The sequence below is a fragment of the Streptomyces hydrogenans genome (assembly GCF_014656075.1).
GTDB lineage: Bacteria > Actinomycetota > Actinomycetes > Streptomycetales > Streptomycetaceae > Streptomyces > Streptomyces hydrogenans.
Map to the genome: position 1 here is coordinate 1 of NZ_BNBS01000048.1, position 56658 is coordinate 56658.

The 56658-nt window shown below is 75.5% G+C and carries 49 protein-coding genes and 1 pseudogene (1 of these 50 only partly in view); 22 read left to right on the plus strand and 28 right to left on the minus strand.

Annotated features, from left to right (window positions below; translation table 11 throughout):
- Positions 1-371: 371 nt before the first annotated feature.
- The 9 genes from IE321_RS20825 to IE321_RS20865 all read right to left on the minus strand — a co-directional run bounded on the left by IE321_RS20825 (position 372) and on the right by IE321_RS20865 (position 11205).
- On the minus strand, positions 372-1532 hold the full coding sequence (locus tag IE321_RS20825; protein ID WP_226651864.1) for an ROK family transcriptional regulator: 1161 nt from the start codon (positions 1530-1532) through the stop codon (positions 372-374).
- A 245-nt stretch (positions 1533-1777) separates the two neighbouring features.
- Complete coding sequence (locus tag IE321_RS20830) at positions 1778-3472, minus strand: DEAD/DEAH box helicase (RefSeq protein WP_190224077.1); 1695 nt, start codon at positions 3470-3472, stop codon at positions 1778-1780.
- Between the two features lie 89 nt (positions 3473-3561).
- Positions 3562-3765, minus strand: a complete 204-nt coding sequence (locus tag IE321_RS20835) for a cold-shock protein (RefSeq protein WP_007502648.1) — start codon at positions 3763-3765, stop codon at positions 3562-3564.
- 255 nt (positions 3766-4020) lie between these two features.
- A complete protein-coding gene (locus IE321_RS20840; protein WP_190224078.1) occupies positions 4021-5007 on the minus strand; it encodes a UbiA family prenyltransferase in 987 nt (328 codons plus the stop codon).
- Positions 5004-5858: a methyltransferase gene (locus IE321_RS42875; RefSeq protein WP_190224079.1), complete on the minus strand. Its 855-nt coding sequence runs from the start codon at positions 5856-5858 to the stop codon at positions 5004-5006. Before IE321_RS42875 ends, IE321_RS20840 begins: the two co-directional genes overlap by 4 nt.
- Positions 5855-7468: a class I adenylate-forming enzyme family protein gene (locus IE321_RS20850; protein ID WP_190224080.1), complete on the minus strand. Its 1614-nt coding sequence runs from the start codon at positions 7466-7468 to the stop codon at positions 5855-5857. The genes IE321_RS42875 and IE321_RS20850 overlap by 4 nt, the downstream gene beginning before the upstream one ends.
- Entirely contained in the window at positions 7465-8817 is a 1353-nt protein-coding gene (locus tag IE321_RS20855) for a protoporphyrinogen/coproporphyrinogen oxidase (RefSeq protein WP_190224081.1), read from the minus strand. The genes IE321_RS20850 and IE321_RS20855 overlap by 4 nt, the downstream gene beginning before the upstream one ends.
- 58 nt (positions 8818-8875) lie before the next feature.
- A complete protein-coding gene (locus tag IE321_RS20860) occupies positions 8876-10051 on the minus strand; it encodes a DegT/DnrJ/EryC1/StrS family aminotransferase (protein ID WP_190224082.1) in 1176 nt (391 codons plus the stop codon).
- Complete coding sequence (locus tag IE321_RS20865) at positions 10048-11205, minus strand: DegT/DnrJ/EryC1/StrS family aminotransferase (RefSeq protein WP_226651862.1); 1158 nt, start codon at positions 11203-11205, stop codon at positions 10048-10050. Before IE321_RS20865 ends, IE321_RS20860 begins: the two co-directional genes overlap by 4 nt.
- A 262-nt stretch (positions 11206-11467) precedes the next feature.
- On the opposite strand from IE321_RS20865, the gene IE321_RS20870 reads away from it, so the two are divergent.
- From IE321_RS20870 to IE321_RS20895, 5 genes are read left to right on the plus strand one after another with little or no spacing between them, the layout of a single operon-like run.
- The gene (locus IE321_RS20870) at positions 11468-12499 is read left to right on the plus strand and encodes a Gfo/Idh/MocA family protein (RefSeq protein WP_190224083.1); all 1032 of its coding nucleotides are present in this window, start codon (positions 11468-11470) and stop codon (positions 12497-12499) included.
- The gene (locus IE321_RS43055; protein ID WP_308439713.1) at positions 12483-14714 is read left to right on the plus strand and encodes a M20/M25/M40 family metallo-hydrolase; all 2232 of its coding nucleotides are present in this window, start codon (positions 12483-12485) and stop codon (positions 14712-14714) included. Before IE321_RS20870 ends, IE321_RS43055 begins: the two co-directional genes overlap by 17 nt.
- Positions 14711-15862, plus strand: a complete 1152-nt coding sequence (locus IE321_RS20885) for an Ldh family oxidoreductase (RefSeq protein WP_190224084.1) — start codon at positions 14711-14713, stop codon at positions 15860-15862. The genes IE321_RS43055 and IE321_RS20885 overlap by 4 nt, the downstream gene beginning before the upstream one ends.
- On the plus strand, positions 15859-16866 hold the full coding sequence (locus tag IE321_RS20890) for a Gfo/Idh/MocA family protein (protein ID WP_190224085.1): 1008 nt from the start codon (positions 15859-15861) through the stop codon (positions 16864-16866). Before IE321_RS20885 ends, IE321_RS20890 begins: the two co-directional genes overlap by 4 nt.
- Positions 16863-17333: a DUF6917 domain-containing protein gene (locus IE321_RS20895; protein ID WP_226651860.1), complete on the plus strand. Its 471-nt coding sequence runs from the start codon at positions 16863-16865 to the stop codon at positions 17331-17333. The genes IE321_RS20890 and IE321_RS20895 overlap by 4 nt, the downstream gene beginning before the upstream one ends.
- Before the next feature lie 79 nt (positions 17334-17412).
- Here the strand turns inward: IE321_RS20895 and IE321_RS20900 are convergent, their stop codons facing one another.
- The 4 genes from IE321_RS20900 to IE321_RS42880 all read right to left on the minus strand — a co-directional run bounded on the left by IE321_RS20900 (position 17413) and on the right by IE321_RS42880 (position 23167).
- Positions 17413-17940 (minus strand): EF-hand domain-containing protein, encoded by a 528-nt coding sequence (locus tag IE321_RS20900; RefSeq protein ID WP_043225082.1) that lies wholly within the window; start codon positions 17938-17940, stop codon positions 17413-17415.
- Positions 17941-18054: 114 nt separating this feature from the next.
- On the minus strand, positions 18055-19311 hold the full coding sequence (locus tag IE321_RS20905) for a nucleotide sugar dehydrogenase (RefSeq protein ID WP_043225084.1): 1257 nt from the start codon (positions 19309-19311) through the stop codon (positions 18055-18057).
- Positions 19312-19406: 95 nt separating this feature from the next.
- A complete protein-coding gene (locus IE321_RS20910; protein WP_190224086.1) occupies positions 19407-21122 on the minus strand; it encodes a class I adenylate-forming enzyme family protein in 1716 nt (571 codons plus the stop codon).
- A gap of 284 nt (positions 21123-21406) precedes the next feature.
- Positions 21407-23167, minus strand: a complete 1761-nt coding sequence (locus IE321_RS42880) for a CoA transferase (RefSeq protein ID WP_268257415.1) — start codon at positions 23165-23167, stop codon at positions 21407-21409.
- Positions 23168-23472: 305 nt separating this feature from the next.
- Here IE321_RS42880 and IE321_RS20920 point away from each other — a divergent pair, with 305 nt between their 5' ends.
- Positions 23473-24840 carry an MFS transporter gene (locus IE321_RS20920; RefSeq protein ID WP_190224087.1) on the plus strand — a complete coding sequence of 456 codons (1368 nt, stop codon included), beginning with the start codon at positions 23473-23475 and terminating at the stop codon, positions 24838-24840.
- Between the two features lie 69 nt (positions 24841-24909).
- Here IE321_RS20920 and IE321_RS20925 read toward each other — a convergent pair whose 3' ends face one another.
- From IE321_RS20925 to IE321_RS20950, 6 genes are all read right to left on the minus strand, one after another.
- Positions 24910-26802, minus strand: a complete 1893-nt coding sequence (locus IE321_RS20925) for a helix-turn-helix domain-containing protein (protein WP_190224088.1) — start codon at positions 26800-26802, stop codon at positions 24910-24912.
- A gap of 86 nt (positions 26803-26888) precedes the next feature.
- Positions 26889-27722: a 3-hydroxybutyrate dehydrogenase gene (locus tag IE321_RS20930; RefSeq protein WP_190224089.1), complete on the minus strand. Its 834-nt coding sequence runs from the start codon at positions 27720-27722 to the stop codon at positions 26889-26891.
- A gap of 55 nt (positions 27723-27777) precedes the next feature.
- Positions 27778-28260 (minus strand): NUDIX hydrolase, encoded by a 483-nt coding sequence (locus IE321_RS20935; RefSeq protein WP_190224090.1) that lies wholly within the window; start codon positions 28258-28260, stop codon positions 27778-27780.
- A gap of 41 nt (positions 28261-28301) precedes the next feature.
- Complete coding sequence (gene lnt, locus IE321_RS20940; protein WP_190224091.1) at positions 28302-29915, minus strand: apolipoprotein N-acyltransferase; 1614 nt, start codon at positions 29913-29915, stop codon at positions 28302-28304.
- A 109-nt stretch (positions 29916-30024) separates the two neighbouring features.
- Positions 30025-30585, minus strand: a complete 561-nt coding sequence (locus IE321_RS20945) for a PH domain-containing protein (RefSeq protein ID WP_190224092.1) — start codon at positions 30583-30585, stop codon at positions 30025-30027.
- Between the two features lie 73 nt (positions 30586-30658).
- Positions 30659-31456: a glutamate racemase gene (locus tag IE321_RS20950; protein ID WP_190224093.1), complete on the minus strand. Its 798-nt coding sequence runs from the start codon at positions 31454-31456 to the stop codon at positions 30659-30661.
- Positions 31457-31514: 58 nt separating this feature from the next.
- On the opposite strand from IE321_RS20950, the gene IE321_RS20955 reads away from it, so the two are divergent.
- From IE321_RS20955 to IE321_RS20975, 5 genes are all read left to right on the plus strand, one after another.
- Positions 31515-32744, plus strand: a complete 1230-nt coding sequence (locus IE321_RS20955) for a glycosyltransferase (RefSeq protein ID WP_190224094.1) — start codon at positions 31515-31517, stop codon at positions 32742-32744.
- A gap of 316 nt (positions 32745-33060) precedes the next feature.
- Positions 33061-33588 carry a DUF6643 family protein gene (locus tag IE321_RS20960; protein ID WP_043225096.1) on the plus strand — a complete coding sequence of 176 codons (528 nt, stop codon included), beginning with the start codon at positions 33061-33063 and terminating at the stop codon, positions 33586-33588.
- 52 nt (positions 33589-33640) lie between these two features.
- Positions 33641-34465, plus strand: coding sequence for an MOSC domain-containing protein (locus IE321_RS20965; RefSeq protein ID WP_190224095.1), 825 nt, complete (start codon positions 33641-33643; stop codon positions 34463-34465).
- Between the two features lie 88 nt (positions 34466-34553).
- Positions 34554-35162 carry an Rv1733c family protein gene (locus tag IE321_RS20970; RefSeq protein ID WP_190224096.1) on the plus strand — a complete coding sequence of 203 codons (609 nt, stop codon included), beginning with the start codon at positions 34554-34556 and terminating at the stop codon, positions 35160-35162.
- A 209-nt stretch (positions 35163-35371) separates the two neighbouring features.
- Positions 35372-37804, plus strand: coding sequence for a right-handed parallel beta-helix repeat-containing protein (locus IE321_RS20975; protein WP_190224097.1), 2433 nt, complete (start codon positions 35372-35374; stop codon positions 37802-37804).
- Here IE321_RS20975 and IE321_RS20980 read toward each other — a convergent pair.
- Positions 37774-40149 carry a hypothetical protein gene (locus IE321_RS20980; RefSeq protein ID WP_190224098.1) on the minus strand — a complete coding sequence of 792 codons (2376 nt, stop codon included), beginning with the start codon at positions 40147-40149 and terminating at the stop codon, positions 37774-37776. The two genes, IE321_RS20975 and IE321_RS20980, sit on opposite strands and share 31 nt — an antisense overlap.
- Positions 40150-40284: 135 nt before the next feature.
- On the opposite strand from IE321_RS20980, the gene IE321_RS20985 reads away from it, so the two are divergent.
- From IE321_RS20985 to IE321_RS20995, 3 genes are read left to right on the plus strand one after another with little or no spacing between them, the layout of a single operon-like run.
- Positions 40285-41103, plus strand: a complete 819-nt coding sequence (locus IE321_RS20985) for a DeoR/GlpR family DNA-binding transcription regulator (protein WP_043225103.1) — start codon at positions 40285-40287, stop codon at positions 41101-41103.
- Entirely contained in the window at positions 41100-41585 is a 486-nt protein-coding gene (locus tag IE321_RS20990; protein ID WP_190224099.1) for an SRPBCC family protein, read from the plus strand. Before IE321_RS20985 ends, IE321_RS20990 begins: the two co-directional genes overlap by 4 nt.
- 49 nt (positions 41586-41634) lie before the next feature.
- Positions 41635-42135, plus strand: coding sequence for an SRPBCC family protein (locus IE321_RS20995; protein ID WP_190224100.1), 501 nt, complete (start codon positions 41635-41637; stop codon positions 42133-42135).
- Here the strand turns inward: IE321_RS20995 and IE321_RS21000 are convergent.
- The gene (locus IE321_RS21000) at positions 42095-43231 is read right to left on the minus strand and encodes a PLP-dependent cysteine synthase family protein (protein ID WP_043225110.1); all 1137 of its coding nucleotides are present in this window, start codon (positions 43229-43231) and stop codon (positions 42095-42097) included. The genes IE321_RS20995 and IE321_RS21000 overlap by 41 nt on opposite strands.
- 194 nt (positions 43232-43425) lie before the next feature.
- Here IE321_RS21000 and IE321_RS21005 point away from each other — a divergent pair, with 194 nt between their 5' ends.
- Positions 43426-43743 carry a hypothetical protein gene (locus tag IE321_RS21005; protein WP_043225214.1) on the plus strand — a complete coding sequence of 106 codons (318 nt, stop codon included), beginning with the start codon at positions 43426-43428 and terminating at the stop codon, positions 43741-43743.
- A 189-nt stretch (positions 43744-43932) separates the two neighbouring features.
- Positions 43933-44514 (plus strand): ATP-binding protein, encoded by a 582-nt coding sequence (locus tag IE321_RS21010; protein WP_226651855.1) that lies wholly within the window; start codon positions 43933-43935, stop codon positions 44512-44514.
- 2 nt (positions 44515-44516) lie between these two features.
- On the opposite strand, the gene IE321_RS21015 is transcribed toward IE321_RS21010, so the two are convergent.
- Both IE321_RS21015 and IE321_RS21020 read right to left on the minus strand, forming a co-directional pair.
- Positions 44517-45287: an SAM-dependent methyltransferase gene (locus IE321_RS21015; RefSeq protein ID WP_190224101.1), complete on the minus strand. Its 771-nt coding sequence runs from the start codon at positions 45285-45287 to the stop codon at positions 44517-44519.
- A gap of 144 nt (positions 45288-45431) precedes the next feature.
- On the minus strand, positions 45432-46658 hold the full coding sequence (locus IE321_RS21020) for an ROK family protein (RefSeq protein ID WP_043225113.1): 1227 nt from the start codon (positions 46656-46658) through the stop codon (positions 45432-45434).
- 162 nt (positions 46659-46820) lie between these two features.
- Here IE321_RS21020 and IE321_RS21025 point away from each other — a divergent pair, with 162 nt between their 5' ends.
- Positions 46821-47564, plus strand: coding sequence for a maleylpyruvate isomerase family mycothiol-dependent enzyme (locus tag IE321_RS21025; protein WP_043225215.1), 744 nt, complete (start codon positions 46821-46823; stop codon positions 47562-47564).
- Between the two features lie 26 nt (positions 47565-47590).
- Here the strand turns inward: IE321_RS21025 and IE321_RS21030 are convergent, their stop codons facing one another.
- Positions 47591-48295 carry a TetR/AcrR family transcriptional regulator gene (locus IE321_RS21030; protein ID WP_190224102.1) on the minus strand — a complete coding sequence of 235 codons (705 nt, stop codon included), beginning with the start codon at positions 48293-48295 and terminating at the stop codon, positions 47591-47593.
- A 198-nt stretch (positions 48296-48493) separates the two neighbouring features.
- Between IE321_RS21030 and IE321_RS21035 the strand changes: the two genes are divergently transcribed.
- Positions 48494-48958, plus strand: coding sequence for a nitroreductase family deazaflavin-dependent oxidoreductase (locus IE321_RS21035; RefSeq protein WP_190224103.1), 465 nt, complete (start codon positions 48494-48496; stop codon positions 48956-48958).
- Between the two features lie 61 nt (positions 48959-49019).
- Here the strand turns inward: IE321_RS21035 and IE321_RS21040 are convergent, their stop codons facing one another.
- Positions 49020-50321, minus strand: a complete 1302-nt coding sequence (locus IE321_RS21040) for a geranylgeranyl reductase family protein (RefSeq protein ID WP_226651927.1) — start codon at positions 50319-50321, stop codon at positions 49020-49022.
- Positions 50322-50670: 349 nt separating this feature from the next.
- Between IE321_RS21040 and IE321_RS21045 the strand changes: the two genes are divergently transcribed.
- Positions 50671-52038, plus strand: coding sequence for a dipeptidase (locus tag IE321_RS21045; protein ID WP_043225119.1), 1368 nt, complete (start codon positions 50671-50673; stop codon positions 52036-52038).
- 130 nt (positions 52039-52168) lie between these two features.
- Positions 52169-52870 (plus strand): MBL fold metallo-hydrolase, encoded by a 702-nt coding sequence (locus tag IE321_RS21050; RefSeq protein WP_190224104.1) that lies wholly within the window; start codon positions 52169-52171, stop codon positions 52868-52870.
- Positions 52871-52876: 6 nt separating this feature from the next.
- Here the strand turns inward: IE321_RS21050 and IE321_RS21055 are convergent, their stop codons facing one another.
- Positions 52877-53914: an NUDIX hydrolase gene (locus IE321_RS21055; RefSeq protein ID WP_190224105.1), complete on the minus strand. Its 1038-nt coding sequence runs from the start codon at positions 53912-53914 to the stop codon at positions 52877-52879.
- Between the two features lie 151 nt (positions 53915-54065).
- Between IE321_RS21055 and IE321_RS21060 the strand changes: the two genes are divergently transcribed.
- Positions 54066-54266, plus strand: a complete 201-nt coding sequence (locus IE321_RS21060) for a DUF8839 family protein (protein WP_190224106.1) — start codon at positions 54066-54068, stop codon at positions 54264-54266.
- Positions 54267-54284: 18 nt separating this feature from the next.
- Here the strand turns inward: IE321_RS21060 and IE321_RS21065 are convergent, their stop codons facing one another.
- Entirely contained in the window at positions 54285-55292 is a 1008-nt protein-coding gene (locus tag IE321_RS21065) for an ROK family protein (protein ID WP_190224107.1), read from the minus strand.
- Positions 55293-55465: 173 nt separating this feature from the next.
- Here IE321_RS21065 and IE321_RS21070 point away from each other — a divergent pair, with 173 nt between their 5' ends.
- Positions 55466-56512 (plus strand): LacI family DNA-binding transcriptional regulator, encoded by a 1047-nt coding sequence (locus tag IE321_RS21070; RefSeq protein ID WP_043225123.1) that lies wholly within the window; start codon positions 55466-55468, stop codon positions 56510-56512.
- A gap of 10 nt (positions 56513-56522) precedes the next feature.
- Here the strand turns inward: IE321_RS21070 and IE321_RS21075 are convergent.
- A pseudogene (locus IE321_RS21075) lies at positions 56523-56658 on the minus strand (serine/threonine protein kinase); its annotated part runs 355 nt beyond the window's last position; the annotation flags it as partial.

Below are 56658 nucleotides of genomic sequence, written 5' to 3' on the forward strand. Positions count from 1 at the left end.
CCGGCCGGGGCGGGCGCGGCGGTGGCGCCGGGGACGGTGGCGGCGAGCAGGTCCGCGACCGCGAGGAGCGCGGGCAGGGTGCGCCTGCCCGGCCCGGTGGCGCGGGTGGGGCGGGGTGGTCCGGTGTATCGCACGGGATGTCCTCCGTGAGGAGTGGGGTGAGGGTGTGCGGTGGTGCGGAACCGCGGGCCCCGGACGGGGTGTCCGGGAAGTCTTCTTCGGGGGCGTCGGCCCTTGAGGCCGCTGGAGGCGACGCCCTCGACGATGTACCGCTGAGGGGCGAGGCACGGCGGGGACGCGCCTCCGGCGACAGGTCCATGACATATCCGTCCGTCACGGAAGCACCGTGACGTCCGGGACGGACCCGCCGCCTAGGGGAAGAGCGCCTGGACGCCGAGCACGGCGGCGCCCCTCGCCCACTCCTCCCAGGGAAGCGGACGCAGCGTCAGCGGACACCGCGCCGCGGCCTTGAAGCAGTGCTCCGCGTAGGAGTCCTTGATGTGCTCCCCGAAGAGGTCGTACGTCTCCAGCCCCTCGCCGGTGACGACGACCCGCTCGGGCCCGAGCAGATTGACCAGGATCCCGATCCCGGTGCCGATGGCGCGCCCCGCCCGGGCGAAGACCACCCGGGCCACCGGGTCCCCCTCGCGGGCGAGCCGCACGGCGCCGTCGAAGTCCAGGTCCTCGCGGCCCGTCCCGGCCCGGACCGCGGCGAGGATGGCGCCGCTGGAGGCGATCGCCTCGACGCAGCCCGCCTGGCCGCAGTGGCACCGGGGCCCGGCCGGGTCGATGCAGAGGTGCCCCATCTCGCCGGCGACACCGTACGCCCCGGTGATCAGGCGTCCGTTGACGACCAGCCCGGAGCCGATCCCGGCGCCGATGGTGACCAGCGCGAAGTACTCGGTGCCGATGCCCTCGCCGAACCAGTGCTCGGCGGCGGTGAGGGCCTTGACGTCGTTCTCCACGACGACGGCCAGGCCGGTGGCCCGGGCCGTCGTCTCGGCGAGCGGCACGTCCCGCCAGCCGGGGAGCACCGAGTAGCGCACCCGGCCGGCGGCACGGTCCACGTCGCCGGAGACGGCGATGCCGAGCCGCCGGGTACGGTCGCGGAACTCCGGCCGGGCGTCGAGGAGTTCGTCCACCAGCTCCCGGATCAGGGCGCTCACGGCGGCCGGACCGCGATCCTCCCCGAGGGGGCGGTCCGCGGTGGCCCGAAGGCCGGCCCGCAGGTCGCACACCGCTCCGTAGAGGGCGTCGGCGCTGACCTTGACCCCGGCGAAGAACTCCCGGTCCGCCGTGACGGCCAGCGGGTTGACGGGCCGTCCGGCGCCGGGCGCGGTGCGCTCGGGCGGGAGTTCGTGCAGGTAGCCGTCGTCGATGAGCGGCCGGGCGGCCTTGGTGACGGCGGTCGACGACAGACCGATCCGGCGCGCCAACTCGACCCGGCTCAGCGGGCCTTCGGTGAGCAGCAGGGCAAGCACCGACGTTTCGGCCGGTGCGGTGACGAGGGGTGGCGCATGGCTCGGAAACACGGCGGCAACGTACCGGCAAATAAATAACTTAGTCCAGTATTGATTTCGGCCCCGCGCCGACCCTACTGTCGGGTCACTTCCGTTCCGTTCGCCTGCCCACACCCCCCGGGACACCCGTGTCGCGTTCCGCCGCGCTCTCCTCCCGCAGGGGATCCCGGACGTCACGGCCCTCACCGCATGACGATGGCCGGTCCCCCGCGAGGGGAACCGGCCGGAAGGCACACCGCGGATCGGCGGGAGGCGCCTCAGCGCTCGGACGTACCGCCCTGCGAGGAGGTACGGCGGCGCGGACGCCGCTCACCGCCGCGCGCGGAGTTGGCGGGACCGTCACCCTTGGCGCCCGCCGCCGCTCCGGCGGATCCGGTACGCCGGGCGGTGCCGCGACCACCGGCCGCCGCGGCACGGCCGCCGGCCGCCCCGGCGCCGCCGGAGGTCTTCGTGCCGGTGCCCGCCGCGGGACGACGGCCGGAGCCCCGGCCACCCGTCTTGGCGGGCGCCTCGGCCGAGCCGGCACCGTTCGCCGAGGCACCGGCCCCGCCACCGCCGCCACGACGCCGGCGGGGCGGACGGCCGCCGCCCTCGTCCTCGGGCTTGCGGCCGGCACGGGGGGCCGCCGGAGCGGCCTGCTGGGGCACCTCGATGGTGACCGCGACGCCGGACGGCTCGCGGGCGCCGGTGAGGGTGGTCAGCTCCTCGTCGCCGGACCTGAGGCGGGTCGTCCGGGGCTGGATGCCCGCGTCCCGCATCAGCCGGGTGACCTCGTGCTTCTGCTCGGGCAGGACGAGCGTGACGACGCTGCCGGAGCCGCCGGCCCGGGCGGTGCGGCCGCCGCGGTGCAGGTAGTCCTTGTGGTCGCCCGGCGGGTCGACGTTCACGACGAGGTCGAGGTCGTCGATGTGGATGCCGCGGGCCGCGACGTTCGTCGCCACCAGCGCGGTGACCTGGCCGGTCTTGAACTGCTCCAGCGTCCGGTTGCGCTGCGGCTGGGTGCGGCCGCCGTGCAGGGCCGCCGCCCGGACGCCGACGGACAGCAGGCGCTTGGCGAGCCGGTCGGCGGACCGCTTGGTGTCGAGGAAGAGGATGACCCGGCCGTCGCGGGCCGCGATGCGGGCGGTGACGGCCTTCTTGTCGGTCACGTCCTGCACGTGGAGCACGTGGTGCTCCATCGTGGTCACCGCGCCCGCGGAGGGGTCGACGGAGTGCACGACGGGGTCGGTCAGGAAGCGCTTGACCAGCTGGTCGATGTTGCGGTCCAGGGTGGCGGAGAACAGCATCCGCTGCCCGTCGTCCCGCACCTGCTTGATCAGCTTGGTGATCTGCGGCAGGAAGCCCATGTCGGTCATCTGGTCGGCTTCGTCCAGCACGGTGATGCGGACGTCGTCGAGGACGCAGTCGCCGCGCTCGACGAGGTCGTTGAGCCGGCCGGGGCTGGCCACGACCACCTCGACGCCGCGCCGCAGGGTGGCGGCCTGCTTGGTGATCGAGAGCCCGCCGACGACGGTGGTCATCCGGAGGTTCACCGCGGTCGCGTACGGCGCCAGGGAGTCCGTGACCTGCTGCGCGAGCTCACGGGTGGGCACCAGGACCAGCGCGAGCGGCGCCTTGGACTGGGCTCGCAGTCCGGCCGTCCTGGCCAGCAGCGCGAGCCCGAAGGCGAGGGTCTTGCCGGAGCCGGTACGGCCCCGGGCCAGCACGTCGCGGCCGGCGAGCGAGTCGGGCAGGGTGGCGCCCTGGATGGGGAAGGGCGTGGTCACGCCCTGCGCGGTGAGGGTCGCCAGCAGTCCCGCGGGCATGTCGAGGCCCTCGAACTCCTCCACGGCGGGGAGGGCGGGCGTCGCGCTCTCCGGCATCCGGAATTCACTGGAGGACGCGGAGGCGGCAGCCGAGACGGGAGCGGCGGCGGCTCGCTTGTTCGACTTCCTGGGCGGCCTGCGGGACATAGGGGTTCTGCCTTTCTTCTCACAGCACAAACCGGGGTCCGCACCACGAAGGTGCGAACCCCGGTGAGCGACGGACGAGCGTCCGACGATTAGGCGGGGACGATGTTCTCCGCCTGGGGGCCCTTCTGGCCCTGCGTCACGTCGAAGCTGACGCGCTGGCCCTCCTGGAGCTCACGGAAGCCCTGGGTGGCGATGTTCGAGTAGTGGGCGAACACGTCCGGACCGCCACCGTCCTGCTCGATGAAGCCGAAGCCCTTTTCCGAGTTGAACCACTTCACGGTTCCCTGTGCCATGACTTTCTCCTTCTGTAGGCAGAGGCCCCATCCGGAGATGCCGGAAAAAACGAAATATGCGCCCGCGGAAAAGCATTCCGGTCAGGCGCACATAGGTTCATGGGTACCACAACTGCAACAAGTCCACTTTAGCACGCCCGACGCCGGATGGTGATCGACACGCACCCCGGCGTGGCGGACGCGGCCCCCGCGGACCGCCGGACGAACGGCCGGGGCGGGAGACGATACGTATCGTCTCCCGCCCCGGCCCCGCCCTCACGCGCCGAGGGCCGCCAGCAGATTGGCGACGATCATCAGGACCACGCCGAGCCGGTGCACGGCGAAGCCGGTGCGCCGGGCCCGCATGATGTCGCCCGCCCGGAAACCGAGCAGGTACTGCCGCAGCCGCAGCAGGGAGGCGGGCAGCATCACCAGCACGAACCACCACGGGGCCACGCCCGTCAGGCTCGCCACGGCGACGGTCAGGAACTCGACGAGGGACAGCGCGCCGATGAACCGGGCGTTGCCGCGCTCCGAGGTCAGGGCGGCCACCGTCGGCCGGCCCACCGCACGGTCGCCGTCGACGTCGTTGGTGTTGGAGTACACGCCGAACATCAGCGGCCCGAAGCCGAAGAGGACCGCCTGGACCAGCAGGAACCCGGTGGCCCGACCGGTGACCATGCCGTACGGCAGGATCACCAGCGCGAAGCCCAGCGCGACCAGGTACAGCTCCTGGAAGCCGTGGTAGCTGAGCTTGACCCCGTACGAGTACTGGAGGGTCACCACCCACAGCACGACGAGCCCGATCGTCGTCCACGCCGGGCGGTGCGGGGCCAGGGCGGCGGTCACCGCGAACAGCAGGGCCGCCGCGACGGCGCTGACCCAGGCGAACCGCAGCGCCTCGGGCACCCGCAGCGCGCCGGCCACCAGCGGCTTCCGGTTCACGTTGCGCAGCGGGTGGTCGGGGCCGTAGTTGGTGATGTCGCTGCCGTCGCGGAAACCGGTGACGTCGTCGAAGGCGGTCATCGCCATCAGCAGGAAGACCTGCCCGACCAGGAAGACGCCGAAGAGCGCGCCGGTGCGCCCGGTGAGCGTGCCGACGGGCAGCAGCACGGCGGACAGGGCGATGAAGGTGCCCAGGTAGTAGTCGTAGACGTCCAGCTTGCCGAGGCGCGCGTAGGTCCGGAGCCTGCTGTCGGTGCGGGGCGCGGGCGCGGGGGGTTCGGCGGGCGCGGTGGTCGTGGTGAGCGTGGAGTCGGTCATGTCGCCTCGGAGCATGGGGTGGAGAGGGGGGTGGGGAGGGAGGACGCGGGTGCCGGTCTGCGGCCCTGCACGGAGTAGAGGACGCCGGTGGCGGCGGCGAAGTCCGGGGAGCGCATGATCGCGCCGAGCCGGTCCAGTTCGGCGGGGTCGAACCCGCCTTCCCGCAGCCGGGGCGCGAGGTGGGCGAGGTGGTGCAGCTGGAGGCCGAGCGCGGGCGTTCCGGGGGCGCGTACGAGCACGTGCGGCCGGATCCGCAGGCCGGTCAGGCCCGCCTCGCGCAGCGCGGCGGGCGCCCGGCGGCCCCAGGTGGGGTCGCCTCCGCCGGCCCGCATCAGCGCCGCCTTGGCCGTGGTGAACCGCTCGTACAGCAGGGCGTCGTCCGGGGAGGGCGCGAGCAGGCAGGGCTCGTGTCCGGCGTCGAACTCGTCGACCTGGAGCAGCCCGCCGGGCACCAGCGCGCGGACCAGCCGCCGCAGGACCGCCCGCCGCTCGGGCAGGTGCTGGAGGACCAGTCGGGCGACGACGACGTCGTACGCCTCCTCGGGCAGCGGGTCGGTGACGACGTCGTGGGCGAGGGCGGTCAGTCCGGGCTCCGGCGCGATCCGGCCGGGCTTGATGTCGGTGGCGGTGACGGTGCCGCCGGGCGAGACCATCCGGAGCAGCGCGCGCGAGATGCTGCCCGCCCCGGCTCCGATCTCCAGGCAGCGCATGCCGGGGGCCACCCCCGCCTCGCGGAGGTGGCCGAGCGTCAGCGGGTCGAGCCCCTCTTCGAGGGAGGCGTGGTGGCGGTCGCTGTGCGGGCTGTCGTTGTCGAAGACGTAGCCGCTCGGCGCGGCCGGGTGCGCGGTCACGTCCAGCGGCCGGTGCCGCAGGTCTCCGTGCTGCCGGTCAGCCGTTCGAGGAGGGCCGCGCGGCGGACCTTCCCGGTGCCGGTGCGCGGGACGTCGTCCCAGGCGACCGCCGCGGGTTCGGCGAGCGCCGGGAGCCCGTCGGCGGCCCGCTTCCAGCTCTCCGGGGCGAGGGTGCCGTCCTCGGTGACGACCACGGGCAGCGGGTCGGCGCCGGTCCGGGCCAGGACGACGACTTCCAGGGCCTCGGGGAGCCGGTCCTCCAGCATGTCCTCGGCCTGGAGGCAGCTGAAGCCCGGGAGGTGGTCGACCTCCCGGTCGAGGAGCCGGACGCTGCCGTCGCGGGCGATCGTCCCGATGTCCCCGGTGTTCCACCAGGAGCCGTGCGTCTTGGCCGTCCAGCGCTCCGACTCGCCCGGGTAGTCCGGGGCGAGGGCCTTGGTGCGGCACAGGATGAGTCCGGGGGTGCCGGCGGGCACCGGGAGGAAGGTGTCGGGGTCGACGGCCTTCAGCCGGGTCTTCAGGGGGACGGGCCGCCCGAGGTCGCGCACGGTCGTCGCGGTGCCGTCGGCGGCCCGGGCGACGGACCGGCGGGTGTGGAAGGCGAAGGTCAGCGGCCCGGTCTCGCTCTGTCCCCAGCCCTGCATCCAGAGCGGCCGGCGCCGCGCGCTGGCCTGGAGGTAGGAGCGGATGACCGGGGGGTGCACGGCGTCGTAGGTGCTGATGTAGGTCCGGACGTCCTGGAAGGGGTTGTCCAGGCGGCGGGTCAGCGGGCGGAGCCGTACGTAGCGGGACGGCAGCGCCTCGACCACGGTCGGCGGGTGGGCGCGCAGCAGCAGGTCGGCCGTGTCGGGGCGGCCCTCGGAGGAGAGGGAGACGTGCCGGGGCCCGCGGACGGGGGCGACGGCCGTCCAGCAGATGGTGCGGCCGTGGGCGTAGGAGCTGGCGTTGAAGAGGCTGTCGTCGCGGCGCAGGCCGATGCGGGGCGTCGGCAGGGTCTCGAACCGGGCCAGGTGGTGGATGAGGGTGCGGGTGGTGTGGGAGACCAGTTTCGGCACGCCGGTGGTGCCGCTGGTGTGGACGACGACCAGGGGGTCGTCGTCGGAGCGGGGGTGCGGTCCGGGGTCGGCGTGGCCGCTCAGCTCGTCGAGGTGGACGGTGCCGGCCGGCGGTTCGCCGGGGCGGCCGACGACGATCGTGGTGCGGGCGGTGCCGGCGAGGCCGGCCGCCGGGTCGCGGCCGAGGACGTCGGGGTCGGTGACGAGGACGCGGGGGGCGCAGCGGTCCAGGAGGACCCGCAGGACCTCGGGGGCGAGGTGGTCGGAGAGCTTCACGGGGACGGCGCCGACGCGGATGGCGGCGCAGGCGATGAGGTCGTAGTCCCAGTGGTTGGCCTTGACGATCGCGACCCGGTCGCCGGGGCCCGCCCCGGCGGCGGCGAGCGCGCCGGCGGTCTCCCGCACGAGGAGGGCGAGCTCCGGGACGGTCCATTCGGTGGCGCCGTTGCCGGTGGGCGAGGGCGCCAGGTCGAAGGGGCGGTCGAGGTGGTAGCGGGTGGGGGTGCCGGCGTCGGCGAGTTCGTCGAAGAGGACGCCCAGGTCGTGGGGGGTCATGCGCGGGTCTCCTGCCGGGCGGTACGGCCCCGGTGCGGGGCGAGGTGGGCGAGGACGCGGGCGGCGGCGAGGGCTCCGGAGCGGGCGGCGCCCTCGCTGGAGGGCCGGGCGGCGACCCAGTCGCCGGCGTACTCGACGGAGCGCGTCGGCCTGCGCAGGAAGGCGGCGCGGACGGCGAGGGCCCGGGGGGTGAGTTCGGGCATGGCCTCGGGCCAGTGCTGGACGTGGGTCGCGGTGAGGGCGGCGCCGAGGCCGGGCACGTACCGCTCGGCGGCGTCGGTGAGCCTGCGGGCGGCCTCCTCCTCGCTCGCCCCGGCGAGTTCGGGGATGCGGCGCGGCGCGGCGAGCAGGCTGATCAGGCCGCGGCCCTCGGGGGCCCGGTCCGGGCACTTGAGGTGGTCAGCGATGACGCAGGAGAGCAGCGGCTCCTCGCACGACGGGGTGAGCAGCGCGTAGGCGCCGCCGGGCGGGGCGAGGGGGCGGTCGAGGGCGCAGGAGACCTTGAACATGGGCCGGTAGGTGGAGGCGGCCGGGTAGCCGGCGTCGGCCGGGTCGGGGCCTCCGGTGAGCCGTACGGCGACGGGGGCGGGCACGGCGAGGACGACCGCGCGGGCGGTGAGGGCGGCGCCGCCGACGGTGAGCCGGGCGTGGGTCCCGAGGTCGGCGACCTCCTCGACCGGCAGGCCGTAGCGGGTGTCCAGGCCGGCGGCGAGGCGGGTGGCGAGCAGGTCCATGCCGCCCCGGTAGGTGCGCCAGGCCGAGACGGGGCCGACGGCGAGGAGCAGCCCGACCAGGGGCGCGGCCGAGCTGCGCTCGGTGTCCCAGCCGAAGAAGGCGGAGGACAGCGGCTGGAGCAGGTGGTCGTGGAGGTCGGGGTGGTAGCGGCGCGCGGCGGCGGCGATGGTGTCGGAGCCGAGCGGGGTGGACTCGGGGTGGTCGTGGTCGAGTTCGGCGCGGTGGCGTCCGCTCCAGGCGAGGAAGCGGGCCAGCGAGGGCCGGGCGGTGGGGACGAGTCCGGCGCCGGTGAGGACGGCGCGGGGTTCGCCGACGCCGTTGTGCGGGCGCCCGCCGCGCCAGACGGCCATGGGACGGCCGATCCGGGGCACCTCGTCGGGGGTGAGGCCGGCCCTGCGGATCAGCTGCCAGGTGGCGCGATAGCCCTGGGCGGAGATCTGCTCGGCCCCGGTGTCGATGAGGTAGCCGTCGCGGCGGACGCTGCGCATCCGGCCGCCGGGGGCGTCGGCCGCCTCGAAGACGCGCACCTCGTGGCCGTTGCGGCCGAGTTCGTGGGCCGCGGCGAGTCCGGCGAGTCCGGAGCCGACGACGGCGATGTCGAGATCAGGGGTCATGCGGGGGTACTCCGTGCGGGGCTGGGGGTGGCGGCACGGCCTGTCCGGGGCGGTGCGGTCACCGGCGGGTGCGCAGGGCGTGGGCGCGGACGGCCTCGGTGACGTGCTCGACCTGGGCGTCGGTGAGCCGGTGGTGGACGGGGAGGGAGAGGTGGCGGCGGGCGACGTCCCGGGCGTGCGGCAGGCCGGGGCCGGGCCGGGCGGCGGCGACGGGGGCGAAGGCGGCCTGCTCGGGCAGGGTCCTGGGGTAGTAGACGTGGGTGTCGACGCCGGCGGCGGAGAGGTGGTCGCGCAGGGCGTCTCGGTCGTCGGCGAGCAGGGTGTAGACGTAGTAGCAGCGGCCGTCGGTGCCGGGCGGCGGGGTGGTGAGGCCGGGCAGGCCGGCGAGGTGTTCGGTGTAGTGGGCGGCGATCCGGGCGCGGCGTTCCAGGCGGGCGGTGAGGCCGGCGAGCCGGTGCAGCTGGAAGGCGGCCTGGATCTCGTCGAAGCGGCTGTTGACGCCGATCACGTGGTGGAGGCCGCGGTGGACGCCGTCCTGCCCGTGGTTGCGGAGCATGCGGACGGTGCGGGCGGTCTCCTCGTCCCGGGTGACGACGGCGCCGCCCTCGCCGGGCATCCCGAAGGACTTGACCTGGACGAAGGAGTACAACCCGGCGTCCCCCCACAGTCCGGCGGGGACGCCGTCGAGGACGGCGCCCTGGGCGACGGCGGAGTCCTCGATCAGCCGGAGGCCGTGGGTGACGGCGAGGGTGACGAAGCGGGGCATGTCGGCCATGACGGAGAACATGTGGGCCGGCATGAGCGCCTTGGTCCGCGTGCCGACGCGGGCCTCCGCGTCGGCGGGGTCGAGGGTGAGGGTGCGGGGGTCGATGTCGCCGAAGACGGGGACGGCGCCCGCGTGCAGGACGGCGGCGGCCAGCGGGGCGCAGCCGAAGGCGGGGACCACGACCTCGTCGCCGGGGCCGATGCCGAGGGCGGTGAGGATCAGGTGGAGGGCGGAGGTGCCGCTGGAGCAGGCGATGACGTCGGTGGCGCCGAGCCGTGCGCGCAGGGCGTCCTCGAAGCGGCGGGTGTGGTCGCCGAGGATGAACTTCTGGTCCGCGCCGGTGCCGATCTCGTACAGGAGCCGCAGGAGGGTGTCGCGGTCCTCGTGGAAGAGGTCGGGCGGGAAGAAGGGGACGCGGTCGCCGGGGGCGGCGGTGGCTTCGGTGCCCCGGTCGCTGGTGGTGGTCATGCGGGCACCTTCCCGGTGTGGAACGCGCGGACGACGGCGCAGACCCGGGCCACCTCGGCCTCGGTGAGGTCGGCGTAGAGGGGCAGGGCGAGGGCGCGGCGGGAGGCCGCCTCGGCGACGGGGAAGTCGCCCGGCCGGTGGCCCAGTTCCCGGAAGCAGGGCTGGAGGTGGAGGGGCCGGGGGTAGTACGTCTCGGTGCCGATGCCCTCGTCGTGGAGGTGGGCGACGAGGGCGTCGCGCCGGTCGGTCTCGATCAGGTAGACGTAGAAGACCTCGTCGGGCGCGCCGGTGATGGCGGGCAGCCGGGTGATGCCGGGTGTGTCCCGCAGCCCCTCGTCGTAGGCGCGGGCGAGGGCGGCCCGGTGCCGGATGTCCTCGTCGAGGACGGCCAGTTTGGCGAGCAGGACCGCGGCCTGGAGGTCGTCCATCTTGCTGTTGTGGCCGATGTGGACGGTCTCGTGGGAGATGCCGGGGAAGTGGGCGAGGGTGCGCCCGGTGCGGCCGTGGTGCCGGAGCGCGGCCACGTGCTCGGCGAGGTCGTCGTCGTCGGTGAGGACGGCTCCGGCGTCGCCGAGCGCGCCGAGCGTCTTGCTCGGGAAGAACGACAGGACGCCGCCGCGTCCGTGCAGTCCGGCGTGGACGCCGTCCTGCCGCATGCCGATGCCCTCGGCGCTGTCCTCCAGCAGGATCAGGCCCCGCTCGGCGGCGTGGGCGGAGAGGGCCGCCATGTCGGCCATCCGGGAGAAGAGGTGCACCGGCAGGACGAACCGTGCGCCGTCCGCCGCCTCTTCGCCGATCGTCCCGGGGCGCATGGCGTACGTGTCCGGGTCGATGTCCGTGAAGACGGGCCGTCCGCCGGCCAGGACGACGGAGCTGGCGGTGGCGACGAAGGAGTACGCGGGGACGAGGACCCGGTCCCCCGGGCGCAGTCCGCACGCCTGGAGGAGCAGGACGAGGGCGTCGGTCCCGCTGTTCACCCCGATGACGTGGCGGGCCCCGGTGTACTGCGCGAGGGCCTTTTCCAGACGGCCTACCTGGCGGGAATGCGAGAACTTGCCGTCGGCGAAAATCTCGTCCACTCCGGCGCGGAGTTCGGGCCAGATCTTTTCGAACGTCTTCGCCTGGGAGAAAAAGGGAATGCTGGTTCGCGTCACGCGGAAACAATTCTTCTCGGCCGACGGAAGGTCGGCGTCAACTGGGGCCGGAGAGGGGGCCCGAGAGGGATGAGGGGCGGATCGGTGCCCACCCCATGGAAGCTGCCGTGCGAGCGTAACAGTACGAAGATTGGAGTCACGAATCCGTCACGGAAATTCATACTTCTCGGTGATCATGCCTCTGATTTCCTTGACCGATGTCGCGCGGTACGGAGAGATTCTTCGCTGCCCCCCGCCCGAAGCACCGAAAGGGAACAGCCGTATGAAGCAACCCCTGATCGTCGGACTGGGCCGTGCCGGCTCCGGGTTGCACCTGCGGGCCCTGCGCACCGCCCGCGACCGGTCGCCGGACCTCTGGCGGGGGCCCGTCGTCGCCGTCGACCCCCGGCCCGGCGAGCGGGCCCCGGTGCCGGACGACGTCACCGTGACCCCGACCCTGGACGAGGCGCGGGCCCTGCTCCCCCCGGAGCGCGCCGTCGTCCACGTGTGCACTCCGCCCGACAGCCGCCCCGCCGTCCTCGCCGAGCTCTGCGCCGCCGGCTACCGCGACCTGATCGTGGAGAAGCCGCTGGCCACCGGCGACCGGGAGCGGGCCGCCGTGGCCGGACTCCGGGCCCGGTACGGACCGCGCCTCGCCGTGGTCGCGCACTGGCCCGCCTCCGGCCTGGCCGACCGCCTGCGCGCGCTGATCGCCTCGGGCACGCTCGGACCGCTGCTGCGGGTCGACGTCACCCAGCACAAGCCGCGCTTCACCCGTTCGCTGCGCGCCGACGACGGTCATCCCACCGCGTTCGACGTGGAGTTGCCGCACTCCCTCGCCCTGGTCCTGTCGCTGGCGGGCCCGGCCGAGGTCGCCGGGGCCCGCCTGACGGACCTGCGGCTCGGGGAGACGGTGCGCCCCGGCCTCGGCTCCGCGCACCTCGAACTGCTCCACGCCGACGGCGTGCGGACCCGCATCCACTCCGACCTCACCGCGCCGGTGCGGGAGCGCCGGGTCGCCCTCACCTTCGAACGCGGCACCGCCGTCGCCCACTTCGCCCCGAGCGACGCCGACGACCACGTCCAGCTCGACGTCGACGGGCGGCGCGAGGTGTTCCGCGACGACGCGCTGGCCGCCTTCCTGCACCGCGCCTACACCCGCTTCGCCGCCGTCCCCGCCGAGGACCCCACCTGGGACGCCGACTTCGCCCTGCACGACGACGTGGTCCGGCTCCTCGACGAGGCCAGACGGCGGTGCGCCGCCTCCCCCGCCGGCGAGCGGCACAAGGAGGCTCCCCATGTCGGGGTCCGTTGACCTGACCGGCCGGATCACCGGCATCGGCGACGAGGCCGCGCCCGGTCTGGACGGACAGATCGCCGTCGCCCGCGCACTGGGCTGGTCGGCGCTGGAGTTGCGCAGCATCGACGGCACGGCGCTGGCCGACCTGTCCGCCGAGGCGGTACGGGACGCCGCCGCGCGGCTGCACGCGGCCGGCCTCGGCGTGGTCTGCCTCGACTCCCGGATCGGCAACTGGGCCCGTCCGGTCACCGGCCCCTTCTCGGCCGACCTGGAGGAGCTGGACCGGCTCGCCGAGCACGGCCGGGTCCTGGGCTGCCGCAGCCTGCGCGTCATGTCGTGGACCGACGGCGGACTGCCCGAGGAGGAGTGGGCGGCCGAGGCGATCGACCGCATGCGCCGGCTGGCCCGCCGCGCGGAGCGGCTGGGCGTCGAGCTCCTCCACGAGAACTGCGCGGGCTGGGCCGGCTCCGACGCCTCCCGCACCCTCCGGCTGCTCTCCGAGGTGGACAGCCCGGCGCTGCGCGTCCTCTTCGACATCGGCAACGGCGTGCCGTACGGCTACGACGCCCACGCGCTCCTCGTCCCGCTGCTGCCGCACGTCGCCCACGTCCACGTCAAGGACGCCCTGCCCGGCGACCGCCCCGGCGAAGCCGTCTACACCCTGCCCGGCGAGGGGGCCGCCCGCGTCGCCGACTGCGTACGGCTCCTGGAGGACCACGGCTACCGGGGCGCGTACTCCCTCGAACCCCATCTCGCGGTCGTCCCCCACGCCGGGATCCGGGGCGAGGGCACCGACACGGCCGTCCCGTTCGTCCGGGCCGCCCGCGGCCTGGCCGCCCTGTCCGTCCCGCCGCCGGCCACGCCCCCGGCCCCCGTCCCCGCCCAGGCCCCACCGCCCGCCCGGCCGCCCCGGGTCGAGACTGGCCTGCTGCTCCACCTGCTGCACACCCCCACCGCGGGCCCGCTGGAGACCGGCCCCGACGCGCCCCACCACCTGACGGCCGCCCTGCACGCCTACGCCACGGCGGCGGCACGGATCGGGTTCGAGACCGTACGCCTCGGCTCCCCGGCCCCCGAGGCCGTCCTGCGCGACGACACCCCGCGGCCGGTACGGCACGCGATCGCCGCCGACCCGTCGTTCCTGGAGCGCCAGCCCAGCCTGCTGCTGCGCCTCGGCCCCGAACGGCCCCGGGAGCGCACGGTGATGTTCAACGTGCACCTGGACACCGTCGCGGGCGGCGAACCCCCCGCGTACGACGGGGCCCGCTTCCACGGCCGGGGCGCCGTCGACGCGAAGGGCCCGGCCGTGGCGCTGCTCGCCGGTGTCGAGGCGGCCGCCGCGCGGTGCCCCGCGATCGGCCGGGACGTCACGGTCCTGGTGCAGGCGGTGGCGGGCGAGGAGGGCGGGGCGCTGGGCACCTTCGGCACCCGGCCGCTCGTGGAGGCGGGCCACATCGGCCGGCTCAACGTGTTCTGCGAGCCGACCGGACTGCGCCACCTGCCCCGCGCGACGGCCGCCGCCACCGCCCGCGTCACCGTCCACGGCGAGGACGCGATCGACGACCGGCCCGGCGCCGGCCACAACGCCACGGTGCTGCTGGGCTTCCTGGCCCAGCACCTCGCCGCCGCCCTCGGCCCGTCCCCCGCCGGCGGACCCCCGCCCACCGTCTGCGTCGCCGGGCTGCACACCGGCACGCTGCACAACAAGGTGCACGGCACCGGCAGTCTGCTGCTCAACCTGGCGTACGCCACCGCCGAGGCCGGAGCCGCCGTCGAGCGCGCGCTCGCCCGCGCCCTCGACGAGGGGCTGCGCGCCTTCACCGCCCGCTTCTCCGGCATCCCCCTCTTCGCGCGCACCGCGGCCGACGCGGCCGGGATCACCCGGCTGGAGTGGGAGAAGCGCGGCCTGCCCGCGCTCGGAGGCCAGCCCGCCTGGGGCGAGGAGCTGCTGGCCCGGGCGGGCATCGCCCGCTGGCCCGACGACGAACCCGGCTTCACCTGTGACGCGATCTGGCTCGGCGGCGCGGACTCCGCCTTCACCACCGTGTTCGGCCCGGGCTCGCTGGACGCCAACCGGGCGCACGCGGCGGGCGAGTTCATCGACCTGGCCGACCTGGAGGCGTTCGCGGACCGTACGGCCGCGCTGCTGACCGCCTTCGCCGACGACCTCCGGTCGGGCGCGGAGCACCGCCCCCCACCGGTCTCCACCGAGAAAGCAGGAACCGCATGACGTCCACGCTGTCCGACGGCGCCGTACCCCGGAGCGCCGGCCCGGCGCCCGGTGAGGGGCGGGAGGTGACCGTCGCGTACGAGACCCTGCTCGGCGAGACCGCCGCCTTCTTCGTCCGGCTCGGACTCCCCGAGGGCCGGGCCCGGCTCGCCGCCGAGGCGCTCTGCTACGGCGACCTGACCGGCATGGACTCGCACGGCGTGTTCAACCTGGCCCGCCTGTACCGGCCGCTCCTGGAGTCCGGCGGCGCCGATCCCGCCGCCGAACCGCTCGTCCTGCGCGACCTGGGCCCCTGCGTGGTCCTGGACCACCGGCGGGCGCTCGGCCTGTGGGCGGCGTCGGAGGCGATGGACCTCGCGGCGGAGCGCGCGGCCCGCTGCGGCATCGGCCTCGTGTCGGTACGGGGCGCCACCCACTTCGGCTGCGCGGGCGTCCACGCCAAGCGGGCCGCCGACCGGGGCATGATCGGCGTGGTCGCCTCCAACTGCGGCGGCCAGCGCATCGCCCGTCCGCCGCTCGGCGCCGCCGCCCTGCTGGGGACCAATCCGCTGAGCGTGGCGGCCCCCGCCGTCGAGGGGCGCCCGTTCGTCCTGGACATGAGCACCACCGTGGTCCCCACCGGCCGGGTGCGCACGGCGGCCCGCGACGGGCGGGAGGCGCCCGAGGGCTGGCTCACCGACGACGCCGGACACCCGGTGCGGGACGCCGCCGCCTACGACCGGGGCGAGGCGTGGCTGGGCTGGCTCGGCGGCACCCCGGCCACCGGCGCCTTCAAGGGCTTCGGCCTCGGACTGGCGGTGGAGCTGCTGGCCGCCGTGCTGCCCGGCGCGGCGACCGGCCCCGCCCCCGCCGCGCTGGAGGGCGACGGCCGGCCGGGCGGCAGCGACGACGACATCGGCTTCCTCGTCCTGGCGATCGCGCCCGACGCGCTCCGCGACGGCTTCGACGGCGACGCCCGCGCGATGTTCGGCACCGTCCTGGACTGCCCCCCGCAGCCCGGCCGGGGACCGGTCCGCTACCCCGGCCACCCCGAGGCCGAACGCGCCGAGCGGCGACGCGCGTCGGGCGTCCCGCTCTCCGGCGCGCTGCACGCCGAACTGACCGCCCTCGGCCTCCGGCTCCCCCTCGCCCCGGAGGAGGACCGATGACCCCGCCCGCGAAGGACGGCCCGCTGCGCCTGGGCATCGCCGGACTCGGCGTGATCTCCCGCTTCTACGTGGCCGCCGCCGAGCGGATGCCCGAGTGGGAGGTCGCCGCGGTCTGCGACCTGCGCGAGGAGGCCCTGGACCCCTTCCGCGGCCGGGTCGCCTGCCACACCGACCACCGGGCGATGCTCGCCGCCGGTCCGCTGGACGCCCTGGTCGTCGCCGTGCCCAACCACGCCCACGCCGAGGTGTGCGCGGACGCGCTGCGCGCCGGGGTCCCGGTCTGCGTGGAGAAGCCGCTCGCCCTGGACGCGGCGGACGGACGGCGGCTCGCCGCGCTCTCGCGCGAGCGGGGCGTCCCGGTCCTCACGGCCTTCCACCGCCGCTACAACGACCGGGTCCTCGCCCTGCTCGACCGGCTGCCCGCCCCGGACGCGCCGGTGCGGGTGGAGTCGGTGACGGTGCGCTACCTGGAGCGGATCGAGGAGCACATCGGGGCGGACACCTGGTACCTGGACCCGGCGCGCTGCGGCGGCGGCTGCGTCGCGGACAACGGCCCCAACGCCTTCGACCTGGTCCGCCTGCTGCTCGGGGAGACCCCGTCGGAGGTGGTGGCCGCGGAGGTCGTACGGGACGCTGCGGGCACCGACCGGCAGGCGGTGGTCGAGCTGGCCGGGCCGGGCGGACGGGGGCGGGTGGAGCTGGACTGGTCGTACCCCGGCGAGGTCAAGGACGTCGTGGTGCGGCTCGACGACGGCACCGAGCTGTCGGCGGACATGCTGGGCGGCCGGCCCGGCTTCAAGGAGTCGCTGTGGCACGAGTACGAGGGCGTCCTGCGGGACGTCGCAGCGCTGCGCGAGCTGCCCGATCCGTCCCGGGCCGTCGAGGGCGGCCTGGCCGCGCTCGAACTGGTCGCCGCCGTCTACGCCGCGGAGGCCGCGTCCGCCCTCCCGGCGCCGCGCGCCGCCCGGGAACCCCTCCCCGCCGCACGACCGGAGTCCCGATGACCGCCTCCCCCGCCCTTCCCGCCCCGTCTCCGTCTCCGTCCGCGCCGCCGTCCCTGGACGCCGGCCGGCACGAGAACGGCGCCAAGCGCGCGGTGCGCGGGACGTTGGTCAAGGTGCTGCTGCACGAGCGGACGGACCGGGGCATGGAGCTGGAGCCGTTCGCGGCCCGCTGCGTCCGCCGGGGCGAGGTGCACGAGCTGCTGACCACCGACCGGTGGACCGACGTGCCGGGGGCCCGGGTCGACCGGGTCGGCTTCCTCGGTTTCGTGGAGCTGGAGAACGGCGGCGTCCTCGACCGGGGGGACCGGGTGCTCATCGGCGGCGAGCCGGTCGGCACCGTGCTCGGCTTCGACGGCTGCCACCTGCCCAACCACTACAACGTCGTGATCCACGCCCCCCGGCTGCTGACCGGACGGTCGCTGGGCCTGACGCCGGAGATCCCCGTGGTCTTCGAACCGTCCGGCTGAGCGGGCCCGTGCACGAGGAACGGCCGGCCGGCTCCCCCGTGGGGGTGCCGGCCGGCCGCTCCGCGTCGTGGTGCCGGACTCAGCCGAGCAGCTCGACGTCGAGCTCACCGGTGTGGAACTGACGCACCGCGTCGAGCAGCTCGGCCTCGGACAGCGTGCCGCTGCCGTCGGCGTCGATCTGCTGGAAGGCCGCGCGGCCCTCCTTCTCGCCCAGGCCGATCGCCTTCAGCCACACGGCGAACTCGGCCTCGTCGATGACGCCGTCGTCGTTCTTGTCGGCCAGGGCGACGATGCCCTTGGTGACCGGGCCGAGGACCGGGTTGAAGGTGGCGGCGCCACCCTCGACGACCTCACCGGCGGCCTGGAGGAACTGGGTGCGGCTGAGCGGACCCTGCTCCGCCACGCCCGCCTTGGCGGCGAGAAGCCCGAACATCGCGATGAAGCCGTCGCGCAGCTGGGCGCCCTTCGCGGAGTCGGGGTTCTCGCCGAAGGCGGAGGCGATCTTGGCGGCCTCGGCGACGAAGTCCGAGACCTCCAGCACGCCGTTGTTGTCCGTGTCCCACTTCTCGAAGCGCTTCACCAGACGGTCCTGAGCCACTGCGGCCATGGTTGTCTCCTTGGGTGTTCACGAGTGCCGCCCGGACGGTCGTCCGGACGGTCCTTCCCGCGGCCGGTCACGGAGGGGCGACCGGGCCGGAGGTCTACGGGGCGGGGCGCGGCGTCAGAGCCGCACCACGCGTCTGCCCTCCGCCGTGCCCCGGGTGTCCAGGACGGGGCAGGTGGCGAGGTCCCAGTCGGCGGAGCGGTACTCGGCGTGCTCCTGGAGGAGCACGACCAGGTCGCTGCCGGTGAGGGCGTGGGCGCGCGAGCGCTGGCGGGGGACGGGGACGCCGTCCACCTCGAAGCGCCCGACGTACGGGTCGTGGTAGGTGAGCCGGGTCCCGAGGGCGCCGAGCGCGCGGGCCACGGCGTACGCGGGCGACTCCCTGGTGTCGGAGATGTCGGCCTTGTAGGCGACGCCGAGCAGGGTGACGCGGGCTTCCGCGGGGTCCTTGCCGGCCTCGACGAGCAGGTCCCGGGCCCGGCCGGCGACGTGCTCCGGCATCGCGTCGAGGACGGCGCGCGCGGCGCCCAGGGTGCGGAAGGTGAAGCCCTGTTCGGCCGCGTGGGTCATCAGGTAGCGGGGGTCGACGGGGATGCAGTGGCCGCCGACGCCGGGACCGGGCCGGAACGCGGTGAACCCGAAGGGCTTGGTGTCCGCGCAGCGCAGTACGTCCCAGATGTCGATGCCCACGCGGTCGCAGTAGACCGCGATCTCGTCGATCAGGGCGATGTTGACGTACCGGTAGGCGTTCTCGAGGAGTTTGGCCATCTCCGCCTCCCGCGTCCCGGCGGCGACGACGACCTCGTCGACGAGCCGCTCGTAGAACGCGGTGGCGTGCTTGGCGCAGAGGGTGGTGCAGCCGCTGACGACCTTCGGCGTGGTGCGCAGGCTGTAGCGGCGGTTGCCGGGGTCGATGCGCTCGGGGGAGTACGCCAGGTGGAAGTCCTCGCCGACGCGCAGTCCGTGCGCTTCGAGGAGGGGCCGGACGATCTCCTCCGTGGTGCCCGGGTGGCTGGTGGACTCGACGCAGACCAGCGCGCCGGGCTCCAGGTGGCGGGCCACGGTGCGGACGGCGGAGGTCAGCGGCAGCAGGTCCGGCTCGCCGGACTCGGTGAGCCCGGTGGGCACGCAGATGACGACGGTGTGGGCGCCGGCGAGGACGGCGGGGTCGGTGCCGGCCCGGAATCCCGCCGCGTACATCGCGGCGATGTCCTCGTCGGGGATGTCCTCGATGTGGGAGCGCCCCCGGTCCAACCCCTCGACGACGTCGGCGCCGATGTCGTAGCCGACGGTCGCCAACCCCGCCTCGCAGGCCCGGCGGGCCAGCGGAAGACCGACGTAGCCGAGACCGACCACGGCGACTTCTGTGAACATGCGTCGTCCCTCCATGATTCACTCCGGCGACGAAGTTGAATCAAAGATTCCGTTTGCAGTAGCAGGATTGCATGCAATTCGATGCAGGCGCACAATCAATGCGCTTCTTCCCTCGCATGAGTGACATGTTCTGCCCTTCGGTTCACGTGGACCGTCGCACCGACCGGCGTGGCGGCGCCCAGGGCGTCCACGGCCCAGGCGGCCAGGGTGCGGCGGCAGACCTTCCCGGTGGGCCCGAGCGGCATCCGGTCGAGCACCAGCAGGTACTCGGGGAACTTCCGCCGCTCCAGCCCGCGGGTCCGGAGGTGCGCGGTCACGGCCTCCAGGGTCGGGCGGGGCGCCCCGGGGGCCGGACGCACGCACGCGCAGAGCCGCTCCCCGAACTCCTCGTCCTGCACGGGCACGCACACCGCCTCGGCGATCCGCGGGTCGGTGCCCAGCTCGTGCTCCACCTCGGCGGGGCTGAGGGTGAGACCGCCCCTGATCACCACGTTCCTGAGCCGGCCGAGCACCCGCAGCCGCCCGTCCGCGTCGAGCGCCCCGAGGTCGCCGGAGCGGACCCAGCCGGCGGACGTGCGGTACCGGGCGTCGAGTTCGGGCGCGCCCACGTAGCACAGCGGCGTCATGGGCCCCCTGGCCTGGATCTCCCCGGGCTCGCCGGGGTCCGCCGGGGTGCCGTCCGGGCGGACGATCCGGATGGCGGCCACGGCCGGGTCCGGGGTGCCCGCGGTCTCTCCCGAGGGTTCCGCCGTATGGCAGTTGACGCCGTCCGAGGAGCCGTAGACGGTGACGACCGGTACGCCGAAGCGCTCCCGGCAGGCGGTCGCGGTCGAGGCGGGCAGCGCGGCGCCGCTGGAGACCAGGGCCCTCAGGCAGCTGGTGTCCTCCCCCGGCCGGCGGGGGAGGTCGGCCATCCGCCGCAGCATGGTCGGCACCCCGAAGACATGGGTGGGCCGGTGGTCGGCGATCGCCCGGAGCGCCTCGCGGGCGTCGAACCGCTCGCGCACGACGAGGGTCGCGCCGAGCGCGGCGAGCGCGACCGGGACGCCCAGCGAGCCGTACGAGGAGGCCAGCGGCACGAGGACGAGGAAGCGGGGCGGGGCTGCGGGGAACCCGGCCAGCGCCCGGACGTACGCGGCCCGGCCCCCGGCCATCGCCTGGTGGCTGTAGGCGACCATCTTCGGCTCGGTCTCGGAGCCGGAGGAGACGAGGAGCCGCGCCGGCGCGGTGGCCCCGGCGGGCGGCTCCGCCGGCCGGAACGCCCCGCCGGGCACGGCGCGGTCGAGCCGGCGCACTCCGGGAGGCGGGGTCGGGAGGGTGGTGAACACGGCGCGCAGCAAAGGAAGTTCGGCCGCCGCCGCGAGGTCCTCGGGGTCGGCGAGGACGGCTCCGCCCGCCCTGGACCGGGTGAGCAGCGTCCGGGTGTCCCTGACCCCTCCGCCGAGCGGGTAGGGCAGCGCGACCGCGCCGAGGGCGTAGACGGCCAGTTCCGCCACGACGGCCGCCCGACCGTTGGGCAGCCGGAGGGCGATCACGTCGCGGGCGCCGAGCCCCGCCTCCGCGAACAGGCCCGCGACGCGCAGCACTTCGGCGTGCAGCTCGCCGTAGGGGAGGGTGCCCCGGTCGTCCACCAGCGCCTCGCGGTCCGGGGAGGCCAGGGCGTGGTGCCGGAAGAGGGTGAAGAGGTCGGCGTCCGGGCAGAGCCCCAGGGCCTCCCACGCCTCGCGGTCGGCGCGCGGGACCCGGTCGGGCAGCTCCAGTCCGTTCCGGGAGCGCCAGGGGGCCTCCCGGACGGTGTACGTCGCGGTCATCGTTCTGCCTTCGCGTCGGACGGGGCGGCCCGCGCGCAGGGCGGACTCGCCCGGGGCGGGCGGGGTGGTGACGAGGCGTCACGGGGTGGACGTTCGCCCGCACGCGGAGGCGTGCGGGCGCGGCGACCGGGCGCGGCGGACCCGCCGCGTCACCTGGGGTCGTCAGCGCGGGAGGGCGGCCGCGGGGGCCGGTCCGCCGGGTATGGGCCGTCGGCCCGGGGCGAGCGCCCGCGCGGGGGCGGCAGGGGTACGCGGGACGTCGTCGCGCGGGCTCCGGCGGCGCGTCACGCGGGGGTCTCCTCGGTGAACGTCCAGGGCGCGGCCGGGCGGGCGTACGGGACGTGCGCGTCGGGCGGGAGGACCGCCCGGGCGAAGGCCGGGTCGGCGGCGAGGGCGGCCAGGTCGGTGCGGACGGCGACGGACGGCAGTCCCGCCGCCCGCAGTTCGGCCAGCCAGGCGTCGGTCGTCCGGCTCCGCAGCCGCTCCCCCACCGCGTCGGTCTCGTGGGCGCCGACGGTCCGGGCGACCTCCCCGGGCCTGGACCGGGCCTCGGCCCCCAGACAGAGCAGCCCGTCGGCGGTGGGCAGCGGGCGGTCGAGCGGGGCGAGGACGGTCCGCCGCCGCGCGCGGGGGACGAGGGCCGCCGCGGAGAGCAGCGAGGAGGAGGCGCGGCAGCCCCGGTTCACGCGCTCGCGGGCCAGGAGTCCGGCGAGGACGGCCTGTGCCAGGACCAGGCCGCCCAGGACGTCGGTGACGGTCATCAGGGAGGGCGCCGGGGGCTCGTCCGCGGGCCGCAGGGCGGCGGCGAGACCGCCGTGCACCTGGGCCAGGTAGTCGGTGCCGATCGGCGGGACCGGGCCGAGGGCGGTGCCGAAGCCGGAGGCGGAGGCGTACACCAGGCGGGGGTGGAGCGCGTGCAGCGCGTCGGCGTCCAGGCCGAGGGCCCGGTCCTTGCCGGGGGCCCAGTTGTGCAGGAAGACGTCGGCGCCGACGGCCAGTTCGACGACGGCGGCCCGCCCCCGGCGGGTGGTGAGGTCGGCCTCGACGACGGACTTGCCGTGGTTGAGGGCGGAGAACCGGACCGAGCAGCCTCCGGCGACCGGGGGCTGGGCGCGCTGGGGGTCGCCGCCGGGGGGTTCGACGCGGACGACCTCGGCGCCGAGCATCCGCAGGACGTGCCCGGCCATCGGGCCCTGCACGCGGCGGGCCGACTCGACGACCCGGACGCCGGCCAGTGGCCGTGACGCGTCCCCGGCGGGCGCGGTCCCGGTCACCCGCGCGGGGGGCGCGAGGGGGGCCGGGGCGACGGTCCAGGGGGCGAGGCCGGGCGGTGCCGTCGTCGCCTCCCCCACCGCGACGACCGACACGCCGTGGGCGGCGCCGGCGGCGCGCACGGCTTCCAGGGGGTGGTCCAGGACCGCGGCGTGGAGTTCCGGCGGCAGAAGGCAGACGGCGGTCCCGAAGCGGGACTGGAAGGGCAGCCAGCCGCGGCCGGCCGTGCGGGGCGGTACGGCTAATCGGCTCCAGAACCCGGCCCAGGCCGTGGGGTCGAGGGTCTCGATCTCGACGCGCGCGCCGTCGGCGGTGACGAGCGTCGCGAGCCCGGCGGCGGCGGGCGGCGCGGGGTCGTCGTCCGGGGCGGTGGCCGCGGCCAGGTACTGGGTGACCGTGAGGAGCGCGCCCTGGGCGAGGGAGGTGCCGGTGCGCACCGGGGGGCGGCCCTGGGCGCGGGCGAACAGGGCGGCCGTGACGCCCTGCGCGGCGAGCACGCCGGTCACCGTGGAGACGTAGTCCGCGGTGAGGGGCGCGGGACCGCCGCCGGCCCGGCCGTGGACGTGCATGACCCCGCAGGCGGCCTGCGCGGCGCGCTCGTCCCCGGCGTCGACGCCGACCGGTCCGGCTCCGCCGACGGTCCACGAGGGCTGGTCCGCGGCACCGCCGGGCAGGCCGTCGAGGGTGCGGCCGAGCAGCTCCCGGGCGACGGACCGGGCGGTGCCGGCGGGCGCGGACGGCGCCCTGGTCCCGGCCTCCTCGGGCAGGCTCACGTCCGCCCACCGCCTTCGCCGTCTCGCCGCATCTCCGGCCCTCTCCCCGCTCGAAACGATCTTTTCCTCCGGGTGAGAACAGCGGGAGGACGGCCGGGGGCACGGGGCCGGGCCCGCTTCATCCGCAAGGACCAGCGTTCGCAAGGCTGTCCGGGGGTCTCCGGTGCCGGCGGCGGGGGCCATGGCGGTGGCCCGCATCACGCCGGCCGGAACTATGGTGTCCCACCACATACGACGGTGACCTGCGTGTTCCTACGGTGTGGCGACACGTAGACGTCCCCCGTACCTGCCTGGAAGTGGTGCACATGGCCGCCGCAAGAACCGCTCCGACATCCCCCGGATCCCTCAAGCGCATCGTCGCCGCCAGCCTGATCGGCACCACCATCGAGTGGTACGACTTCTTCCTCTACGGGTCCGCCGCCGCCCTCGTCTTCAACAAGCTGTTCTTCCCCGAGTCGGATCCGCTCGTCGGCACGCTGCTCTCCTTCCTCACCTACGCCGTCGGGTTCGCCGCCCGGCCGCTCGGCGCGCTGGTGTTCGGGCACTACGGGGACCGGCTCGGGCGGAAGAAGCTGCTGGTGCTGAGCCTGCTGCTGATGGGCGGGGCGACGTTCGCGATCGGCCTGCTGCCGACCCACGCGACGGTGGGGTCGGCCGCCCCGCTGCTGCTCACCGCGCTGCGGCTGGTGCAGGGCTTCGCCCTCGGCGGCGAGTGGGGCGGGGCGGTGCTGCTGGTCTCGGAGCACGGGGACGCGAAGCGGCGGGGCTTCTGGGCGTCGTGGCCGCAGACCGGCGCCCCGGCGGGCCAGCTGCTCGCCACCGGCGTGCTGTCGGCGCTGACCGCGCTGCTGTCCGAGTCGGCGTTCACCTCGTGGGGCTGGCGGATCCCGTTCCTGCTCTCCGGCGTGCTGGTGATGGTCGGCCTGTGGATCCGGCTCTCCGTCGACGAGTCGCCGGTCTTCAAGGCCGCGCTCGCCGCCGCCGAGGAGCGCAGGGCCACCGACGCCGCCGCCGAGAAGCCGCCGCTCGTCGCCGTCCTGCGCCACCACTGGAAGGACGTCCTCATCGCGATGGGCGCCCGCATGGCGGAGAACATCTCCTACTACGTGATCACCGCCTTCATCCTCGTCTACGCGACCACCTCCGTCGGCCTGTCCAAGCAGACCGCGCTCAACGCCGTGCTCGTCGGCTCCGCCGTGCACTTCGCCGTCATCCCGCTCTGGGGCGCCCTGTCCGACCGGATCGGCCGCCGCCCGGTGTACCTGATCGGCGCGGTCGGCGTCGGCGCCTGGATGTTCCCCTTCTTCGCCCTCATCGACCGGGGCTCCTTCGGCAGCCTGCTGCTCGCCGTCACCGTCGGCCTCGTCCTGCACGGCGCCATGTACGCCCCGCAGGCCGCGTTCTTCTCCGAGATGTTCGCGACCCGGATGCGGTACTCCGGTGCCTCCATCGGCGCCCAGTTCTCCTCCGTCGCCGCCGGCGCGCCCGCCCCGCTGATCGCGACCGCGCTCCTCGCCGACCACGGCAGCTCGACCCCGATCGCCCTGTACGTGATCGCCGCCGCGCTGCTCACGGTCGTCGCCCTCGGCTGCGCCCGGGAGACCCGCGACACCGACCTGTCCGAGGCGGACGAGCCGAGCGCCGCGCCCGTCCGCGTCGGCGCCGACGCCTGAGTCGCACAGCGGCGGACCGAACCGGCCCCGCGCCCCCGGGAGGGGGCGCGGGGCCTTCGGCGTGCCGGCTCAGTCGCGGGAGACGGCCGAGGACAGGGCGTGCAGGCGGAGCGCCAGCTGGATCTCCAGGGCGCGGGCGGGCGACTGCCAGTCCGGGCCGAGGAGCCGGCCCACCCGCTCAAGCCGCTGGGCCACCGTGTTCACGTGCACATGCAGGTCGTCCTTGGTGCGGGCCGGGCTCATGCCGCTGGCGAAGTAGGCGTCCAGGGTGCGCACCAGGTCGGTGCCGCGGCGCCCGTCGTAGGCGACGACCTGGCCTATCGTGCGCTCCACGAAGCCGCCGATGTCCCGCCCGTCGGCGAGCAGGAGACCGAGGAAGCCGAGGTCCTCGGCGGCCGCGCCCTCCCCCGTACGGTGCAGCAGCCGCAGCGCGTCGAGGCAGCGGCGGGCCTCCTGGTACGCGCCGGCCACCTGGTCCGGGTGGTCGAGGGGCGCCCGCACGGGCGCGGAGGCGCCGACGGTGACGGGTTCGCGCAGGGCGCCGCCGAGGTGGCGGGCGGCCTGGCGGGCCAGTTCGGCGGCGTCCTCGCCCGGGCGCAGCGGCAGCAGGAGGACCGTGCCCCCGTCGCGGGCGGAGGCGAGGCCGCTGCGGGTGGCGGCGAGGTGGGAGGCGGCGGACCACAGGCGCTGCCGGTCGGCGCGCTCGCGGGCCTGCGGCTCGGTCCCGTCGGCGGGCCCGGCCCGGTCGATGCCGGCGGCGAGCACCACGTGCGGCGCGGCGCTGTCGGTACGGAGGCGGGCGGCGCGCTCGCGCAGCAGGCGCCGGTCCCGGTCGGGGGCGTCGAGGAGGTCGTCGAGCAGCTCGCCCCGCACCCGCTGTTCGGCCTCGCCGGCCGTGCGGCGGGCGAGCAGCAGCAGCGAGGTGACCAGCGCGGCCCGCTCCAGGGTGCGCAGGTCGACGGGGTCGAGGCCGGGGCGGCCGCGCAGGACGAGCGCGCCCAGGTGCTCACCGCCGGCGGAGACGGCGGCCACCCAGTCGTCGCCGTCCCGGACCGCGTGTCCGCCGGCCCGGCGGGCGGCGCCCGCGGTGGTCTCGGTGAACTCGACGGTGCCGCCGAGGACCTCGGAGACGGCCTCGGCCACGTCGTGGACGCCGCCGCCGCGCAGCACCAGCTCGGAGAGGCGGTCGTGGACCTCGGAGGCCCGCTCGATGACCGCGCTGTGCTCGCGGATGATGTCGTTGGCCCGCTCCAGCTCGGCGAGGGCGGAGCGGGTCTCGGCGAGCAGGTTGGCGGTGTCGATGGCGACGGCCGCGTGGGCGGCGAAGGAGCCGAGGAGGGCGACCTGCTCGCGCTCGAAGACCCGGGCCCGGCGGTCGGCGGCGAAGAGCACGCCGATGACCTGGCTGCCGAGGCTGAGCGGCACGCCGAGGATGGCGACCAGGCCCTCGTCGCGGACCGCCGTGTCGATGGTGCGGGTGTGCTGGAAGCGGGCGTCGTCGAAGTAGTCGTCGGTGACGTACGGCCGGGCGGTCTGGGCGACCAGTCCGCCGAGCCCCTCGCCCATGCCCAGCCTCAGCTGCTGGAAGCGGGCGGAGACGGAGCCCTCGGTGACCCGCATGTACGTGTCGCCGGCCGCGGGGTCGTTGAGGCTGAGGTAGGCGACCTCGGTGCCGAGGAGGGAGCGGGCGCGCTGGACGATGGCGCGCAGGACGGCGTCGAGGTCGCGGAGTCCCGCGAGGTCGTGGGCGGTGGCGAAGAGCGCGGACAGCTCGGCCTCGCGCCGCCGCCGGCCCTCCAGCTCGGCGCGCACCCGCAGCGCGAGCTGCTTGGCCTCCTCCAGCCCGGCCAGCGCCTCGGGACCCGCGCCGCTCGCGCGGGCGAGGAGCACGGGCCGGTCGTATGCCTCCGTGGCGGCTCCCCGGGCGAGGAGTTCCAGATAGGAGACGTGTTCGTGGGACATGGACACAGGGATACCTGCCGGAGGTGGGCCGGCACCACCCTGTGGACGACTTCCCGTGGACGACGCGTGCCCGAGGGGGCGAGTGCTCAGTGGGCCGTCCAGCCGCCGTCGAGGGTGAGGGAGGCGCCGGTGATGAAGGCGGCCTGCGGGGTGCAGAGGTAGGCGACGGCCTCGGCCACCTCCTCGGGTTCGACGAGGCGCTTGAGGGCGGAGTCCTTGAGCATGACCTCGGTGAGGACGCGGTCCTCGGGGATGCCGTGGGCGACGGCCTGGTCGGCGATCTGGCGCTCGACGAGCGGGGTGCGGACGTAGCCGGGGTTGACGCAGTTGGAGGTGACGCCGTGCGGGGCGCCTTCCAGGGCGGCGGTCTTGGAGAGCCCCTCCAGGCCGTGCTTGGCGGCGACGTACGCCGATTTGAAGGCGGAGGCGCGCAGCCCGTGGACCGAGGAGAGGTTGACGACGCGGCCCCAGCCCTGGGCGTACATGTGCGGCAGGGCGCCCCGGATCAGCCGGAAGGGGGCCTCCAGCATCACGGTGAGGACGGTGTGGAAGACCTCGGGCGGGAAGGACTCGATGGGGCGGACGAGCTGGAGGCCGGCGTTGTTGACGAGGATGTCGGCGCCGGTCGCGGCCTCCTCGGCGGCGTCGAGGTCGGTGAGGTCGAGGAGCCGGGGTTCGACGGCACCGGGGAGGCCGTCGGCCCGGGCGGTGAGCTCCTCCAGGCCCTCGGCGGCGCGGTCGACGGCTCTGACCCGGGCGCCGGCCTCGGCGAGCCGCAGCGCGCAGGCCCGGCCGATGCCGCCGGCCGAGCCGGTGACGAGCGCGGTGCGGCCGCGGAGGTCCAGGGCGAGGGCGGCCGGGCGAGGCGGCCCGGCTGGGGCGGGGCCGGCGGTACCGGCGGCGGTGAGGGGGGCGCTCATGCTCCGCACCCTACGAAGGGGCCGGGACGGCACCGATGTGCGTCCGGCCCACACTTCAGCCGTGGTCTGTGGTGCGGAACCATGTGGGTTCGTCGGCGAACGCCTTCTCGATCCGCTTGAGGGAGAAGCGCTTCATCTCGGGAAGGGCGTCCCTCTCGAACCAGCCGACGTCGATCGACTCGTCGTCGTTGACCCGGGCCTCGCCGCCGACGGCCCGGCAGGCGAAGGTCACGTCCATGAACTGGCAGATGTCGCCGTTGCCGTAGACGACCGGCTTGCGCAGCGTCTCCACCAGGAGGACCCGCTCGGCCACGCACACGACGCCGGTCTCCTCCTCGACCTCGCGGACCGCGCCGTCCGCGGGCTGCTCGCCGGGCTCGACGATGCCGCCGATCACGGACCAGGCGCCGTTGTCGGCACGGCGGCCCAGCAGGACCCTGCCCCGGTCGTCGAGGACGACGGCGCTGACCCCGGGCAGGAAGAGGAGCTGGTGCCCGGCGGTCTTGCGCAGTTCGCGGATGAAGTCAGGGGTTGCCATGCGACCGACCCTAGATCATCCTTCCGGTCGGGTCCCGGGGATCAGGACCGCGCGCGGCGGGCTCGTACGGCGCGGGCGGCGGCCCAGCCGAGCCCGCCGGCCGCGACGGCGGCGAGCAGGGCCTCGGGGAGGGTGCCGAGCCGGGTCGCGGGGGTCCGGGTGGAGCGCAGCGGGACCTCCTCGACCAGGTAGTCGGGGGTGAACATGGCGGTCCTGGAGACGATCTCGCCGTCGGGGCGGATGATCGCGCTGACGCCGCTGGTGACCGGGACGACGACGGAGCGGCTGTGCTCCACGGCCCGCACGCGGGACATGGCGAGCTGCTGGTAGGTCATCTCGCTGCGGCCGAAGGTGGCGTTGTTGCTGGGGACGGTGAGCAGCTGCGCCCCGTGGGTGACGGTGTCGCGGACGGCCCAGTCGAAGGCGGCCTCGTAGCAGGTGGCGAGGCCGACCTTGGTGCCGGCGAGGTCGAAGACGCCGACCTCGGTGCCGGGGCCGAAGTCGCGGGCCACCCGGTCCACGTTGCTGTTGAAGAGGCGGACGACCGAACGCATCGGGATGTACTCGCCGAAGGGCTGGACGTGCCGCTTGTCGTAGGTGGCGACGGGTCCGCGGCCGGGCTCCCACTGGATCAGGGTGTTGCGGAGCTTGCCGGTGGGCGGGGCGATCACGGCGCCGACGACGGTGGGGGCCTTGACGGCGTCGACGGCGCCCTCGATGACGGCGGCGGCGTCGGGGTTGGCGTAGGGGTCGATGTCGGAGGAGTTCTCCGGCCACAGGACGAAGTCGGGCTGGGGCTTCGTCCCGGCCTTCACCTCGGCGGCGAGTTCGCGGGTGCGGGCGGCGTGGTTGTCGAGGACCTGGCGGCGCTGCGAGTTGAAGTCGAGGCCGAGCCGGGGGACGTTGCCCTGGATCGCGGCGACGGTGGCGGTGCCGTCCTCGGGGGCGTCGCTGACCAGCGGCAGGGCGGCGACGGCGCCGGTGACCGGGACCAGGACGGAGAGCGCGGCGGCGGCGAGCGGGCCGCGCGGGACGGTGCCGGTGGCGCGGTGGAGGCGGAACACGCGGACCGCCTCGTAGAGGCCGAAGCCGCACAGGGCGACGGCGAAGCCGAGCACGGGGGTGCCGCCGACGGCGGCGAGCGGGAGGAAGACTCCGTCGGCCTGGCCGAAGGCGATCTTGCCCCAGGGGAAGCCGCCGAAGGGCACGCGCGCGCGTGCCGCCTCGCCGAGGATCCACACCCCGGCGGCGAAGACCGGCCACCAGGGCAGCCGGGAGACGGCGGCGATGCCGAGTCCGGCGGCGGCGACGAAGAGGGCCTCGATGGCGGCGAGGGCGAGCCAGGGCACCGGGCCGACCTCTTCGCCGGTCCAGACGAGGAGCGGCAGGAGGAAGCCGAGCCCGGCGAGGTACCCGAGGCCGAAGCCGGCCCGGAGGCGGCGGCCGTACAGGCTCCAGCCGAGGAGCGCGAAGGCGGGCAGCGCGAGCCACCACAGGGGCCGCGGCGGGAAGCTCAGGTAGAGCAGGACGCCGGAGAGCAGGGCGGCTCCGGGGCGGACGAACCGCGCGGCCCGGGCGAAGCGGCGCGGCCGGTCGTCGGTCGCGGACGCGTCGTCGGCGGCTCCGGCCGCCTCGGGGGTGATGGTGGTGCTCACCTTGCGGAGTGTACGGGGCGTGCCTGTTGACGCCCGGCCCGGCAGGGGCCGGGCGCGGGCGCCGCGGCCTGCCTTCCGGGGCCGTGCCACCCGTACGCGCGCGTGCCGGTCAGGCGCCGGTGGGGGTCTGGGGCGGGGCGGGTCGGCGGAGGTGGCCGCGGATGGAGGCGACCGCTCCTTCCGCGCCGTCGACGGTGACGGTGAAGCTCCGCCCGTCGGCGAGGCGCACCACCAGGCCCTCGCCCCGGCGGACGACGACGGCGGTGCCGCCGTCGGGGCGCCAGCGGTAGCCCCAGCCGCCCCAGTGGCGCGGGGTGACGCGGGGGGCGTAGTCGGCGTCGACGACCTCGGTGAGCGGGATGGTGCGGCGCGGGAGGCCGATGTGGCCGCAGCGGACCTCCATGGCCCGGTCGTCGACGCGGACCTCGACGTGGACGAAGGCGAGTGTGCCGAAGAGGACGAGGAGTCCGACGGCGACGCAGCCGAAGACGGCCATGACGAGGGCGGTGATGCCGGAGGTCCAGGGGGACTCGACGGCGAGGGTGATCCCGAGCGCCATGAAGGCGGCGCCGGCCGCGGCCGCGATCCACTGGAAGCGGTTGGTCGCGCGGCCGGTCCAGACGGCGGGACGGAGCCCGCGGGTGGCGTCCTGCCGGGATTCCTTCCTCATATGGGGAATATTACCCGGCTATGTCCGGTTAAGCGCACCGGAACGGAGCGGTTCGGTCACGCGGAGTGACGGGTCAGAGCGTGGGGGCCGGGGCGGCGGCCAGCAGCCGGCCGTCGGCGTAGGCGAGGGCGGCGGCCGGAAGGGGGCCGGGGCGTCCGCTCAGCAGCACCGAGAGGGTGCCGGTCGGGGCCGCGGCGGGGTCCGGTCCCGCGCCGACGCGGCGCAGGGCCTGGGCGGCGACGGCGCCGGCGGAGCCGTGGAAGACGAGGGGCGGCAGCCCGGGGCGGCGACGGGGGGTCAGGGCGGCGAGGATCCGGTCCTCGACGAGTTCGTAGTGGGTGCAGCCGAGGACGAGGGCGCGGACGTCGGGCGGGGTGAGCGCGGCGGCGGCGGTGACGGCCCGGTCGATCGCCTCGGGGTCGGCGTGCTCGACGGCGTCGGCGAGTCCGGGGCAGGGGACCTCGGTGACCTCGGCGCCCGCGGCGAACTCGCGGATGAGTCCGCGCTGGTACGGGCTGCCGGTGGTGGCGGGGGTCGCCCAGATGGCGACCTTGCCGCCGGCCGCGGCGGCCGGCTTGATCGCGGGGACGGTGCCGATGACCGGGACGGCCGGTTCGAGGGCGGCGCGCAGGGCGGGGAGCGCGTGGACGGAGGCGGTGTTGCAGGCCACGATCAGCGCGTCCGGCCCCTGGTCGGCCGCGGCCCGGGCGACGGCGAGGGCGCGCCCGGTGAGGTCCTCGGGGGTGCGCGGTCCCCACGGCATGCCGTCGGGGTCGTTGGAGAGCAGCAACTCGGCGTCCGGGCGGAGCCGGCGTACCGCGGCGGCCGCCGCGAGGAGGCCGATTCCGGAGTCCATGAGCGCGATCTTCACCCGGTCACCCTAGCCGATGGGCCCCGGGAGCCCGGCGTTCTGGGGCAGACTGCGGCAAATGAGCACCCTTGCCTGGTTCGCGTGCGCCTCCCTCGTCGTCTGGCTCTGGCTCCTGCTCGGCCAGGGCTTCTTCTGGCGCACGGACCAGCGCCTGCCCCGGCCCCGGGATCGCCGCGACGGGCCCCACGCGCGCGTGGGGAGGGAGGAGTGGCCCGGCGTCGTGGTGGTGGTGCCCGCGCGGGACGAGGCCGGGGTGCTTCCGCTGAGCCTGCCGTCGCTGCTGGCCCAGGACTATCCGGGCCGGGCCGAGGTGATCCTGGTGGACGACGGGTCCACGGACGGGACGGGGCGGCTGGCCGAAGCGCTGGCCGCACGCCGCGGCGGGCTGCCGCTCACGGTGGCGTCGCCGGGCGAGCCCGGGCCGGGGTGGACGGGGAAGCTGTGGGCGCTGCGGCACGGGATGGCGCTGGCACGCGCGCGGGGGCCGGAGTTCCTGCTCCTCACGGACGCGGACATCGCCCACGCGCCCGACAGTCTGCGACGACTGGTGTCCGCCGCCCTGGACGACGACCGGGACCTGGTCTCGCAGATGGCCCGGCTGCGGACGGCGAGCCCCTGGGAGCGGCTGGTGGTCCCGGCCTTCGTCTACTTCTTCGCCCAGCTCTACCCGTTCCGGTGGATCAACGCCGCACGGCCGCGCGCGACGGCGGCGGCCGGGGGGTGCGTGCTGCTGCGGACGGAGACGGCGGTGGCGGCCGGGGTACCGGACGCGATCCGCTCGGCGGTGATCGACGACGTGTCGCTGGCCCGGGCGGTGCGGGCGGCGGGCGGCCGGATCTGGCTGGGACTGGCGGAGGGGGTCGACTCGGTGCGCCCCTATACCGGGCTCGGCGAGCTGTGGCGGATGGTGACGCGGAGCGCGTACGCCCAGCTGCGGTACCGGCCGTCGCTGCTCCTGGGGACGGTCGTCGGGCTCGCGCTCGTCTATCTGGTGCCGCCGGTCGCGCTGGTGGCGGGGCTCGTGGCCGGGGACGCGGCGGCGGCCTGGGCGGGCGGGGCGGCCTGGGCGGTGATGACGGGCACGTACGTCCCGATGCTCCGTCACTACCGGCAGCCGGCGTGGACGGCGGTGTTGCTGCCGTTCACCGCCTCCCTCTATCTGGTAATGACGGTGGACTCGGCGGTGCTCCACCACCGGGGGCGGGGCGGGGCCTGGAAGGGGCGGGTCCACCCGGGAGGCCGGACGGCCGCGGAGGGCACGGAATTCACCGCTCGCCACGGGGAGTAACGCGGTGAATTCGGCGCGTGTACGCTCCGCCCTTCGGCGTCGGATTGACGATTCGACTTACCCAAGATCACTTCTCCCACTCCTTCCGGTCGCTTTTTCTTTATCCGTTCTTCATACCGGACGGGAGGGCCGGCGCCGATCGGCGCGACCCATCGGTAACCCCCTCTCAGCTCGGGTTTTGCGCGATCATGGGACAACGGCATGCCCGTTTTTGGCACGTTCGCTCGGGTTGGGGATCCGCGACCGCCAGAAGCCCGTCAAAGAAGCTGTTGAGCGGGCTCCCCAATCGGCAGATCGTGGGCTTAACTTATGTGCCATGACCTCCCCCCGCTCCAGCTATGGAGGCGGTTACCACACCGCGCCGTCCTTCCCGGACACCCCTATCTACGACTCCCTGGTCGCGGAGCGGGGCACGCCTCAGATCGCCCCGATCCGAGTGCCCGCCGCGTACGAGGCCCCCGTCGGCTACCCGACACCCGCGCCGACCGGCTCCTACCTGCCGGCGCTCCCGGCGGCCCTGCCCGCCCTCCCCTCGGCGCCCTCCCCCCAGCCGGCGCCGGCCTACCACGGCGGCGGCTACGGATACCCGCAGCCGGCCCCGCAGATGATGGCCCCGCAGATGGCGCCCGCGCCGCTCCAGCCGGCGCCCTCGCCGTACATCCCGCAGCAGCCCGCGCCGCCGCGCGGCTACCCGGGAGGACCGGTCCCGCAGCCGGCCCGCCCGATGGCCACCGGCTACGAGGCGATGCGCCCCGCCGCCCCGCGCCCCGCACCGGCGCCGGTACCGGCCCCCGCGCAGTACCACGACCCGTACAACCGCCCCTACCAGGGAGGCGGTTACTGACGGGCCACGGAGCGCGTCCCGACGGGGGCGGAGCGGCTGGCAGGATGAGCCCATGGCTGATCCCGTCCTCCGCTCCGTCCACGTCCATCCGGTGAAGGCCCTGCGCGCGCTCGACCGCGCCGAGGCCGAGGTGCGGCCCTGGGGCCTCGCGCACGACCGCCGCTGGGCCGTCGTCGACGCCGGCGGCACGGTCATGACCCAGCGCCGTCACCCCCGGATGGCCCTCGCGTCCGCCGAACCCCTCCCGGACGGCGGCCTGCGGCTCACCGCGCCCGGTCGCGAGCCGCTCGTGGTGCCGGTGCCCGAGCCCTCGGTCACGCTCACCATGGACATCTTCGACCAGGCCGTGGAGACGGTGCCCGCCGGCGAGCCGGCCGCCGCCTGGTTCTCCGCCTACCTGGAGGCCGACGCGCGCCTCGTCCACCTGGACGCGCCCGAGCACCGGCGCCCGATCGACCCCGACTTCGCGCGGCCCGGCGAGACGGTCAACCTCGCCGACGGCTACCCGCTGCTCGTCACCGCCCTCGCCTCCCTCGACGCCCTCAACGCGCTGATCGAGCGGGGCGACCACGCCCACGAGGGCCCGCTGCCCATGAGCCGCTTCCGGCCCAACCTGGTCGTCGAGGGCACCGACGCGTGGGCGGAGGACGGCTGGACCCGGCTCGCCGTGGGCGAGGTGACCTTCCGGGTGGCCAAGCCGTGCGGCCGGTGCGTGGTGACCACCACCGACCAGACCACCGCGGCGCGCGGCAAGGAGCCGCTGCGGACGCTCGGCCGGCACCGCAAGCTGAACGGCAAGCTGGTCTTCGGCCAGAACCTCGTCCCCGAGCACCCGGGAACCGTCCGCGTCGGCGACCCGGTGAAGATCCTCGACTGAGCCCGGCCCCCTCCCCCGCTCGACAGGCGAACCGCGCGCCCCGCGGGCACACTCGTCGGAGGAGCGACGAACGAGGGGGTCCCGGAACATGCGCGCAGTCACCGGACTCTGGCGCTGGCGGCACAATCCCCTGCGCCGCGGGACGGACCTGGTCGAGGCGTGGGTGGCACTCGTGGCCGTCCTCGCGCTGTGCCTGGCCGTGCCCGCGGCAGGCTACGCGGCCGGCTCGGCCGCGCGGCAGTCGCTCCAGCGCGCGGCCCACGCCCAGCAGGCGGGCCGCGTGGCGACCACCGCCTACGTGCCCCGCTCCGCCCCGACGCCCCCGTTTTCCGCCGCGTCGAGCGACCAGGCGGCCGAACAGCGGTTCCGGCGGGCGGTCGTGGCCCGCTGGACCGCCCCCGACGGCACGTCCCGCACGGGCACCGTGACCACCTCCCGGGGCAGCTCCTCACCCGGCGACTCCTTCGCGCTGTGGACCGACCGCACGGGCCGGCCCGTGACGGCGCCGCTGGCCCAGGACACCGCCCGCGCCCACGCCGTCCTCGTCGGACTCACGGTGGCCGTCCTGGCCGGAGTCGCCGTCGAGCTCGTGCGGCGACTGGTGATGCGACACCTGCGGATGCGGCGCTACGCACGGCTGGACCGCGCGTGGGCGTCGGTCGGCCCCGACTGGGGACGGACCGGCGCCGGGAGCTGACGCACCGCTGGAACCGGAGGTTCCGTGCCCCGTACGGGTGCGGCTCTACGACCCGTCAACCCCGCGCCGCCGCGCGCGCTACGGTGGGGCGACGGATCCCCCGTCCAGGGGACGGGATCCACGGTCATGGACCCCCTCCGCGGGATCCACCACACCGGATCCCGGATCCGGTTCAGCGTCGGCGCACGAGGCGGGGGCAGAGCACACCCATGGCACAGGGCACGGTCCAGGTGACGCACACCGGCACGTCGCGGTGGCGGCGCCGCACGGGCGAGTACGCCTCCCTCGCCGCCGCGCTGGAGGCCGCCGGCGACGGCGACGTCCTCACCGTCGCGCCCGGCACGTACCGCGAGAACCTCGTCGTGACCCGGGCGGTGACCCTGCGGGGGCCCGAGGACGGGGCGGGGCCGGTGCGGATCGCGCCGCCGGACGGGGTGCCGCTGACCCTGCGGGCCTCGGCCGTCGTGCAGGACCTGCACATCGAGGGCCAGGACGTGGCGGCCCCGGCGCTGCTCGTCGAGGACGGCACTCCCGAACTGCTCGACCTGCGGATCATGACGCGTTCGGCCGCCGGGATCGAGGTGCGCGGCCGGGCCCGGCCGACCGCCCGGCGCTGCACGGTCGACAACCCGGCCGGGGTGGGCATCGCCACCGTCGACGGCGCGGGCGGGGTCTTCGAGGAGTGCGAGGTCGTCTCCGCCGGGCAGGCCGGGGTGTCCGTGCGCGGCGGGGCGCACCCCCGGCTCGAACGGTGCCGGGTGCACCACGCCTCGGGCGCGGGGATCGCCGTCACCGGCGAGGGCAGCGGCCTGGAGGGCATCGGCTGCGAGGTGTACGAGATCAAGGGCGCCGGCCTCCAGATCGCGGCCCGCGCCACCGCGCACCTGGTCGACTCCACCGTGCACCGCACCTCCGCCGACGGCGTCACCCTGGACACCGACGCCGTGCTGACGCTCTCCGACTGCGACATCCACGACGTGCCCGAGAACGCGGTGGACCTGCGCTCGCGCTCGGTGCTCACGCTCACCCGGTCGACCGTGCGCCGGTTCGGGCGCAACGGCCTCTCGGTGTGGGACCCGGGCACGCGCGTGGACGCCCACCAGTGCGAGATCCACGACAGCACGGGCGACTACCCGGCGGTGTGGGTGAGCGACGGCGCGAGCGCGGTGCTCGACGCGTGCCGGGTGCACGACGTGCCGGACGCGCTCTTCGTGCTGGACCGGGGCTCGCGGGTGGACGTGGTGGACAGCGACCTCACGCAGGTGCGGAACACCGCCGTGTCGGTGAGCGACGGCGCCACCGCCCAGCTCGACGACTGCCGGATCAAGGAGGCCGCCACCGGGGCCTGGTTCCGCGACCACGGCAGCGGCGGCACCCTCGCCAACTGCACCGTGGACGCCGTGCAGACCGGCGTCATCGTCACCAAGGGCGCCGATCCGACGGTAGAGCGCTGTGTGGTGACCTCCCCCGCCGAGGCCGGGTTCTACGTGTCGGCGGAGGGCCGGGGCACCTTCCACGGCTGCCGGGTCACCGGCAGCGGCGGCTACGGCTTCCACGTGATGGACGGCTGCCGGACGGTGCTGCGCCGCTGCCGGACCGAGCGGTGCGCGCGCGGGGGGTACGAGTTCCCCGAGGACGGGCTCGAGGTCGAGGACTGCACCGGTGACGAGAGCGCCGTACGGACCCCGCCGGTGCCCGAGCCGGTGCCCGCCCCGGTCCTGACGGCCGGACGGCACTCGCCCGGCCTGCTCGGCGCCTATCCCCCGGCGCGTGCCGCCGCGCCCGCCCCGGCGCCGATGCCCGCGCCGACGGCCGCGCCGGTCCCCGCGCCGCGTTCCTCGGACGACGTGCTGGGCGCGCTCGACGCGCTGGTCGGCCTGGACAGCGTCAAGCACGAGGTGCGGACGCTCACCAACATGATCGAGGTGGGCCGGAAGCGGCGGGAGGCCGGGCTGAAGGCCGCCTCGGTCCGCCGCCACCTCGTCTTCACCGGCAACCCGGGCACCGGCAAGACCACGGTCGCCCGGCTCTACGGGGAGATCCTCGCCTCGCTCGGCGTGCTGGAGAGCGGGCACCTGGTGGAGGTCTCCCGGGTCGACCTGGTCGGCGAGCACATCGGCTCGACCGCGATCCGCACCCAGGAGGCGTTCGAGCGGGCGCGCGGCGGGGTGCTGTTCGTGGACGAGGCGTACGCGCTGTCGCCGGAGGACTCGGGGCGCGACTTCGGGCGCGAGGCCATCGACACGCTGGTGAAGCTGATGGAGGACCACCGGGACGCCGTGGTGGTCATCGTGGCCGGCTACACCGCCGAGATGGAGCGCTTCCTGACGGTCAACCCCGGTGTGGCGTCCCGCTTCTCACGGACCATCAGCTTCGGCGACTACACGCCGCGGGAGCTGCTGCGGATCGTGCGGCAGCAGACGGACGAGCACGAGTACCGGCTCGCGGAGGGCGCGGACGACGCCCTCCTGACGTACTTCGAGAAGCTGCCGAAGGGCCCGGCCTTCGGCAACGGGCGGACCGCGCGCCAGACCTTCGAGTCGATGGTGGAGCGGCACGCGGGCCGCGTCGCCGTGCTCGCCGAGGCGAGCACGGACGACCTGACCCTGCTCTACCCGGAGGACCTGCCCGAGCTCCCCTGATCCGTACCGCCCCGGTCCGGGCCGTCCCGGCCCGAACCGTCGTGGTCCGCCGTCTCCTCGGGGGTCCGCTGGCGGGGCAGCGCGGGCAGCAGCCGGTCCAGCAGCGCCGCCCGGCAGCTCGCGAAGGCCGGGTCGGCCTGGTAGTCGGAGTGGCCGAGGACCGGTTCGGGCAGCGGGTGGGCGCGGGTGCGTCCGTACGCCACGGGGTCGCGCAGCACCGGGGCGTCGACGGCCGGACGGCCGCCCTCGGCGGGGACCCGGACGGGGCCGCCGATGGGGTCGGTGGCGCGGTGCAGGTTGGTCCAGCAGTGCACGGCCCGGTGGAGGCCGCGCAGCGCCTCGGGACCGAAGTAGGCCGGGAACCAGCGGCCGTAGAGCCGTTCCAGCGGGGAGCCGTAGGTGAGGAGGGCGACCCGGGCGCGGGTGGCGGACGGCAGCTGCCACACGGCCGCCGCGGCGAGCACGCTGCCCTGGGAGTGGCCGGAGATGACGAGCCGGCCGCCGGTGTGCCGGGTCCAGGAGCTCATCCGCCAGGTGAGGTCGGGTACGGCCCGTTCCGCGTAGCAGGGCGGCGCGAAGGGGTGGGCGGCGCGCGGCCAGAAGGTGCCGACGTCCCACAGGATGCCGATGGTGCGGCGGGCGGAGGCGTCGCGATAGGCGCGGCGGCCCCAGGTGACGAAGAGCAGGAAGCCGAAGCCGATCATCCAGGAACCGAGCGCCTGGGTGGTGGCGGCGAGGGCGGCGACCGCGGGGTGGGCGCCGGAGAAGGCGCGGCCGGGGACGGCGTCGCTGGACCAGGCGCCGGCAACGGAGGCGGCGCCGAGGAGCAGCGCGGTGGCGGAGACGACGGCGACGAGGACGGGGGCGGAGTCGGTGAGCGAGGCGCGGGCGCGGCTCGCGGCGATCTGGCCGGTGCGGACCGGGTCGGGGCTCTCGCCGGCGTAGTCGGCCTCGACGGCGGTCCGCAGTCGGCGGCCGGCGAGCACGGTCCGGGCGCCGAGGAGCGCGGCGGGCGCGAGCAACAGCAGGAGCAGGACGGGGATGACGGACGCCTGCCAGCTGAGGAGGACGGGCGGGCCGACCAGCGGGCTGCCCTCGGAGCCCGGGGTGGCGGCTCCGTCGAGCCAGTCCGCGACCCACTGGGCGACGCCGCCGGACATGACCCCGCCGAGCGCGCAGGCCAGCATGGCGGTGGCGGGCCCGCCGAGCCCGGCGAGGGCGGTGCGGGGGTCGCGCCGGGGCCGCTGGAGCAGCAGGGCGACGGCGCCGAGGGCGACGACGAGGCCGCCCTGGGCCAGGGTGAGGGCCCCGAAGACGGCGTTCCCGGGGAGGGTGCCGCCGGAGTGCCAGCCGGGCCGGGCCCACGCGGTGTGCACGGCGGTCAGGACGAGCAGGGTGAGGGCCGCGGCCGGCAGGCGGGTGAACAGGGCGCGCTCGACGCGCTGGTCGATCCGGCGTTCGCTGCGGCCGCGGCCGCAGACCGCCCACAGGACGAGGGCGCCGCAGGTCACGAGGGCGGCCCGCAGGGCGAGTCCGCCGGTGGCGAGGGTGCCGGTGTCCTGCCGGGCGGGGGCGGCGGCGAGGGCCGCGGCGACGGTGAGGAAGCCGGCCGCGGTGTGCGCGGCGCGCAGTCGGGCGACGAGCCGCCTCCCGTACCAGAATCCGGGCCGGCCGAGCGCGGGGCGCGGGTCCCCGGCGGGTACGGCGGCGGCGTCGGTGGGCGGGCGCTGGGCCTCGTAGGCGCTCCAGGTGCGGTGCGAGAGGTACCAGAGGAGGCCGACGAGGGCGGCCGGGAGGACGGCGGCGAGGGCGAGGCGGCGGCCCGGGCCGGACCACCAGCCGCCCCGGTCGGCGGAGAGGAAGCCGAGCCAGGCGCGGCCGTCGGCGCAGGCGGGGGTCCCGGCGCACTGCCAGGCCGTCAGGTCGAGGGCGACCTCGCAGACGGCGGCGGTGAGCAGCACGGTGAGACTGAGGGCGAGGAGCCGGACGAGGACGCCGTAGAGCCGGACGAGGCCGGGGCGGCCGACGGCCGGCGGGCGCATCCAGTGCGCGAGGTTGACCACCATGAACGGCAGGAGCAGCAGCCACAGGGCGCGGGCGCCGTCGCCGGAGGTCAGGTTGGACCAGACGTACGCCTCCGGCACCGGCCGGGCCGCGTACCGCTCGGGATGGTCCTCGGCGTCGAGGTCCTCGGCGCGCCGGTGCACGGCCGCGGTCTCGTCGCCGGTGACCCGTACGGTCCTGGGGTCGTCCAGCATGGACTGGGGGGTGGCTCCGCCGACTCCGTGGACGAGGAGTTCGAGCGCCGCGCCCCCGTGCTCGGGGGCGGGTGTGGCAGGGGACACTTAGGAGTCTTCCTCTCGTGAGTGGGAGGATGCGACGTCGGCTCCAGGATCGCGGACGACCGTGCGCCCGCGCACGGTCTCTCACCGAATCCGACAGCCATCCCCTCGTCTCCTGCGGAAGGACCGGCCCCGGCGGTGACAGACAATCAGAACCTCCTCGCGGAGCAGCGGCGCGCCCTGATCCTCGACGAGGTCCGGCGCCGCGGCGGCGTACGGGTCAACGAGCTGACCCGACGGCTCAGCGTCTCGGACATGACGATCCGCCGTGACCTGGACGCGCTGGCCCGGCAGGGCATGGTCGCGAAGGTGCACGGCGGGGCGGTGCCGGTGTCGGAGCCGAGCACCCACGAGCCGGGCTTCGAGGCGAAGTCGGTCCTGGAGCCGAGCGCCAAGGACGAGATCGCGCGGGAGGCGGCGGCGCTGGTGCTGCCGGGTTCGGCGATCGCGCTGTCCGGCGGGACGACGACGTACGCGCTCGCGCGGCACCTGCTGGACGTGCCCGACCTGACCGTGGTGACGAACTCCGTCCGGGTCGCGGACGTCTTCCACGAGGCGCGGCAGACGGCCGGGGAGGGCCGGCGCGCTCCGACGGTGGTGCTGACGGGCGGGGTGCGGACGCCGTCGGACGCGCTGGTGGGGCCGGTGGCGGACCGGGCGGTCCGCTCGCTCCACTTCGACCTGCTCTTCCTCGGGGTGCACGGCCTGTCGGTGGAGGCGGGGCTGTCGACGCCGAACCTGGCGGAGGCGGAGACCAACGGGTGCCTGATCCGTTCGGCCCGCCGGGTGGTGGTGGTCGCGGACCACACCAAGTGGGGCACGGTGGGACTGAGTTCGTTCGGGTCGCTGGACGAGGTGGACACCTGGGTGACGGACCGGGGGATGGCCGCCGAGGTACGGGCCGAGGTCGCGGAGCACGTGCCGGGGCTGCTGGTGGCCGGCGAGACGGCGGCGTGAGCCGCTTCCGGGTGGTGCGCCCGGTGCCGCTGGCGCCGGAGGAGACCTGGCGGCGGCTGACCGACTGGCCGGCGCACGGCCGTCAGGTGCCGCTGACCCGGACGAGGGTCCTGACGCCCGGCCCGAGCCGGACCGGGACCCGCTTCACCGCGCGCACCGGGCTCGGCCCGCTGGGCTTCGACGACCCGATGGAGGTGGTCCGCTGGGAGCCGCCGCGCGGGGACCGGCCCGGGGTGTGCCGGCTGGAGAAGTACGGGCGCCTGGTGCGGGGCTGGGCGGAGATCGAGGTGGCGGCGGCCCCCGGGGGCTCCCGGGTGGTGTGGACCGAGGAACTGTCGGTGCGCGGCCTGCCGAGGGCCTTCGACGGGGTGCTGGCGCGGGCGGGGCGGGTGGTGTTCGGCCGGGCGCTGGACGGGCTGCTCGGCGTCTCCGCGCCGGGCGGCCGACCCGGGCCCGACTCCTCGAACGGACTTTCGTCCTGACGGCTTGTCAGCTAACGTGCTTCTTCCCTCGATCCGGGAGGTCCGGTCCATGCAACGCCGACTGCGGCCGGTGGAGCTCGACTTCACCGCCACCGCGCCCGTCCGCCTCGCCTTCGAGGCCACGCTCCAGGCACCGCCCCCGGCGGTCTACCGCTCGATAGCGGTCGAGGTGGGCAGCCTGCCCTCCTGGTTCACCCCGGTCTCCTCCGCCGTCCCGCTGGACGACGGGGCCCGCCGGACGATCCGGCTGCGCGGCGGGATCCGGTTCGAGGAGACGATCCTCGCCTCCGAGCCGGACCTCCGCTACGCCTACCGGGTGGACCTGACCAACGCGCCCGCCGTGTCCGCGCTGGCCGAGGAGTGGGCCCTCGCGCCGGAGGGCGCCGGGACGCGGCTGCGCTGGACGATGGCGGCCGACGGGCCCGCCGCGTTCCGCGCCGGGCTGCGGCTGGCCTCACCGGGCATGGGCCTGTCCTTCCGCCGGGCCGCCGTGCTGCTGGACCGGCGGCTCACTCCGGCCAGACGCCCGTCTCCAGGAAGCGCTCGATAGCCACCGCGTACGGGGCGATGTCGAGGCCCTGCCCTTCGAGCCAGGCGTCCGAGTAGTACTTGTCGAGGTACCGCTCGCCGGGGTCGCAGATCAGGGTGACGACACTGCCGGTGCGCTCCTCGGCGACCATCTCGGCCACGATCTTGAGGGCGCTCCACAGTCCGGTGCCGGTGGAGCCGCCCGCCTTCCGCCCGATCGCGGTCTCCAGCGCGCGGACGGCGGCGACGCTCGCCGCGTCCGGCACCTTCATCATCCGGTCGACGGCGCCGGGCACGAAGCTGGGCTCCATCCGGGGCCTGCCGATGCCCTCGATGCGGGAGCCGCAGTCGGCGGTGGCGTCGGGGTCGTGGTGGACCCAGCCGTCGAAGAAACAGGAGTTCTCCGGGTCGGCGACGCAGATCCGGGTGTCCTGCTGGGTGTAGTGGACGTAGCGGGCGATGGTGGCGGAGGTGCCGCCGGTACCCGCGGTCGCCACGATCCACGCCGGCTCCGGGTAGCGCTCCAGCCGCAGCTGCTGGTAGATCGACTCCGCGATGTTGTTGTTGCCGCGCCAGTCGGTGGCCCGCTCGGCGTAGGTGAACTGGTCCATGTAGTGGCCGCCGGTGCGCGTCGCGAGCGCCGCGGCCTCCTCGTACATGGTGCGCGAGTCGTCCACGAAGTGGCACTGCCCGCCGTGGAATTCGATGAGCCGGCACTTCTCGTGGCTGGTGGTGCGGGGCATCACGGCGACGAAGGGGACGCCGATGAGCTTCGCGAAGTACGCCTCGGAGACGGCGGTCGAGCCGCTGGACGCCTCGATGACGGGCTTGCCGGGGCGGATCCAGCCGTTGCAGAGCGCGTAGAGGAAGAGGGAGCGGGCGAGCCGGTGCTTGAGGCTGCCGGTGGGGTGGGTGGACTCGTCCTTGAGGTACAGGTCGATCCCCCACTTCTCGGGGAGCGGGAAGCGCAGGAGGTGGGTGTCGGCGGAGCGGTTGGCGTCGGCCTGGACCTTGCGGACGGCCTCCTTGAGCCAGGCGCGGTAGGCCGGATCGCTGCGGTCGACGTCCGCGGTGGCCACGGCGTCGGCGACGTGGGGGGGTCGGGGGGTGGTGCTCAACGGTTCTCTCCTCGCTGTACCGCCGGGGCGGACCCTGGCTTCCCACCGCCGACGATACCCCTCCCACCTGGGCAAACGATCTCTTTGACGCTCCATAGGAACGCCTTGGGGAGCAGGTGTGCGAGGGTCTCTGGTGCCCGCGCCGACGGCCCGGCACACTGGGTGGGGATGGGTCGGCGGAAGGGGTGGACGGCATGGCGGAAGCGGAGTTCAGCGCCAGGGGCGTACGGATCGCGCGGTGGCCGCGCTCGCTCACCCGGGCCGGCGAGGTCCGCATCGAGGACGGCCGGCTCGCGCTGCTGACGAGCTACGGCTCCGAGATCGACAGCGCGCCCGTCAAGGCGGTGCGGGCGGGGCGGCCGTGGTTCGCGAAGGCGGACGAGACGGTGGCGAAGGTGAACGGCACCCGCTACCGGCTGACCATGGACGGCGCCGGGGAGGACGACGTCCGGGACGCCGAGCAGGCGGGCCGCTTCCTCGCCGCGCTCAAGCGGGCGGCCGGCGGTCGCTGAGCGCGCCCGGACGGCGCTGACCTGGGGAAGCTCGCGGCGGGTTGCGGGGCGGTGACGGGTGGCTCACGCTGGAACCACCTCACTGAGGGTTCAACGGTGGTGACACTGTGCTCAGTGCGCCGCCCTGATGTACCGCAGGACAGATCCGAATCTCCGTCTTCTTCAGGACTACTTCGGGGAGTCGCAGCCGTGATCAGCGAGCCGAGCAGGTATTACGCGGTGGAGCTCCAGGCCCTGCCGTCGCGGATCGGACAGATCCGCAGGATCGTCTCCGCCCATCTGCGCCATTGGCAGCTCGACGACCTGGTCGATCCCGTCCAACTGGGAGTGACCGAGTTGTTGAGCAATGTGCACCGCCACGCGCAGCCCGACAAGGAGTGCACCGTCGAGCTGGAACTCCTGCTCGACCGGCTGACCGTCTCGGTCCGGGACAACGACCCCCGGATACCGGTCGCGACGGAGTCGGACGCCCTGGACCTGTGGGACGAGCCGGACGCGCTCGCCACCTCGGGCCGCGGCCTCGCCATCGTCGGGGCGCTCAGCGACAGCTGGGGCGTCCGCCCGCGGGGCGTCAGCGGGAAGACCGTCTGGTTCACCCTGACGGCACCACCGTGCGCCGATGGCCCGGCCCTGGCCGCCGCCGAGGCCGGGTTCGGCTTCGACCTGGTGCCGCCGGCCCCGGTCGTCTCGTACAGCCGGCTCGCCGGCATCCCGCTCGGCACGCCCGCGGACGCCCCGGCGCTCGCGGCGAGCGCCGGGCGCGGGGCCTGACGTCAGGCCGTGGCGACCAGGGTCAGGTAGGCGATGCCGAGGACGTTCCGGTAGCCCTTCAGCCAGCCGGAACGCTGCCGGTCGACCCGCTCGCGGGTCTCCTCGGCCAGCGGGTGGTCCGGATGGGCGGCGAGCCACAGCTCCGTGTCGTACCGGTAGCCGGACTCGAACGCCTCCCACTCGTCGCGGCCCGCCGTCTCGATCCAGGCGGGCCGGAAGCCCGCCCCGATCGCCAGGTCGACCAGCTCCCCCAGCGGGAAGTGGTCGCCGGTGGAGGCGCCGGGCCACATCGCGGCGAGCTCCGCCGCCGTCGGGGTCCGCTCCCAGAAGCCCTCGCCGAGCACCACCACGCCGCCGGGCCGGACCAGCCGGCGCAGCTCGCGCAGCGCCTCCGCCGGGTCGTGGGGCAGCTCCGGGTCGCACAGGGCCTGGCTGGCGCCGAGGCACAGGATCGCGTCGACGGGTCCGCGCTCGGTGCCGCGGGCGGACTCCTCGACGAAGACGGCACGGTCCGCGAGGCCGCGCTCCGCCGCGAGGGCGCGGCCGCGCGCGAGGTCCTCGGCGTTGATGTCGATGCCGGTGCCCTTCGCCCCGGGCACCGCGTCGAGGACGCGGAGCAGCAGTTCGCCCCAGCCGCAGCCGATGTCGAGGACGTCGGCGGGACCGGAGGCGACGATCCGGCGCAGGAGGCGCTCGGCGCGCTCCTCGGAGAGCGGGCCGTGGAAGGTGAGGCTGCCCAGGCGGGGCGGGAGCCCGTCATCGGAAGTGATCATGGAGGGCGACGTTACCGGGCCCGCCCCCGGACGCCCACCCCTTTTCACCCGCGTTCCCGGGCCGGCGGGGGCGGCGCGCCCGACCGTCCGGCGGCGTCGTCGTCGGCGGCGGCGGCGAACCGGGCGCGGGCCCCGTGCCCCGGGTCAGACGGGGGCGCCGCCCAGCGCGGTGAGGGGGTCGTCGAGGACCGGCTGCCAGGCGAGTTCGGCCGCGCCCACCAGGCTGTTGTGGTCCAGGGTGCAGGGGAGGATCGGGACACCGCCGCTGCGGCCCCACAGGCTGCGGTCGGCGACGACCGCGCGCAGCCGCTCCGGGTCGGCGTCGAGCAGCTCGCGGTGGAGCCCACCGAGGATGATGCGGTCGGGGTTGAGGATGTTCACCAGACCGGCCAGGCCCAGGCCGAGACGGTCGATCAGCTCCTCCACCGCCGCCCGCACCCCCGGGTCGTCCGGCGCGGTCCGCAGCAGGTCGCGGGCCTGCTGGAGCAGGGAGACCTCGGGGCCCGGCTCGCGGCCGGCGACCGTGAGGAAGGCCAGCGGGTCGGTCTCGACGTCCAGGCAGCCACGGCCGCCGCAGTGACACGGCCTGCCCTCCGGGTTCACCGTCAGGTGTCCCACCTCCAGGGCGAGGCCCGAACTGCCGGTGTGGAGGCGCCCGTCGAGGACGAGCGCGCCGCCGACGCCCCGGTGCCCGGTGGCCACGCACAGCAGGTCGCGGGCGCCGCGCCCGGCGCCGTGCCGGTGCTCGGCGAGCGCGGCGAGGTTCACGTCGTTGGCGGTGAAGGCGGGGCCCTCGATGCCGGCGGCCCGGATCCGCTCGGCGAAGATCTCGCGGACCTGCGCGCCGGCCGGCCAGGCCAGGTGGAGCGGGTTGAGCGCGGTGCCCTCGGGTTCGGCGACGGCGGACGGCACGGCCAGGCCGGCGCCGACGCAGCGCCGTCCGGTCTCGCGGAGCAGAGCGGCGCCCGCGTCCACGACGGCGCCGAGGACCTGTGCCGGGTCGGCGGAGACCGTCACCGATCCGGGGACGGTGGCGACGAGCGTGCCGCCGAGGCCGATCAACGCGGCCCGGAAGCCGTCCGCGTGGACCTGGGCGGCGAGCGCCACCGGCCCCTTCTCGTCGACGGCGAGCCGGTGCGAGGGGCGGCCCTGGGAACCGGCGGCGGCCCCGGGGTTGGAGTCGACCCGGATGAGGCCGAGGGCCTCCAGCTCGGCGGCGACGGCCCCGGCGGTGGCGCGGGTGACGCCCAGTTCGGCGGTGAGGACGGCCCGCGTCGGCGCCCGGCCGGTGTGGACCAGCTCCAGCGCGGGGCCGAGCGCGCTGCGCCCCCTGTCCAGCCGAGTACGCGTCGTCGTCGCCTTGCCGTTCATGGGCCCGAGTCTCGCATGATCGGGGCCGCCCGCCGGAACCGGCCGGGCCGGACCGGCTCCCCGGCGTCGGGCACGGAGGCGACCCGGCGATGTCGGGCACGGACGGGACCTCCCGGTGCCAGAATCCTCGCCGTGGACACGTACATCGGGAACGGGGGCACGATGAGGATCGCGGAGCACATCGACGCGCTGGAGACGGCCGGCCGGGCGCTCGCCGGGGCGGCGGAGGCGGCGGGGCCGGACGCGGAGGTCCCGACGTGCCCGGGATGGCGGGTCCGCGACCTGCTGCGGCACACGACGATGGTGCACCGCTGGGTGACGGGCCTCGTCGTCGAGGGCAGCGGGGAGTACCGGCCCGAGGCGGGCGAGCCGGACCTGGACGGCGCCCCGCTCCTCGCCCACTACCGCGAGGGCCACGCCGCCCTGGTCGCGGCGCTGCGGGCCGCGCCGGAGACGCTCGACGCCTGGACGTTCCTGCCGGCTCCGTCCCCGCTCGCCTTCTGGGCCCGGCGGCAGGCACACGAGACCACCGTGCACCGGGTGGACGCCGAGTCGGCGCTGTCCGGGGGCCCGGGTCCGGTCGGGGCGGCGCTCGCCGCCGACGGCGTCGACGAACTCCTCGCGGGCTTCCACGCGCGCGACCGCAGCCGGGTCAGGACCGAGCTGCCGCGCACCCTGCGGCTGCGGGCGACGGACACGGGGGACGTCTGGACGGTACGGCTCTCGGCCGCGCCGCCCGTCACGGAGCGCGGCGGGACGGCTTCCGGCCCGGTGGACACGGAGGTGTCCGGGAGCGCGGACCGGCTCTACCTGCTGCTGTGGAACCGGCTGCCCGCCGCGGAGGTGACGGTCACCGGCGACCCGGAGCCGCTGCGGCTGTGGCGGGAGACGTCGGCGGTCACCTGATCCCGAGCGGGCGGCCCGGCCCTCCGTCAGGGCCGGGGGGCCAGGCCGACCTCGCGACCGAGGCGCTCGGCGGCGGCGGCGAAGAAGGCGTCCCGGTCCTCGACGATCCGGTGGAACTGGCCGAAGACCTCGAACGACACCAGTCCGAAGAGCTGGGCCCAGGCGCGGACGAGCGCGACGGCGAGGGCGGGCGGCAGGTCGGCGGCCTCCTCGGCGGCGAGCCGCTCCGCCTCCGGGGCGAGGCCGTCCGGCAGCGGCGGCGGCGTGACGCCCCCGGCCTCGTGGGCCCCGCGGGCGGTCGCCACCAGGAGCAGGCCGACGCGGGCGGCCGGGCCGACCGTGTCCTGCGGTGCGGTGTATCCGGGGACCGGCGAGCCGTAGATGAGGGCGTACTCGTGCGGGTGGGCGACGGCCCAGGAGCGGACGGCCCGGCAGACGGCGGTCCAGTGGGCGAGGTGGTCGCCGGGCGCGGTGCTCACGGCGTCGGCGTGGGCCCGCTCCGCGACGGCGCCGACGGCGTCGTACGCGTCGATGATGAGCGCGGTCAGCAGGTCGTCCCGGCTGGGGAAGTAGCGGTAGAGCGCCGAGGAGACCATGCCGAGCTCACGGGCGACGGCGCGCAGCGAGAGCTTCGCGGCGCCCTCGGCGGCGAGCTGCCGGCGGGCCTCGTCCTTGATGGCGGCGGTGATCTCGATCCGGGCGCGGGCGCGGGCTCCTTGAACGGTGGTCATGGGAGCAGTCTGCCACGTTTCAGAGCAGCGCACCGAAACGAGAGCACTGCTCTTGCTCTCGGTCGCCGATTCATGCACACTGATCTCAAGCGAGAGCAGTGCTCACGATTCGAGAAGGCCGCGGATCGGGAACGGTTCTCACGCCGCACCACCCGGCACCGCCGCCCGCACCTCCGCCGCGACTCCGAGGAGACCCCGATGTCCGACACCACCGCCCACGTCAAGAAGCCCGGCTGGTTCACCGTCCACGTCATGAACCGCTCCGTCGCCTGGCTGACCCGCCGGGGCATCAGCGTCTGGGGCTCGCGGGTCCTCGCCGTCCGGGGCCGCAAGAGCGGCGAGTGGCGGACCACCCCGGTCAACGTGCTCACCCACGACGGCGACCGCTACCTCGTCGCCCCGCGCGGCCACGTCCAGTGGACCCGCAACATGCGGGCGGTCGGCGGCGGCGAGCTGCACCTCGGCAAGCACGTCGAGCCGTTCACCGCGACCGAGGTCGCCGACGACGCCAAGGCGGACGTGCTGCGCGCCTACCTCAAGCGCTGGAAGGCCGAGGTCGGCGTCTTCTTCGCCGGGGTCGGCCCGGACTCCACCGACGAGGAGCTGCGCGCCGTCGCGCACAAGCACCCCGTCTTCCGCATCACCGCCGCCCCGAACGCGTGAGGGCGGGCACGGACCCGAAGCCCGTACCCGCCCCCACCGCGCCGGGCGCGAGGCGCGCGACTCAGACGGGATCGACGGCCTCGGCGGCCTCCGCCGGGCCCGCCCCCGCCGTCGCGTCCGCGTCCGTGTCCGCCGTCCGCTCGTCCTTGCGGCTCACGCCCCGGCCCGCCGGGCCGACGCCGGCTTCCGTGTCCATGCGCTTGTCGAGGACTTCGAGGGCCCGCCGGGCCAGACCGTTCGAACGGACCATGCCGCCCAGCGTGGCCGAACCGCGGGTGATGTCCGCGAACGCGTTCCAGGCCGGCCGCACGCCGGTGATCACCGCGTGCAGCAGCCCCGGGCGGCGCTCGAAGACCGCGAGCATGCGCCGGCCGACCGCCATCTCCACACCGAGCCCCGCCTTGATCGCGAAGGCGTAGTTCAGCGCCTGGCGGCGGGCGTCCACCGCGTCGCCGGCCTCCGCCACCCGCACCGCCCACTCGCCGGCGAGCCGGCCCGAGCGGAGCGCGTACGAGATGCCCTCGCGGGTCCACGGCTCCAGCAGGCCCGCCGCGTCGCCGCAGACCAGGACCCGGCCGCGGGAGAGCGGCGAGTCGTCGGTGCGGCAGCGGGTGAGGTGGCCGGAGGAGATCGCGGGCTCGAAACCGGCGAGGCCCAGCCGGGCGACGAAGTCGTCCAGGTACCGCTTGGTCGCCGCGCCCTCGCCGCGGGCCGAGATGACGCCGACCGTGAGGGTGTCGCCCTTCGGGAAGACCCAGCCGTAACTGCCGGGCATCGGGCCCCAGTCGATGAGGACCCGGCCCTTCCAGTCCTCCGCCACCGACGGCGGCACCGGGATCTCCGCCTCCAGACCCAGGTCGACCTGGCCGAGCTTCACACCGACGTGCGCTCCTATGCGGCTGGCGCTGCCGTCCGCGCCGACCACGGCCCGCGCCAGCACCCGCTCGCCGTCGGCGAGGACCACCGCGACCGTCCGCCGGTCCGGCACGGACGGCCCGTGCTGCTCCACCCGGGACACGGTCGCGCCCGTGCGCAGCTGGGCGCCGGCCTTCTGCGCGTGCTCGACGAGCTGGGCGTCGAACTCCGGCCGGTTGATGAGCCCGAAGAGCATCCGGCGCGAGCGGCGGGTGCGGGCGAAGCGGCCCTCCAGTGAGAAGGTGACCGCGTGCACCCGGTCCTGGAGCGGGAGTTCGAAGCCGGGCGGGAGCGAGTCGCGGGAGGGGCCGATGATGCCGCCGCCGCAGGTCTTGTACCGGGGCAGCTCGGACTTCTCCAGGAGCAGCACCCGGCGGCCCGCGACCGCCGCCGCGTACGCCGCCGAGGCGCCGGCCGGGCCGGCGCCGACGACCACGACGTCCCACACCTCGGGCCGCTCGGTACCGGGCTCCGCGGCGGGGTCCGCGTCCGCTCCGGGACCGGGCTCCGCACCGGCATCCGCGTCCGGCACCGCGTCCGCCGCCGCGCCGGACGGCTCGGCCGCCGGGGCCGAATCGCCGGGCACGAGCGGCTCGATGGGCTCCGGACCGGCGTTCTCTGCGTGCTCGCTGCTCACGATGTGCTTCTGCTCCTGATCCGACCGGCGTCTGCTTCCCGCATCCTACGGCTCGGTACGCCGCTGCCCGGTCGTAGGATCGACGGTGCGATCGCCGTACCACCCGATACGCCGTTCGCTCCCCTTAGCTCACAACGTCGCACCCACGAGGAGCGTGCCCATGACGCCGAATCCGATCGCCGAGACCGTCCGGTCCCTGATGCCTCGCGCGAAGGCCGAGCTGACGGAGCTGGTCGCCTTCGAGTCGGTCGCGGACGAGGCCGTGGCGCCCCGCAGCGAGTGCGAGGGCGCCGCGAACTGGGTCGCCGACGCGCTGCGCGCCGAGGACTTCCGCGACGTCGCGCTGCTGGACACGCCGGACGGCACGCAGTCGGTGTACGGCGTGCTGCCGGGCCCGGCGGGCGCGCCCACGGTGCTCCTCTACGCCCACTACGACGTGCAGCCCAAGCTCGACGAATCGGCGTGGCTGACCCCGCCGTTCCAGCTCACCGAGCGCGAGGACGGCCGCTGGTACGGCCGGGGCGCCGCCGACTGCAAGGGCGGCTTCATCCTGCACCTGCTGGCGCTGCGGGCCCTCAAGGCCAACGGCGGCGTGCCGGTGACCGTCAAGATGATCGTCGAGGGCTCGGAGGAGCAGGGCACCGGCGGTCTGGAGCGGTACGCGGAGCAGCACCCCGAGCTGCTGGCCGCCGACACCATCGTGATCGGCGACGCGGGCAACTTCCGCGTCGGCCTGCCGACGGTGACCGCCACCCTGCGCGGCATGACCATGATCCGGGTCCAGATCGACACCCTGGAGGGCAACCTCCACTCGGGTCAGTTCGGCGGTGCCGCGCCCGACGCGCTCGCCGCGCTGATCCGGGTCCTCGACTCGCTGCGGGACGAGAACGGCTCGACGGTGATCGACGGCCTGCCCGCGGACGCCGCGTGGGAGGGCCTGCAGTACCCGGAGGAGCAGTTCCGCGCCGACGCCAAGGTGCTGCCGGGCGTGGACCTGCCGGGCGCCGGCACGGTCGCCGAGCGCATCTGGGCCCGTCCCGCCGTCACCGTCGTCGGCATCGACTGCCACCCGGTGGCGGGCGCGACCCCGTCCATCCCGCGGACCGCCCGCGCGCAGGTCAGCCTGCGGGTGCCGCCGGGCCAGGACGCGGCCGAGGCGACCAAGCTGCTCTTCGCCCACATCGAGAAGCACACGCCGTGGAACGCGCGCGTCACCCTGGAGCAGGTCGGCCAGGGCCAGCCGTTCCAGGCGGACACCTCCAGCCCGGCGTACGCGTCGATGGCGGAGGCGATGCGGGTCGCGTACCCGGGCCAGGAGATGCAGGCGGCCGGCATGGGCGGCTCGATCCCGCTCTGCAACACGCTCGCCACGCTCTACCCGCAGGCGGAGATCCTGCTCATCGGCCTGAGCGAGCCCGAGGCGCGGATCCACGCGGTCAACGAGTCGGTGTCGCCGGAGGAGCTGGAGCGGCTCTCCGTCGCCGAGGCGCTGTTCCTCGTCAACTACGCGGGTGGCCTCGGGGCCTGACGCCGCGACGGGCGGGGCCGGGGCGGGTCGGGGACGACCGGCCCCGGCCCCGGCCGGTTCAGCGCTGGGCGAAGCTCGCCCAGAGCGTAGAACGCCCCGCCGGGCCCGCCGCACTGCGTACGTTCGCCTCATGGAAGCCCTCAGGATCACGCCCCGGCTGCACCTGCTCGACTACTCGATCGGGCAGGCGTACCTGTGGCGGGACGACAGCGAACTGACCCTCGTGGACGCCGGCTGGGCCGGATCGGCGGACGCCACGACCGCGGCGATACGGGCGGCGGGCCTCGCCCCGGACCGGCTGGCCCGCGTCGTCCTCACCCACGGCCACCGCGACCACGTGGGCGCGGCGCAGGAGCTGGCCGACCGGCACGGGGCCGAGATCGTCGCCCACCGGCTCGACGCGCCGTACGTGCGCGGCGAACTGCCGGTGCCCGAGCCGGACCTCCTGGAGTGGGAGCGCCCGCTCTGGGAGCACGGCCTCGCCTGCCCCGAGGCCCCCGCGACCCGGGTGGACCGGGAGGTCGGGGACGGCGAGGAGCTCGGCTTCGGGGACGGCGCGGTCGCCGTCCACACCCCCGGGCACACGCCGGGCTCGATGGCGATCCACCTCCCCCGCCACGGCGTGCTCTTCGCGGGCGACACCGTGGCGACGGTGCAGGGGGTGACCTTCGGCGTGTTCCACGTGGACCGCGCGCGGGCCCTGGAGTCGCTGCGGAGGCTGGCGGAGCTGCGTCCGTCGGTGCTGTGCTGCGGGCACGGACCCGTGGTCGCCCAGGACACGGCGGAGCGGCTCGCGGCGGCCGCGGCCGCCGGAGCCGTCACCCCCGGGTAGCCGGCGTCAGCCGACGGGGACGCCCGCCTCCAGGTTGAGCACGGTGCCGCGTTCGCGGGCGCGCAGGGCCCAGCGGAGGCGGTCGTAGCGGACGGGCGGGAGGAGGTCGGCGGCCTCCTCCTCGGTGACGAAGCGCCAGGCGCGCAGTTCGGCGCCGGGCAGCCGGAGCCGGTCCCGGTCGCGGGCGGCGAGCCGGCCTCCGTCGAAGAGCAGGCGGAGGCCGCCGAAGCCGGGCGGCTGGGGCCGTTCCCAGTCGACCAGGAGCAGCCGGGGGACCGCGTCGAGCTCCAGGCCGATCTCCTCGGCGACCTCGCGCATCCCGGCGCGGGCGGGCGGTTCGCCGGACTCGACGACGCCGCCGGGGAACTCCCAGCCGGGTTTGTAGGTGGGGTCGACGAGCAGGAAGCGGTCCTGGTCGTCGAAGAGGAGGACGCCGGCGGCCAGGGTCTCGCGGGTCGGCTCGGGCGTCTGGACGATCCCGCAGGGTGCGGCGAGGCCGCCCAGGACCGCGTCGGCGACGGCCTTGGCGGTCTCGGAGACGGTGAGCGCCGAGGTGTCGACGGTGTGGGCGTCGGCGCCGAGCCAGCCCGCGACGGCCTCCCGGTAGGGCGGGAGGTGGGCGTGACACCAGCGGCGGACGCCGGCGTCGGCGTCCGGGTCGCCGAACTCGGCGCGCCCGTCGATACGTGACCGCAGGATCGTTTCCTCCGGTGCCAGGAGCACATGCCGGACGTCGATGCGGCGGGCGGCGAGGCCGCCGAAGATCTCGTCGCGGTACTCCTGCCGGAGCAGCGTCATCGGGACGACGAGCACTCCGCCGACCTCGGCGTGCAGGGCGGCCGCGGTGTCCACCACGAGCCGGCGCCAGATCGGCAGGTCCTGGTAGTCGTCCACCTCGGCGAGCCGTTCGGCGGGGAGGAGCCGGCGCAGCGCGGCGCCGGTCGCCTCGGGGTCGTACAGCGTGCTGTGCGGGATCAGTCCGACCAGTTCGCGCGCGGTGCCGGACTTCCCCGCGCCGAAAGCACCGTTGATCCAGACGATCACGATTCCCCCCTCATCCGAAGCCCCTCGTCGAAGCCCCCTGTGGCTTGCCCGCAACACCCTGCCACGAAAACCACGAACACATGTCCGGGCCGATCCGTAACGCTCCGGGCCCCGCCGTCGTTGACACCGACGAGCACGAGGGGGTGCGGAGATGGACCGTACGGTTCTGGAGCGGTTTCCGGCGGGCGGGCCGCGCGGGCACTGGCCCGCCGAGGAGTACGCGGGCGCGTGCCGCGACGAGGGGGTGCCGGCCCGGGTCGTGATGGACCTGGCGTCCGACGCCTTCCTGGTCGTGGTCGAACAGCGCGCGCCGGAGCGGCCGGAGTCACGGGCCTCGCCGGCCCGGGGGTGAGCGGCCGCGGCGCTCCGGTCAGCCGGTGGCGCGGGGCGCCGCGGCGGCGGCCAGGAGGCCCGCGCCCGTGCCGGTGGCGGCGGTGACGACCGTGAGGCCGCGGGCGAAGGCGAGCGTGGCGTAGTCGGCGAGGTGGGGCCGGAGCGGGGTGAAGAGGACCTCCCCGGCGCCGGCCACTCCCCCGCCGACGACCGCGATGTCGATCTCCACCAGATGCGCGGTGGCCGCGATCCCGGCCGCGAGGGCACGCGCGGCCCGCTCGAAGGCGGCGAGGGCAGCCGGGTGGCCGGCCCGCGCGGCCTCGGCCACCGCGGCGGCCGAGGCGTCGCCTTCGGGTCCGGGCCGCCAGCCCCCGTCGAGCGCGTGGCGGGCGATGTGGGGACCGCCGGCGAGCCGCTCGACGCAGCCGCGGCCGCCGCAGGCGCAGGGGGCGCCGTCGAGGTCGACGCTGAGGTGACCGATGTGACCGGCGTTGCCGGTGGGGCCCGGGTGCAGGCGGCCGCCGAGGACGAGACCGCCGCCGACGCCGGTCGACACGACCAGGCAGAGGGCGTCGGCGTGACCGCGGGCGGCGCCGAGCCAGTGCTCGGCGGCGGTCATGGCGACGCCGTCGCCGACGAGGGTGACCGGCCGGCCGCCGGCCAGCCGCCGGACCCGGTCGACGAGCGGGAAGTCGCGCCAGCCGGGCACGTTGACCGGGCTGACCGTGCCCCGTGCGGCGTCCACCGGCCCCGCGCTGCCGATGCCCACGGCCCCGGCCGAGTCCCAGAGCGGGGAGCCGGCGAGGGCGTCGAGCACCTCCGCGACCACCGCCATGACCGTCTCCGCGTCCTCGCGCGCCGGGGTGGGCCGCTGGACGCGGGCCAGGAGGCGCCCCTCGGCGTCGACCAGCGCCCCGGCGATCTTGGTGCCGCCGATGTCGAGCGCGGCGACCGGTCCGACGGCGAGGCCGTGGGCCGGGACGGGAGCGGGGCCCGGGACGGGGAGGGGCGCGGCGAGGTGTGCGGGTCGGGGGGCGGTGGGCATGGACGTAGGTTCTCACGGTGGCGCGCGGCGGCCCGGGCCCGTACCGGCCGCGGACGCGAGGCCCTTGTCCACCCCTCGGGGACAACGTTGTCCAGGCTCTATGCTCGGTCCGGAGGCGGATGATCCGCCGGACGGCAGCCGCCGGCCCACCCACAACGGAGGATTCCCGCACCGTGGCCGAGACCACCCGCCCCGAGCCCCGCTACGGCAACCGGCCCACGATGAAGGACGTCGCCGCCCGGGCGGGCGTCGGCCTCAAGACCGTCTCGCGGGTCGTGAACGGCGAGCCCGGGGTGACCCCGGAGACCGAGCGGCGGGTCCGCGAGGCCATCGAGGCGCTCGGTTTCCGCCGCAACGACAGCGCGCGGGTGCTGCGCAAGGGGCGGACGGCGACCATCGGGCTCGTCCTGGAGGACCTCGCCGACCCGTTCTACGGGCAGCTCAGCCGGGCCGTGGAGGAGGTCGCGAGGGCCCACGGCACGCTGCTGATCAACGGCTCAAGCGCCGAGGACCCCGGGCGGGAGCAGGAGCTGGCGCTGACGCTGTGCGCGCGCCGGGTGGACGGGCTGATCGTGATCCCGGCCGGGGACGACCACCGCTATCTGGAACCGGAGATCCGGGCGGGCGTGGCCACGGTCTTCGCCGACCGCCCGGCCGGGCTCATCGAGGCGGACGCCGTCCTCTCGGACAGCTTCGGCGGGGCCCGGGAGGGCGTGGCCCACCTGATCGCCCACGGGCACCGGCGGATCGGCTTCATCGGCGACCGGCCGCGGATCCACACCGCGGCGGAGCGGCTGCGCGGCTACCGCGCGGCGATGGACGACGCCGGGCTGCCGGTGGACGAGCGGTGGGTGGCGCCGGGGTCGACGGATCCCGAGCGGGTGGCGGCGGCCGTCGCGGGCATGCTGTCCGGTCCGGAGCCGGTGACGGCGCTGTTCGCGGGCAACAACCGGGTCACCGTCACCGCCGTCCGGGTGCTCGCCGAGCGGACCGACCGCGGCGGGCCGCCGCCCGTGGCGCTGGTCGGCTTCGACGACATCGAGCTCGGCGACGTGCTGGGCGTCACCGTGATCGCGCAGGACCCGGCGGCGGTCGGCAGGACGGCCGCCCAGCAGCTGTTCCGGCGCCTCGACGGGGCCGCCGAGGCACCTCGGCAGGTCGTCATCGGGACGCGGCTGCTCGCCCGGGGCTCGGGCGAGCTGCCTCCGTCGTCCCGCTGACGCGCCCGGCTCAGCAGATCCGCAGCCCCTCCACGGGGCCGCCGGAGGCGCCGCCGCGCAGGTGGAGCACGCTGAGGTAGACGTTGGTGTTGCCGCTGTCGTCGTCGGTGCGGGCGAACCAGCGGCTGCTCACGCCGCCGTAGGAC

Coding starts and splice junctions, on each gene's coding strand:
- IE321_RS21060 (WP_190224106.1), top strand. CDS start 54,066: ATGGACCGTACGGTTCTGGAGCGGTTTCCGGCGGGCGGGCCGCGCGGG.
- IE321_RS20890 (WP_190224085.1), top strand. CDS start 15,859: ATGACCCCGCCCGCGAAGGACGGCCCGCTGCGCCTGGGCATCGCCGGA.
- IE321_RS20850 (WP_190224080.1), bottom strand. CDS start 7,468: ATGACCCCCCACGACCTGGGCGTCCTCTTCGACGAACTCGCCGACGCC.
- IE321_RS20910 (WP_190224086.1), bottom strand. CDS start 21,122: ATGACCGCGACGTACACCGTCCGGGAGGCCCCCTGGCGCTCCCGGAAC.
- IE321_RS20960 (WP_043225096.1), top strand. CDS start 33,061: ATGACCTCCCCCCGCTCCAGCTATGGAGGCGGTTACCACACCGCGCCG.
- IE321_RS20930 (WP_190224089.1), bottom strand. CDS start 27,722: ATGAGCGCCCCCCTCACCGCCGCCGGTACCGCCGGCCCCGCCCCAGCC.
- IE321_RS20925 (WP_190224088.1), bottom strand. CDS start 26,802: ATGTCCCACGAACACGTCTCCTATCTGGAACTCCTCGCCCGGGGAGCC.
- IE321_RS21005 (WP_043225214.1), top strand. CDS start 43,426: ATGGCGGAAGCGGAGTTCAGCGCCAGGGGCGTACGGATCGCGCGGTGG.
- IE321_RS20920 (WP_190224087.1), top strand. CDS start 23,473: ATGGCCGCCGCAAGAACCGCTCCGACATCCCCCGGATCCCTCAAGCGC.
- IE321_RS20965 (WP_190224095.1), top strand. CDS start 33,641: ATGGCTGATCCCGTCCTCCGCTCCGTCCACGTCCATCCGGTGAAGGCC.
- IE321_RS20905 (WP_043225084.1), bottom strand. CDS start 19,311: ATGTTCACAGAAGTCGCCGTGGTCGGTCTCGGCTACGTCGGTCTTCCG.
- IE321_RS20830 (WP_190224077.1), bottom strand. CDS start 3,472: ATGTCCCGCAGGCCGCCCAGGAAGTCGAACAAGCGAGCCGCCGCCGCT.
- IE321_RS20870 (WP_190224083.1), top strand. CDS start 11,468: ATGAAGCAACCCCTGATCGTCGGACTGGGCCGTGCCGGCTCCGGGTTG.
- IE321_RS20970 (WP_190224096.1), top strand. CDS start 34,554: ATGCGCGCAGTCACCGGACTCTGGCGCTGGCGGCACAATCCCCTGCGC.
- IE321_RS20895 (WP_226651860.1), top strand. CDS start 16,863: ATGACCGCCTCCCCCGCCCTTCCCGCCCCGTCTCCGTCTCCGTCCGCG.
- IE321_RS20885 (WP_190224084.1), top strand. CDS start 14,711: ATGACGTCCACGCTGTCCGACGGCGCCGTACCCCGGAGCGCCGGCCCG.
- IE321_RS20945 (WP_190224092.1), bottom strand. CDS start 30,585: ATGAGGAAGGAATCCCGGCAGGACGCCACCCGCGGGCTCCGTCCCGCC.
- IE321_RS21015 (WP_190224101.1), bottom strand. CDS start 45,287: ATGATCACTTCCGATGACGGGCTCCCGCCCCGCCTGGGCAGCCTCACC.
- IE321_RS21020 (WP_043225113.1), bottom strand. CDS start 46,658: ATGAACGGCAAGGCGACGACGACGCGTACTCGGCTGGACAGGGGGCGC.
- IE321_RS20975 (WP_190224097.1), top strand. CDS start 35,372: ATGGCACAGGGCACGGTCCAGGTGACGCACACCGGCACGTCGCGGTGG.
- IE321_RS21045 (WP_043225119.1), top strand. CDS start 50,671: ATGACGCCGAATCCGATCGCCGAGACCGTCCGGTCCCTGATGCCTCGC.
- IE321_RS43055 (WP_308439713.1), top strand. CDS start 12,483: ATGTCGGGGTCCGTTGACCTGACCGGCCGGATCACCGGCATCGGCGAC.
- IE321_RS21050 (WP_190224104.1), top strand. CDS start 52,169: ATGGAAGCCCTCAGGATCACGCCCCGGCTGCACCTGCTCGACTACTCG.
- IE321_RS21025 (WP_043225215.1), top strand. CDS start 46,821: ATGAGGATCGCGGAGCACATCGACGCGCTGGAGACGGCCGGCCGGGCG.
- IE321_RS20855 (WP_190224081.1), bottom strand. CDS start 8,817: ATGACCCCTGATCTCGACATCGCCGTCGTCGGCTCCGGACTCGCCGGA.
- IE321_RS20840 (WP_190224078.1), bottom strand. CDS start 5,007: ATGACCGACTCCACGCTCACCACGACCACCGCGCCCGCCGAACCCCCC.
- IE321_RS20995 (WP_190224100.1), top strand. CDS start 41,635: ATGCAACGCCGACTGCGGCCGGTGGAGCTCGACTTCACCGCCACCGCG.
- IE321_RS21035 (WP_190224103.1), top strand. CDS start 48,494: ATGTCCGACACCACCGCCCACGTCAAGAAGCCCGGCTGGTTCACCGTC.
- IE321_RS21065 (WP_190224107.1), bottom strand. CDS start 55,292: ATGCCCACCGCCCCCCGACCCGCACACCTCGCCGCGCCCCTCCCCGTC.
- IE321_RS20955 (WP_190224094.1), top strand. CDS start 31,515: ATGAGCACCCTTGCCTGGTTCGCGTGCGCCTCCCTCGTCGTCTGGCTC.
- IE321_RS20900 (WP_043225082.1), bottom strand. CDS start 17,940: ATGGCCGCAGTGGCTCAGGACCGTCTGGTGAAGCGCTTCGAGAAGTGG.
- IE321_RS20835 (WP_007502648.1), bottom strand. CDS start 3,765: ATGGCACAGGGAACCGTGAAGTGGTTCAACTCGGAAAAGGGCTTCGGC.
- IE321_RS21030 (WP_190224102.1), bottom strand. CDS start 48,295: ATGACCACCGTTCAAGGAGCCCGCGCCCGCGCCCGGATCGAGATCACC.
- IE321_RS20860 (WP_190224082.1), bottom strand. CDS start 10,051: ATGACCACCACCAGCGACCGGGGCACCGAAGCCACCGCCGCCCCCGGC.
- IE321_RS20935 (WP_190224090.1), bottom strand. CDS start 28,260: ATGGCAACCCCTGACTTCATCCGCGAACTGCGCAAGACCGCCGGGCAC.